This window comes from Cupriavidus sp. 01L46, from assembly GCF_056399905.1.
The window spans coordinates 1-44,848 of the sequence record NZ_JBFTSF010000059.1; the positions used below are offsets into that span (position 1 = coordinate 1).

The window sequence follows — 44,848 nt, forward strand, 5'->3', positions numbered from 1 at the left end:
GGTGTGGCACTGTCCACACCATGCGGCTCTGGCAGTCATGCTAACCCGCGTTTGATTCCTCGCGGCGGGCCAGCCCTCTTTGCCCCAGGGGAGTCATATTGACTAAGCCCCCCCTCTCCCCGGCCCTCTCCCCCTGAGGGGCGAGGGAGAGACAGCCGTCGTCATGGCGTGCGGCTTTGGCCCGTTCGGCGGCTTCGGCCAATGCCCTTGGTTGTCAGATCTTTTCCAGCAGCAGGCCCTTGAGGTACTCGCCTTCGGGGAAGGCCGCCAGCATCGGGTGATCGGTGCCGGCCGAGAGGCGTCGCAGGATGCGCGCATCGGCGCGGGCATCGGTCGCCGCGCCCGCCACGATCTTCTGGAACAGTTCCATGCTGATCGCGCCGGAGCATGAGTAGGTGAACAGCAGGCCACCCGGGCGCAGCAACTGCAGGCCGACCAGGTTGATCTCCTTGTAGGCGCGCGCGGCGCGGTCGATATGCTGGGCCGATGGCGCGAACTTGGGCGGGTCCAGCACGATCAGGTCGAACTGGCGGCCGTCGGCGCGGAACTGGCGCAGCGACTTGAACACATCGGCGTCGAGCCAGGTCGCGCGCTCGGGGTCGAAGCCGTTGAGGGTGACGTTGCCCGCGGCGGTCTTGAGCGCCTCGCCGGAGGAGTCGATCGAGGTCACCGAGGTGGCGCCGCCGCGCAGCGCCGCCAGCGAGAAGCCGCCGGTGTAGCAGAAGCAGTTGAGCACCTCGCGGCCGTTGGCCAGGTCGCCCACCAGCTTGCGGTTGTCGCGCTGGTCGACATAGAAGCCGGTCTTGTGGCCGCTCCTCACGTCCACGTAGTAGCGCACGCCGTGCTCGGTCACGCTGAGCTCGGGGTCGGGCTCGGCGCCGGCCAGCACGCCGGTCACCAGCGGCAAGCCTTCGCGCTCGCGCACGGCGGCGTCGGAGCGCTCGTACACGTTCGGGCAGCCGGTTTCCTTGACGAGCGCCTGCACCAGGGCGTCCTTCCAGGCTTCGACCCCGGCCGCATTGAACTGGCACACCAGCTGGCCGTTGGCGCCGCTGCCGTAGTAGTCGACGATCAGGCCCGGCAGGCGGTCGGATTCACCGAAGATCAGGCGCACGGCGTCGCTGTCTTTCACCCACTGCTTGCGATGCGCGAGGGCGGCGGACACGCGCCGCTTGAACATGGCGTGATCGACCGGCTCGTTCTCGTCGAAGCTCCACACCCGCACGCGAATCTGGGAAGAGGGGCTGTACGCCCCGCGCGCCAGGAAGCGGCCGTCGGCGGCGCGCACGATCACGGTGCTGCCGGGCTCGCAGCGGCCTTCGACGGTATCCACGCCGGTGGCGTAGACCCAGGGGTGGCGGCGCAGCAAGGATTTTTCCTTGCCGGGCTTGAGGGTGATGGTGTTCATGATTTGTTGTTTTAGGCGCCAGACGAAGCCGAGCGAACAGGCCAGCCCGGTCCGAAGTGCCTGATTGTTGTTACTCCCTCTCCCCTCACGGGGAGAGGGGCGGGGAGAGGGGTGGCTTAGCTAGGAGCCACAACAAGCGGAGCCATTGTTTCTGTCCAGCACTGCAGCACTGGATACGCTCACCCTTCTCCCGCATGGCGGGAGGATTACGGCAAGCTCGCCGGCCCGCTACACCGCTCAACCGGCTACAGCACTACCTTCACCATCGGGTGCGACGTCAGTGCGCGGTACAGCTCGTCGAGCTGTTCGCGGCTGGTGACCCATACCGTGACGGTCAGGCCGAGGTAGTTGCCCTTGGCGGAAGGGCGCATCTCCATCTTGCCGGCGTGGAAGTCGGGATCGAAGCCCTGCACCAGCGTCACGATGGCTTCGGCAAAGCCATCCTGCATGCTGCCCATCACCTTGATGGGGAAATGGCTGGGGTACTCGATCAGCGACTCGGCCGGCGGGATGTCGCCCGGCTTGCCCTGGTCGGAATTGTCGGCGCTCATTTCAATGCCCTCCTTACTTGCGCTTGAACCACAAGCGGATGGTATCCCACAGGCGGCCGAAGAAGCCGGCCTCGGGCACGTCTTCCAGCGCCACCACCGGGAACTCGGCCACCTTGGTGGCACCGTCCATCAGCTTGACCGTGCCGACCTGCTGGCCGGCGGTGAGCGGCGCCACCAGCAGTTCCTGGCGCTCCAGCACCGGCTTGATGCGCCCGCCCGTGCCCTTGGGCACGGTGATGTAAGTCTCGTCCTTGACGCCGATCTTGACGGTGGATTCCTTGCCCTTGTAGATGTCGGGCGTGGCCAGCACCTGGCCGCGGTCGTACAGGCGCAGCGTGTCGAAGAACTGGAAGCCGTAGTTCAGGATCTTCAGGCTTTCCTGGGTGCGGACCGCTTCGGTGGTGGTGCCGATCACGATCGAGACCAGGCGGCGCGAACCGTTAGGCACATTGGCCAGCGGACGCTTGGCCGAGGAGATCAGGCAATAGCCGGCCGACTTGGTGTGGCCGGTCTTGAGGCCGTCCACGGTGGGGTCGATGTAAAGCAGGCGGTTGCGGTTGGGCTGGCGGATCTTGTTGTAGGTGAATTCCTTCTGCGAGTACATGCTGTAGTACTCGGGGAAGTCCTTGATGATCCGCGTGGTCAGCGTGGCCAGGTCCATGGCCGTGGTGTAGTGGTTCGGGTCGGGGATGCCGTCGGTGTTGCTGAAGTGGGTGTTCTTCATGCCCATCCGCTGGGCCTCGCGATTCATCATCGCCACGAAGCCTTCTTCCGAGCCGCCCACGGCTTCGGCCAGCGCCAGCGCCGCGTCATTGCCCGATTGCACGATCAAGCCCAGCAACAGGTCCTGCACGCTGACCGGCTTGTTGGCTTCCAGGAACATGCGGGATTCGTCGCTCTTGACCTTCTGCACGATCGTGGTCGGCACTACGGTCTGGTCCAGCGTGAGGCGCTTTTCCTTGAGTGCGGCGAACGCCAGGTAGGCGGTCATCAGCTTGGTCAGCGAAGCTGGCTCGATGCGCACATCGGCGTTCTGCGAAGCCAGGGCCTGGCCGCTGGTGACGTCATACAGCATCCAGGACTTGGCCGCCACCTGCGGCATCGGCACGCCCTGGGCGCGCACGGGAGCCGGGGCAAGCACGACGGCGGCGCCGACGATGGCTGCGGTGACCAGGGCGGATGTGTTGGCGGACGCGAAAAGCGGCGTGGCTCTATTCAACATGTTTCAGTTTCCGGCAAAAAAAAGGGGCGGGGAGTGCATCCGGTGACATGGCGGGGCGGCGCRCCGCCCCCGTCACTGGTCCCACGCATTGACGACGAGCTGCTTGATCAGGTGCAGCTTGCGATGAAAGAAGTGGTCGGCGCCGGGGATCACGATCACCGGCAGCTCCTGCGGGCGGGCCCAGTCGAACACGCTCGCCAGCGGCACGGTATCGTCCTGCTCGCCGTGGATGACGATGGTGTCGGCCGGCACGTGGGCGACTTCCCAGCGGCTGGCGGCAGTGCCCACCATGGCCAGGCGCTGCACCGGCGTGCCGGCTTCGGCCAGGCGCCGGGCGACGTGGCTGGCCACGAAGCTGCCAAACGAGAAGCCGGCCAGCGCCAGCGGCAGCGTGGCGGCATCCGGCGACCACGCGGACTGGGTACGCATCCAGCCGATGACAGCCAGCAGGTCGTCCTGCTCGCCCACGCCGTTGTCGTGGCTGCCGGCGGTGCCGCCGACGCCACGGAAGTTCGGGCGCACGGTGGCGTAGCCAAGCTGCACGAAACTGCGTGCCAGCGTCTGCGCTACCTTGTTGTCCTTGGTGCCGCMGAACAGCGGATGCGGGTGGGCCACCAGCGCGAGCCCGCGCGGGGCGCCGGCCTGCGGCAGGTCGACTGAAACGTCGATGGCRCCGACGGGGCCGGCGACGGTAAGTACCTGGGTATGCGCGTTCATGGGAACAGGAAGCAGGGTGGCTGGCTTTGGCGCCGTGGCGCCGTGGTTTCGGTGATTCAGCGTTTCAGCCGAGGCCGGGGCTGAGGTCACTGAGGTCAATCAGTGATCGACCATCAGGCGTTCGACCGGCTTGCCGCCCACCAGATGGCTCTCGATGATCTCGTCGATGTCCTGCTCGTCGACGAAGGTGTACCAGACGGCCTCGGGATAGACCACCAGCACCGGCCCGAGTTCACAGCGGTTCAGGCAGCCAGCCTTGTTGATGCGCACGCGGCCTTCGCCGCCGGAGATGCCAAGCGCCTTGCAGCGCTTCTTGGCGTATTCCTGCATGGCCTGGGCGTTATGCGCACCACAGCAGGCGCCGCCGTCCTCGCGCTGGTTGAGGCAGAAGAAAACGTGGTGCTGGTAGTGGCTGCGCATGCGTGGTGGGCGTATCGGCGGCGGCAACGCGGGAGGCAATGAGTGCCCGGGGCGCGCGCCGGTCGCCAGGAATGGGTGGAAGGGCTGAATTATACGGCGTCATGGGGGGCGGTTCGACGCTTTGGGAACCCGCTTCGATGCCGCGCGTGTGCCGCGCGCACTGCGTCGCGGCCACGGGTGGCGTAGCGCGCACCCAGGCTGGCCGGATCGTCCGGATCTCTGGACGGCCGATTTCCAGAATTCCGGAAAATCGGAGTGAACGGTCGTGCGCTTTGCCAGCTTCCTTTTGAAATCAGTCACTTGGCGGCGCCGGCCGGCCTGGCACGGCGGTTGCGAGGCTTAAGGCAGACGCGCTCCATTTGCAGGGCGCGCGAATCTGCCGCTGTGCGGCGGCGGGCACGGTCAAATACCGAGGACGACATCATGAGGAAACCCTTTTACAAGATCCTGTACGTGCAGGTGCTGTTCGCCATCGCGGTGGGCATCGTGCTCGGGCATTTCTGGCCCGCTACGGGCGTAGCCATGAAACCGCTGGGGGATGGCTTCATCAAGCTGATCAAGATGATCATCGGCCCGATCATCTTCTGTACCGTGGTGTCCGGCATCGCCGGCATGCGCGACATGAAGAAGGTGGGCCGGGTCGGCGGCAAGGCGCTGCTCTACTTCGAGGTGATCTCCACCTTCGCGCTGCTGATCGGCCTGCTGTCCGCGCACCTGCTCAAGCCGGGCGCGGGCTTCAACATCGATCCGGCCACGCTCGACACCAAGTCGATCTCGCAGTACGTGACGCAGGCGCATGGCCAGAGCACGGTCGAGTTCTTCATGCACATCATCCCGGACACGATGGTCAGCGCGTTCGCCAATGGCGACATCCTGCAGATCCTGCTGATTTCCCTGCTCTTCGGCTCGGCGCTGGCGGCCATGGGTGACCGCTCGCAGATCGTGTTCGACTTCGTCGAGCAGGTCTCCAAGGTGTTCTTCCACATCGTTCACGTGATCACCAAGGTGGCCCCGCTGGGCGCGTTCGGCGCGATGGCCTTCACCATCGGCAAGTACGGCCTGGGCTCGCTGGTGCCGCTGCTCAAGCTGATCGGCACCTTCTACTTCACCGCGATCGTCTTCGTGGTAGTGGTGCTGGGCGCGGTGGCACGCCTGACGGGCTTCAACATCTTCCGTTTCATCTCCTACATCAAGGAGGAACTGCTGATCGTGCTGGGCACCAGCTCGTCGGAGGCGGCGCTGCCGCACCTGATGGAAAAGCTGGAAAAGCTGGGCTGCTCCAAATCGGTGGTGGGGCTGGTGGTGCCCACGGGCTACTCCTTCAACCTGGATGGCACCAACATCTACATGACCATGGCGGTGCTTTTCATCGCCCAGGCCACCGGCATCGAGCTCACGCTGCTGCAGCAGCTCACCGTGCTGGGCGTGGCGATGATCACCTCCAAGGGCGCCRSCGGCRTSACCGGCKCCGGCTTCATCACGCTGGCCGCCACGCTKKCGGTGGTGCCGGACATTCCGGTGGCGGGCATGGTGCTGATCCTCGGCATCGACCGCTTCATGAGCGAATGCCGCGCGCTGACCAACATCATCGGCAATGGCGTGGCGACGGTGGTGATGTCGGCGTGGGAGCACGAACTCGACCGCGCGCAGCTTGACCGCATGCTGCGCCGTGGCGGCGATGAAACGGCCGAACTTGCCGAAGCCGGCCCCGGCGTCCGCTGAGGTCCCGGCGTCCGGAGCGGCGGCGCCAGCCGGCGCCGCCCGCCAGCGGGTATCATCGGCGCGTGTCCCTTCGCATGCGCCGATGCCACATTCCGACGATTTCCTCGCCGTGCATGATCCCGCTTCCGCCCGCCTGGTGCATGCGCCAGGCGATGGCGGCGGAACCTGGCGGGGCTTTGCCGCGGCGCTAGCCGTCGGCCTGGTCGTCCTGTGCTCGCTGACCTGGCTGGTTTCGATGCAGCGCGGCATCGACGGGCTGCAGCAAGCCACGGCCACCCGCGCCGATCGTTACGCGGCCACGCTGGAAAGCACGCTCGACCGCTACGAGTTCCTCCCCGCGCTGGTCTCGCTCCATCCCTTTGTCCATGACCTGCTGGCCGCGCCAGGCGATCCCGTGCGCGTGGCGGCGGCCAACCGCTACCTGTCCGAAGTCAACCGCCGCGCGCGGGCTTCGGCCACCTATGTCATTGCCGCCAACGGCCTCGCGCTGGCCGCCAGCAACCATGACGAGCCGGGCAGCTTTGTCGGCACCGACTACCGCTTCCGCCCTTACTTCCAGAGCGCATCGCGCGGGGAGATCGGGCGCTTCTACGCCATCGGCATCACCAGCGATGAGCCCGGCTACTACATTGCGCAGCCCGTGAAGGTGGGGGGGCGCGTGGTGGGCGTGACCGTGGTCAAGCTCAACCTGGAGTGGTTCCAGCGCGCTGGCGCCGGCGGCGCCGAGCCGGTGATGGTTAGYGACGAGCATGGCGTGATCTTCCTTTCCTCGGTGCCGGCCTGGCAGTACCGCACCTTGCAGCCGCTGCCAAGCGAGCTGCAGACCGAGCTGGACCGCACGCGCCAGTACCATGACCAGGAGGTCAGGCCGCTGCCGCTGGAGGCGCTGCAGTCTCCCGTTACGCAATGGCTGGGCCGGACCGTGCTGGGCGAGGGCGCGCGGCTGGTGCGCATTGGTACCGGCAGCAACGCCGAGCGCTACCTCGAGATCAGCCGCAAGGTGGGCCCCGCCGACTGGACCATGCAGGTGATGGCCGCGCTGGACCCGGTGCTGGCCAGCKCGCGCAATGCCACCGTCGGGGCGGCGCTGGCCTATGCCTGCATGTGCCTGCTGCTGTTCAACTGGCGCCAGCGCCGGCAGCGCGCGCGCGATATCGAATACGGCAGGCGCCTGCTCGAAGCCGCCTACGATGAGCTGGAGCGCCGGGTGGAGGCGCGCACCGCCGACCTGATGGCCATCAACGAGCAGCTGGAAGCCGAGGTCGCGGAGCGCACCCGCGCCGAGAGCGAGCTGCGCGCGGCGCAGGATGAGCTGGTGCAGGCCAGCAAGCTGGCGGCGTTGGGCCAGATGGCAGCCGGCATCACGCATGAGCTGAACCAGCCGCTGGCGGCCCTGCGCACGTTTTCCGACAACACCCGCGTGCTGCTCGAGCGCGGGCAGCTCGATGCGGCCGCCGGCAACCTCGTCGCCATCGCCGACCTCACCACCCGCATGGGCAAGATCACCGGGCAGCTCAAGCTGTTCGCCGGCAAGGCGCGCCAGCGGCGGCACGCGGTGCATGTGCGCGCCGCGCTGGACCACGTGCTGGCGCTCATGGCCCCGCGCCTGGCCCATGTCGCGCTGAAGGTGGAGGGCTTGTCCCAGCCGCCCGGGCCGGCGGTGTGGGCCGATGAGCTCAAGCTCGAGCAGGTGCTGCTCAACCTGATCGGCAATGCCCTCGATGCGCTGGCCACCGCGGCGCCGCGCGCGCCCTGCGTGGAAGTGGCGGTGAGCGAGCACGGCGGCACGGTCAGCATCGCGGTGCGCGACAATGGCACCGGCATCGCCGCCGACGCCTTGCCACGATTGTTCGAACCCTTCTTCACCACCAAGGAGATCGGCCAGGGGCTCGGCCTGGGCCTGGCCATTTCGTCGTCCATCGTGCGCGAGTTCGGCGGGCAGTTGAGCGCGGCCGACCGGCCCGGCGGCGGCGCGGAATTCGTGGTGATGCTGCGGCGCGCGCCCGCGCCCGAAGGTGCCGCGCCCCGCGCCGCCACCACTTCCATCTCTCCCACCCATACTGAGTGAGCATTGCCATGCAAGACGGATTGCGTGTCCTGTTCGTCGAAGACGAACCCCTGGTGCGCCAGGCCACCGCGCAGAGCCTGGAGCTGGCTGGCTTCTCCGTGCTGGCGCTGCCCTCGGCCGAGGCCGCCATGCCGCACCTGTCGCCGGAGTTTCCCGGCGTGCTGGTGACGGACGTGCGCCTCACCGGCGCCAGCGGGCTGGACCTGCTGCAGCACTGCCGCAACGCGGCGCCGGGCGTGCCGGTGATCCTGGTCACCGGCCACGGCGATATCACCATGGCGGTACAGGCCATGCGCGAAGGCGCCTACGATTTCATCGAGAAGCCCTTTGGCGCCGACCGCCTGACTGAGACCGTGCGCCGCGCGCTGGAGCGGCGCGCGCTGGAGCTGGAGAACCGCGCGCTGCGGCGCGAGCTGGCCGGCCCGGCCGCGGGCACGCGCATCATCGGGCGCTCGCCGGCCATCGAGCAGGTGCGCACGCTGGTGGCCAACGTGGCCGCCACGGATGTCCCCGTGATGATCAACGGCGAGACCGGTACCGGCAAGGAGCTGGTGGCGCGCAGCCTGCATGCTTTGTCGCCGCGCCACCAAGCGCCCTTCGTCGCGCTGAACTGCGGCGCAGTGCCCGAGGCCATCTTCGAGAGCGAGATGTTCGGCCACGAGGCCGGCGCGTTTACCGGCGCCGGCAAGCGCCGCGTGGGCAAGCTCGAGCACGCCTCGGGCGGCACGCTGTTCCTCGACGAGATCGAGAGCATGCCGCTAGCGCTGCAGGTCAAGCTGCTGCGGGTGCTGCAGGAGGGCACGCTGGAGCGGCTCGGCTCCAATGCCTCCATCGCCATCGACGTGCGCATCGTGGCCGCGGCCAAGGGCGATATGGAGACGCTGGTGGCGCAAGGCACGTTCCGCGAGGATTTGTACTACCGGCTCAACGTGGTCACCATCCCGTTGCCCCCGCTGCGCGAGCGGCGCGAGGACATCGTTGCGCTGTTCGAGCATTTCATGCTGGTGGCGGCGGTGCGCTACCAGCGCCCCGTGCCCATCCTCTCCGAGCTGCAGCGCCAGGCGCTGATGCAGCGCGCGTGGCCCGGCAACGTGCGCGAGCTGCGCAACGCCGCCGACCGCCTGGTGCTGGGCGTGCCCGAGGGCGGCACGCGCGCCGATGCGCTCGACGACTCCACGCCGCTCAAGGAGCGCATGGAGCACTACGAGYGCGCCGTCATTGCCGATACGCTGGCGCGCACCGGCGGCGCGGTCAGCCAGGCGGCGGATCTGCTGCAGGTGGGCAAGGCCACGCTGTACGACAAGATCAAGCGCTACGGGCTGTAGCGCTTCGGGCGCTTCGGGCGTTTCCGGGCTAACCGGGCCAACCGGGCGCTGTGCGCTGCGAGTCGACATCTCTTGATACACTCGCGGGCCCGAACAGCTCACCCGGAACACGCAATGAACGAGGTATCCAGCCAGCACGCATCCAGCCGCCTGGGCGGCACGGCCGTCGAGGTCGATGGCCAGCAACTCACCGCCGCGGCGCTGGCGCAGGTGGCGCAAGGCCGTCGCCAGGCCAGCCTGGACCAGGCCGCGCGTGCCCATGTGGCGGATGCGCGTGCGCGTTTCGAGGAACTTGCCTCGTCCAATATCCCCATCTACGGCGTTTCCACCGGCTTTGGCGAGCTGGTCCATAACTGGGTGGATATCGAGCATGCCGGCGCCCTGCAGGAAAACCTGTTGCGCAGCCACTGCGCCGGCGTGGGCCCGCTGTTCGGGCGCGAAGAGGTGCGCGCGATGATGGTCGCGCGCGCCAATGCGCTGGCGCGGGGCTATTCGGCGGTACGCCCGCTGGTGATCGAGCAATTGCTGCGTTATGTCGAGGCGGGCATCACGCCCGCCGTGCCGCAGGTGGGCTCGCTCGGCGCCAGCGGGGACCTCGCGCCGCTCTCGCATATCGCCATCACACTGATTGGCGAAGGCAAGCTGCTGCTGGCCGACGGCACCACCGCGCCCACCGCGCAGGTATTGCGCGAGCATGGCATCGAGCCGATCAAGCTGTCCCACAAGGAAGGGCTGGCGCTGATCAACGGCACCTCGGCCATGACCGGCATGGCATGCCTGCTGCTGGAAACCATGCGCGCCCAGGTGACGCAGGCCGAGATCATCGCGGCGCTGGCGCTGGAAGGGCTGAACGCCTCGGCCGACGCCTTCATGACCCACGGCCACGATATTGCCAAGCCGCATCCGGGCCAGGTGCAATCGGCGGCCAACCTGCGCGCGCTGCTGGCGGGTTCCACGCGCCTCTCAGGGCATGGCCAGCTGGCGGGGGAAATGAAGACCCGCGCGGGCGACGAGAAGAACACCGGCACCGGCGTGTTTATCCAAAAGGCCTACACGCTGCGCTGCATTCCGCAGGTGCTGGGCGCGGTGCGCGACACGCTGGGCCACTGCGCCACCGTGGTCGAGCGCGAGCTGAATTCGTCCAACGACAATCCACTGTTCTTCGACGACGGCGAGCTGTTCCACGGCGGCAATTTCCACGGCCAGCAAGTCGCGTTCGCCATGGACTTCCTCGCCATCGCGGCCACGCAGCTTGGCGTGGTGTCGGAGCGCCGCCTCAACCGCCTGCTCAGCCCGCACCTGAATAACGGCTTGCCGGCTTTCCTGGCGGCCGCCAACGAGGGCCTGAGCTGCGGGTTTGCCGGCGCCCAGTATCCGGCCACCGCGCTGATCGCCGAGAACCGCACCATCTGCAGCCCGGCCAGCATCCAGAGCGTGCCGTCCAACGGCGACAACCAGGACGTGGTGAGCATGGGCCTGATCGGCGCGCGCAATGCACGCCGCATCATCGACAACAACCAGTACATCCTCGCCGTGGAACTGCTCGCAGCCTGCCAGGCCGCCGAGCTGGCAGGCGCGGTGGAGAGCCTGTCGCCGGCGGGCCGCGCGGTCTTTGCCTTTGTGCGCGAGCGCGTGCCGTTCCTGGCGATGGATCGCTACATGACCGACGACATCGAAGCCATTGCCGCGCAACTGCGCGCCGGCGCGCTGGTGGAGGTGGTGCGCGCGGCAGGCGCGGCGGTCAACTGACACGCGCCCTGGCCGCGCAGCCTCATTTCCACATATCGCGCATGCGGCCGGCCAGGTCCAGCCTGGGCAGCGGCGCCTTGGCCGGCGCATCCGCCACCGGCGGGGGCGGCGGCCAGGACCGGCTGTGGAACAGCGGCATCACGCGGTTGGGCAGAAAGCGCGTGCGCGAGGCGTAGACATGGCGGTCGCCATAGGCGGTCTGCTGGTGCACATAGAAACGCTGCGGCACCACGATGTCGAGGTGGTCGCGGGCGCGGGTCATGGCTACGTATAGCAGCCGGCGCTCTTCCTCGATTTCCTCGGTGGTGCCGGTGGCCAGGTCCGACGGCATGCAGCCGTCGACGGCATTGAGCACATAGACGGCCTTCCATTCCTGGCCCTTGGCCGAGTGGATGGTGGACAGGATCAGGTAATCCTCGTCGCGCAGCGGCACGCCGGATTCGTCGCTCGATGCGTCCGGCGGGTCGAGCGTGAGTTCCGTCAGGAAGCGCTCGCGCGACGCGTAGGTGGCGGCGATGCGCTCCAGTTGCTGCAGGTCAGCCGCGCGTGCGGGAGCGTCGTCGTGCAGGCGCTCAAGGTGCGGCTGGTACCACGCCACCACCTGCTCGAAGGCGGAGGGCCACGGCGCGGCCGGGGCCATCAGGCTGCGCGCCAGCGCCAGCAGGTCGGGCCAGGCCTCGGCGGCGGCTGGCGGCGCCTCAAAGGACTCCAGGGCAAATAGCGGCTCGGTGGCGATTTCCACGGCATCGAGCACACGAGCAGCAGTCTTGGGCCCCACGCCAGGCAGCAGCTGCAGGCTGCGGAAGCCCGCCATGCGGTCGCGCGGATTTTCCAGCCAGCGCACCACCGCCAGCACATCCTTCACGTGCGTGGATTCCAGGAACTTCAAGCCGCCGAACTTCACGAACGGGATGTTGCGCCGGACCAGCTCGATCTCCAGCTGCGCGCTGTGGTCGGCGGCGCGGAACAGCACCGCCTGCGACAGCAGCGCCAGCCCGGCCTCGCGCCGCGCCAGGATCTGCTCGACCACATAGCGGGCCTGGTCCGCCTCGTCGTTGACCACCACGATCTCCGGCTTCTCGGCCGAGCCGCGCTCCGACCACAGGTCCTTGGTATAGCGCTCGGCCGCCAGCCCGATCACCGCGTTGGCGGCAGCCAGGATGGGCTGGGTGGAGCGGTAGTTCTGCGACAGCGTGACCATGTCCGCGGCCGGCGTGAACTGCGCGGGGAAATCGAGGATGTTGCGCACCGTGGCGCCACGGAAGGCGTAGATCGACTGTGCATCGTCGCCCACCACCGTCAGGCCGCGCCCGTCGGGCTTGAGCGCGAGCAGGATGGCAGCCTGCAGCGCATTGGTGTCCTGGTATTCGTCCACCAGCACGTGGTCGAAGCGCGCGCCCATGTCCTGCGCCAGCGCGGGCTCGGCCAGTGCCTGCGCCCAGTAGAGCAGCAGGTCGTCGTAGTCGAGCACCTGCTGCTTCTGCTTGGCTTGCACATAGCCGGCAAATAGTCCGCGCAGCGCATCCGTCCACATGGCATAGCGCGGGAACCATTGCTTGAGCACGTCTTCGAGCGGCGCCTGGGTGTTGACCACGCGCGAGTAGATCGACAGGCAGGTTTCCTTGCGGGGGAACCGCGAAGCCTGGGCCGACAGGCCCAGGTCGTGCCGCACCACGTTCATCAGGTCGGCGGCGTCGCCGCGATCGCAGATGGTGAAGCTGGGCGACAGGCCAAGCGTTTCCGCGTACTCGCGCAGCAGGCGTGCGCCGATGGCGTGGAAGGTGCCTGACCATGTGAGTGCCGCGCGCCCCGCCCCGGAGGCTTGCATGCCCAGCGCCTGGTCGACGATGCGCTCGACCCGCCGCCCCATCTCCGACGCCGCGCGGCGCGAGAACGTCAGCAGCAGGATGCGGCGCGGGTCTGCGCCGCCCAGCACCAGATGGGCGACGCGGTGGGCCAGCGTGTTGGTCTTGCCCGAGCCGGCACCGGCGATGATCAGCAGCGGCGCGGCTGACTCATGCATCACGGCCGCGCGCTGTTCCGGGTTCAGGGTGGACAGGTAGGCCGGCGTGTCGGGGGCGCAGGCATCCACGGTATCGGGCTGCTTGACGGCGGGTGCGTCGCAAAGCACGGCGCTGGGATCGGGATCGAGTAACACGGAGCGGGGGCCTTAGGGGATGCCGGGCGCAAGTGCGCTCGCCAGCATGGGCGGGGAAAGCTGCTGGCAACTGTATATCCATACAGCCGGGCTGCGCAAGCCGGGCATTGCCCGACCGCGCCCTGGCAATAAAAAAGGTGCCATGGAAGKCACCTTTCTGGGCGGAGGCGGTGAGCCAGGCGGTGGCTCAGGCTGCCTTGGCGAGCGCGCCGTCGAGCAGCTTGTGCAGCGCGTCCCACTCGGGCTCGCCCACATAGCGCTTGAGGATGCGGCCGTCCTTGTCGATCACGAAGGTGGTCGGGGTCAGCTGCACTTCGCCGAATGCCTTGGCGGCCGCGCCGTCGGAATCCATCGCCACCTTGAACGGCAGCTTGCGCGTTTGCGCATAGTTCATCACGTATATGGGCGGGTCATAGCTCATTGCCACGGCGACGAACTCCAGGCCCTTGCCCTTGAACTTGTCATAGGTGCGGACCATGTCCGGCATTTCCTTGACGCAGGTGACGCAGCTGGTGGCCCAGAAGTTGACCAGGTAGACCTTGCCCTTGAGATCGGCGGTGCTGATCTTCTCGCCCGACAGCAGCGTGAACGTGGCGGGCGGCGCCGCATTGGCGGGGGCGACGGCGCGATAGCCGAACCAGCCCAGCACGGCAACCAGCAGCACGGCGGCGATCACAGGCCACCGCTTGCGCGAGGCGGTGCTTGCCGGGGTGGGTGCGGTGGGGGAAGCGGAGGTCGTCATGATGCTCGCCGACAGGTCAGACAAGCCACTATTCTACTGCCGCTGCCGAGGCGCTGCCGGCTGCATTCACCGAGCCGCCGCGGATGCGACGATTGGCCGCAGCCGGGTGCGCCATCGTGCGCCTCAATGCGCCTTGCTTGCCAAGGCCGAGCGGGCCTGGTCCAGCGCCTGCTCAAGGTAGGCGCCATAGAAATCGGGCTGCATGCCACGCAGCGGCGTGGCCAGCGAGCGGCCGCGCGCGTCGAGGAAGAGCACCGTGGGCGCTACCGCCACATTGCGGCTGCGCGCCCATTCGCGTGCGGTGGTCATGCTGCCATCGGCGTTGCGCAGGGGCGTGTCGGCGGTCATGTCGAGCTCGCGCGCCTCGATTTCGCCCGCCGCGGCTTGCGGGCCGAGATAGTTGCGGCGCACCGTTTCGCAGTACACGCAGCCGGGCAGTGTTACCAGCACCACCAGGGGCTCGCCCCGGCTGGCCGCAGCGGCGGCCTGGGTGGCGAGATCGTTGGCGGGGGGCAGGTGGGCCGTGGCGGCCAGGGCGCTCGTGCCTGCCGCGACCAGCATGGCGCCGAGCATCGCCATGCCAGCACGGCGCGCGGTGCCAAAAACACCCCGGGGGGATGGCGGCATTGGCCGGATCGATGGCTGGGTTTGCATTGGCGGGCAATGTGAATGAGCGCTGGCACGCGGGTTCCACGATAATAGCGGCTTATCTCCGCATTCGCCGCCCTGATGCCCCACGCCTGGTTTCCACGGTTTTTCCGCTTGCCGCAGTCCCCGCTTGCCAAAGCCATCGTCCTGGGCGCGCTCGGCGCCGGGCTGATCGCCTGTTCGCCCCGCTATGACTGGCGCACCATCCAGTCCAACGAAGGCGCCTACGCGGCGCTTTATCCCGGCAAGCCATCCGGCGCTGCGCGCGAGGTGGCGATTGCCGGGCGCAAGCTGCCCATGACGATGGACGCGGCCCGGGTCGACGAGACCTTGTTCGCCGTGGGCGTGGTGACCTTGCCCGCCGATGACGCCGAGTTGCGGCAGGCGGCGCTGGATTCCATGCAGAAGGGCTTGCTCGGCAACCTCGGGCCGCATCCTGCCGACGCGGTCAAGACCCGCAAGGTGACGGTGATGTCGGCCGCATCGCCGGCCGTGGCGCTCGAGGGCGTGGAGCTGCAGGTGGCTGCGGTATCGCCGCAGGACCAGTCGCCACGCAGGCTGACCGCGCGGCTGGTGGCATCGGGCGTGCACGTCTACCAGGCGGTCGTGCTGGAGGCGGGAGAGGCCGCGCGCGACCAGCGCCAGGCGGAACAGATAGACCAGTTCCTGACGGGCTTCCATCCGTTCTGACCTGGGCGCTCCAAGCTTCAAGGCAGATTCAAGACAGTTTATTTTCAAGGAGTAACGCAATGCGTTGGGATGTTTGGCTGGCCTATTTCGCGGCCTGTTGGGTGATTGCCRTGTCGCCGGGTTCCGGCGCGGTGCTGTCGATGAGCCATGGCCTGTCCTATGGGCTGCGCAAGACCACCACCACGATTTTTGGCTTGCAGACCGGGCTGGTCATCATCCTGCTGGTGGCCGGCGGTGGCCTGGGCGCGCTGCTGGTGGCCTCCGAGCACGCCTTTGCCGTGGTCAAGACGATTGGTGCGCTTTACCTGATCTACATCGGCGTGCAGCAATGGCGTGCGCGGGTGGACAGCAGCCAGGACGATGCCGCGCAGGGCGCGCAAGCGCCGCGCGTGGCCGCGCTGAGTCCGCGCCGGCGTTTTGCCACGGGCTTGCTGACCAATGTGACCAACCCCAAGGGCATCATCTTCATGGTCGCGGTATTGCCGCAGTTCATCGATCCCGCCCATGCGCTTGGGCCCCAGCTTGCCATCCTGGCCGCGACCATGTGCGGCGTGGACCTGGTGGTGATGCACGGCTACGCGCTGCTGGCCTCGCGCATGCGCGGCCTGTTCCGCAACGCGCGCGCGGTGCGCTGGCAGAACCGGATCTTCGGCAGCGTGCTGGTGGCCGTGGGCGCGGCGTTGTTCTTCGTCAGGCGCCATCCGGCGTGAAGACTCAGGGCCGGCTCCGCGCCGGTCCGATCCGTCCTGATCCATCCATATACCTATCTATCGCTGGCTTCCCACGAGTGCGTTTGCTTCAATAAGGTAAGAAGGTAAGACGAAGACGACCCAAGCGGAGGTAAGCAATGCGAAGCTCATCCCCCCAGCAGGCTCCATTGCATGCGCGGCCGGTCCACACCGTGCCGCCGGCCGAGGATCCGCTGCCCCCGGGCGTGCCGCCCGACCTTCCTCCGATCGAAGAGCCACCGCCGCCATCGGAGCCGCCTGTGGCCGCGCCGCCGCGCCGGGCGTGAATGGCTACGGTGTGCGCAAGGCGCGCCKGTACTGGATAGCCTCGCCCACATGGCTGGGCTGCAATTGCTCGGCGCCCGCCAGGTCGGCAATGGTGCGGGCGATCTTCAATACGCGGAAATAGGCGCGCGCCGACCAGGCCAGCTTGGCCATGGCGCCGCGCAGCAATGCCTGCGCCTCGGGCGCGAGCGGGCAATGTTCGTCGATCTCGCGACCGGACAGGGCGGCGTTGGGCTTGCCCTGGCGGGCCTGCTGCACGGCCCGGGCGGCCAGCACGCGCTGGCGCACGTCGGCGCTGGGCTCTCCGGGCGGGCCGTCGAGCATTTCCTGATGATCCTGCGCCGGCACTTCCACCTGTAGGTCGATCCGGTCGAGCAACGGTCCCGACAGCCTGGACTGGTAGCGCAGCACCTGGTCAGGCGTGCAACGGCAAGGACGGGAAGGGTGTCCCTGATAGCCGCAAGGACAGGGGTTCATCGCGGCAATGAACTGGAAGCGCGCCGGGAAGTCGGCCTGCCGCATGGCGCGCGAGATGGTGACGCGGCCCGATTCCAGGGGTTCGCGCAGGACTTCCAGCACCTTGCGGTCAAATTCAGGCAACTCGTCCAGGAACAACACACCTTGGTGGGCCAGCGAGATTTCGCCCGGCCGGGGATTGCTGCCGCCGCCCACCAGCGCCGCTGCCGACGCAGTGTGATGCGGCGAGCGGTAGGGCCGCTCACGCCAGCGGGCGGGATGGAAGCCGGCGGCGGTCAGGCTCTGCACCGCGGCGGATTCCAGCGCTTCGTCCAGGGTCATGGGGGGCAGCAGGCTGGCAAAGCGCTGCGCCAGCATGGACTTGCCGGTGCCGGGCGGACCGACCAGCAGTGCCGAATGCTGGCCCGCCGCCGCGATCTCCATGGCGCGGCGCGCTTGCGTCTGGCCCCGCACGTCACGCATGTCCGGGCCGGCCGGGTCGCCTCCGGCGATCTCGACCAGCGGCTCCGCACGCGCCAGGCGGTCCGCCGGCAGGGGGCCAAGGTGAGCGCAGACTTCCAGCAGGGAGTGCGCCGCATATACCGTGACGCCGTCGATCAGGGCCGCCTCGGGCGCGTTTGCCGCCGCGACCACGAAGCTGCGCGCCGGGCCTTCGCCAGCGGCTTGCCGTGCCGCGTTGTCGCGCCCCAGGCCCATGGCCATGGCCAGTGCCCCGCGCACCGGGCGCAATTCGCCGGACAGCGACAGCTCGCCGGCGAACTCGCTGGCATCCAGGCCATCCAGCGGGACTTGCCCGCTTGCGGCCAGGATGCCGAGCGCGATCGGCAGGTCGAAGCGCCCGCTTTCCTTGGGCAGGTCGGCCGGCGCCAGATTCACCGTAATGCGCCGGCTGGGAAATTCCAGCCGGCTGTTGAGGATCGCCGCGCGCACCCGCTCGCGGCTCTCGCGCACTTCGGTATCGGCCAGCCCGACGATATTGWAGGCGGGYAGGCCGTTGGYCAGGTGCACCTCGACCGACACCAGCGGTGCCTCGAGTCCGGTCAGCGCCCGGCTACGCAGGAGGGCGAGGCTCATCTCACTCCAAAAAGCATCAAGGAAGTGTTAACGAAAATGGCCGCCGGAGTACGGCGGCCATTCTGGCGGTCGAGGGCTGCGCCCGGGTCATCGGCCCCCCGGGGCAAACACGGGACCCGGCAACGGTTTCAACCCGAAACAGGCGCGTCGGAGCCGCCTGCCGAGCGGCTTTCCAGCGCCTGCACACGGGCTTCCAGTTCCTCCAGGCGCGCGCGGGTGCGCGCTAGCACCTGCGACTGGACGTCGAATTCCTCGCGGGTGACCAGGTCGAGCTTGGAAAACCCCTGCGTCATCATGCTGCGGACGTTTTTTTCGATGTCCTTGGCCGGCGAATTGCGCAGGGCTTCGCTGATCTTGGCCTGGAAATCGTTGAAGAGATCGGTGGGTTTCATACTGGTTCTCCTGTTGCACCGCCTTGGTGCGGATAACTGGGTGGGCGGGATTCGGCATGCTGCATCGCGGTGCACCGAAACGGGGTGTGGGCAAACGCGGTGCGTGCACGGCACTTGCCGCCGGCATGGGCCGATTATCGCGCTTCAAGCGTCCCCGGGAAAGCGCCAGCGCGGGCTGGTAACACCTTTTAACGTCAGTCAGTTCGCTGGGAGGCAGTCGGCCTGGTCCAATTCGATGTCTTTTTGCGCACAAAATGACGCTCTCACGCCACGGTTCCTTCCTGGCACGGCAGTTGCAGTAATGGTGACAGGAGCCTCGTTCTACAAACTACTTTCAAACACACGAGTACCGAGCCAGAGGAAAAGGAGAACACACCCATGAAGAAGTTGGYCCTTGCAGTCAGCGCCAGTGCAGTTGTGCTTTGCGGKCTCGCCCCCGCCGCCTTCGCCCAAAGCAATGCGCAGGAGGGCGGTGCACCTACCGACGCCGCCGCCGCCGCCGAGGCTTCGCCGCACACCTTCACCGCCAACGTGACCTTGGCCAGTGAGTATCGCTATCGCGGCTTGATGCAGACCAACCGCCGCCCGGCGATCCAGGGCGGGTTCGACTACTCGCATTCGAGCGGCTTCTATGTSGGYAACTGGAACTCGAGCATCAGCTGGCTCGGCGACAGCAATTCGAAAGTCTCGGCACCGATCGAGATGGACTTCTACGGCGGCTTCAAGAACACGGTGACGCTGGCCGGCCTCGAGTGGAACTATGACGCAGGCGTGCTGCAGTACTACTACCCGGGCGATTACCCGAACGGCTTCACCCGCCCGTACACCACGGAACTGTATGTCGGCGCTGGCGCTGGCCCGGTGTTCTTCAAGTACTCGCAGGCGCTGACCAACCTGTTCGGCTTCGCTGACAGCAAGTACAGCTACTACGCCGACCTGTCGGCCAATGTGCCGCTGAACTTCTGGGACCTGACGCTCAATGCCCACGTCGGCTACCAGAACGTGAAGCACGTGAACAGTGCCTCCTACACCGACTGGAAGCTCGGGCTGACCAAGGACCTGGGCAAGGGCTTCGCACTGGCGATCGCTTATATCGACACCAATGCGCACAAATCGGCCTATACCAATGTACCGGGCCGCTACGTCGGCAAGGCCACAGCCTGGGCTTCGATCACCAAGACTTTCTAAACACGCATCAGGTTGAGCGGACGCCGGACGCGAGGCCGGGCCGTCCCGCTCAGAGGAGAAATCGGATGAAACTGATCATCGCCGTCATCAAGCCGTTCAAGCTCGACGAGGTGCGCGAAGCGCTCTCGGACGTGGGCGTGTCCGGCATCACCGTGACTGAAGTCAAGGGCTTCGGCCGCCAGAAGGGCCATACCGAGCTGTACCGGGGCGCGGAGTACATCGTGGATTTCCTGCCCAAGGTGAAGATCGAAGTGGCCGTCCCGGACGACGTGGTCGACCGGGCCATCGAGGCGATCGAGAAATCGGCGCGCACCGGCAAGATTGGCGACGGCAAGATCTTTGTCGCACCGATCGAGCAGGTCATCCGCATCCGCACCGGCGAAACCGGCGGCGATGCGCTGTGACGCACAGCCCAACGACAAGAGGTTAATCACAATGAAATCCTGGTTCAAGCGCATCCTGACAACCGGCGCCATGGCGCTGGCCCTGGGCACGGCCGGCATCGGCCTGTCCACCCACGCCGTGGCGCAGGACAAGCCTGCGGCCGAAGCCTCCGCGCCGGCGGCCACCACCGCACCTGCAACTGCCGCGCCTGCAACTGCCTCCGCTCCCGCGGCAGCGGCAGCTGCGCCTGCGGAGAACGCCGCCCCTGCCGCAGCGCCCGCACCGGTGCCCAACAAGGGCGATACCGCCTGGCTGCTGGTTTCCACCGCCTTCGTGATCCTGATGACGCTGCCTGGCCTGGCGCTGTTCTACGGCGGCCTGGTCCGCTCGAAGAACATGCTGTCGGTGCTGATGCAGTGCCTGGTGATCTTCTCGCTGGTGTCGCTGCTGTGGGCCATCTACGGCTACAGCTTCGCCTTCACCGAGGGTAACGCCTTCTTTGGCGGCACCGACCGGCTCTTCATGAAGGGGCTCAATGTCGATGCCGTGGCTGCCACCTTCTCCAAGGGCGTGGTGGTGCCGGAACTGGCTTACTTCGCCTTCCAGTGCGCCTTCGCAGCCATTACCTGCGGCCTGATCATCGGCGCTTTCGCCGAACGCGCCAAGTTTTCGGCGGTGCTGGTCTTCGTGGTGCTGTGGTTCACCTTCTCGTACATCCCGATGGCCCACATGGTCTGGTTCTGGCCTGGTCCTGACCTGTACACCGACGCGGCAGCCGGCGCGGCAGCCACGGCCAAGGGCGGCTGGCTGTTCCAGAAGGGCGCGCTCGACTTCGCTGGCGGCACGGTGGTGCACATCAACGCAGCCGTGGCTGGCCTGGTGGGTGCCTTCATGTTCGGCAAGCGGATCGGCTTTGGCCGTGAGGCCCTGCGTCCGCACAGCCTGACCTTCACCATGGTGGGCGCCTCGCTGCTGTGGTTCGGCTGGTTCGGCTTCAACGCCGGCTCGGCGCTGGAAGCCAACGGCTCGGCCGCACTGGCCTTCGTCAACACCCTGCTGGCGACCTGCGCCGCCGTGCTGTCCTGGACCTTCGGCGAATGGATCAGCAAGGGCAAGCCCTCGATGCTGGGYGGCGCTTCGGGCGCTGTAGCTGGCCTGGTGGCCATCACCCCGGCGGCCGGCTTCGTCGGCCCGATGGGTTCGATCGTGATCGGCATCGCCGCCGGCCTGCTGTGCCTGTGGGGCGTAACCGGCCTGAAGAAGCTGCTGGGCATGGACGACTCGCTCGACGTCTTCGGCGTGCACGGCGTGGGCGGCATCCTGGGTGCGCTGCTGACCGGCGTGTTCGCCGCGCCGAGCCTCGGCGGCACGGGTGTCTATGACTACGTGGCCAACAAGGTCTCGGACGATTATTCGATCGTGGGCCAGGTGTGGATCCAGTTCGAAGGCGTGCTCACCACCATCGTGTGGTCGGGTGTGGTGGCTTTCGTCGCCTTCAAGCTGGTGGATATGCTGATCGGCCTGCGGGTGCCGGAAGAAGAAGAGCGCGAGGGCCTGGACATCACCTCGCACGGCGAGACCGCGTATGAAGCCTGATCGTAAAGGTGTTGTGCTGGAGAGCTGATTGGGAATCTTCTCTCAGGAGTTTCGCCCGGCCTTGTGCCGGGCTTTTTTCATTGCAGGCGTCCGCCGCGGGCGGCTGCCCAGGCGGGAAGCGGAGCCGGCGGCTTTTTCGTAAAGTGCTTAAATCCGATCTTAAAAAGCTTCAATTGTTTTTGAGGGGGGCCGCACATACAGTGCCAGTGAGGCAGTTTCCTCCACCTGCAGAACGCTCCCCGTATCTGTCAGGCCATTTGAAAGCGCGGCTCCTGCCGCGCTTTTTTTTGCCTCCCGGCCCGGCTGGCAGACCGCCCGGAAGTGCTTTGGATCCCTCTTCGGGCCTCCCCCTTTTATTCCGGGCCCCCATCCCCATATCCGTATCCCTTATCCCTTATGCCGGCGCTCGCATATGCTTATTCAGGCGGCGCCAGCAGCCAATTGGCCGTTCCTCTACAATCTGGGCGAACGATAAAGACGATCAATAGGATGTTTATGGTCCCGCATCTCATCACCGCGCTGAACGGTCCGCTGCTCGAGCTGGAAAAAAAGATCCTGGATGCGACGCCGTCCATCGAGCGCTGGTTCAGGCTGGAATGGCAGGAACATACGCCTCCGTTCTACTGTTCGGTCGACCTGCGCAACGCCGGCTTCAAGCTGGCCCCGGTCGATACCAACCTGTTCCCGGGCGGGTTCAACAACCTGGCGCCTGAAATGCTGCCACTGGCAGTCCAGGCGGCGATGGCGGCGATCGAGAAGATCTGCCCCGACGCCAAGAACCTGCTGCTGATCCCCGAGCGCCACACCCGCAACATGTTCTACCTGCAGAACGTGGCGCGGCTGTCGCTGATCATGCGCCAGGCCGGCCTCAACGTCCGCCTGGGCTCGCTGTCCGAAGACATCACCGAACCCACGCCGATCGAGCTTCCCGATGGCCAGACGCTGGTGGTGGAGCCGCTGGCCCGCCTCGGCGCGCGTGGCCGCCGCCTGGGCCTGAAGGACTTCGATCCCTGCTCGATCCTGCTCAACAACGATCTCTCCGCCGGCATTCCCCCGATCCTGGAGAACATCAACGAGCAATACCTGCTGCCGCCGCTGCACGCGGGCTGGTCCACGCGCCGCAAGTCGAGCCATTTCTCGGCCTACGACGAAGTCGCCAAGAAGTTCGCCAAGCTGATCGACGTGGATCCGTGGATGGTCAACCCGTACTTCGCCAAGTGCGGGGGCATCGATTTCCATGAGCGCATTGGCGAGGAGGCGCTGGCCGATTCGGTCGAAGGCGTGCTCAAGAAGATCGCCAAGAAATACCGCGAGTATGGCATCAAGGAAACGCCGTATGTCGTGGTCAAGGCCGATGCCGGCACTTATGGCATGGGCATCATGACCATCAAGGATCCGTCCGAGATCAAGGGGCTGAACCGCAAGGAACGCAACAAGATGAGTGTCGTCAAGGAAGGCCTTGAGGTCAACGACGTCATCATCCAGGAAGGCGTGCACACCTTCGAGAAGGTCAACGAGGCGGTGGCCGAGCCGGTGGTGTACATGATCGACCGCTATGTGGTCGGTGGCTTCTACCGCGTCCATACAGGTCGCGGCAACGACGAGAACCTGAATGCGCCGGGCGCGCATTTCGTGCCGCTGGCGTTCGCGCCCAACGGCATTCCGGACAGCCATGCCAAACCGGGCGCGGCCGTGCCGAACCGCTTCTATATGTATGGTGTGGTGGCGCGGCTGGCTTTGCTGGCGGCGTCGCTGGAACTCGAGAAGACCGACCCTAATCCGATTCTCTGAGACAAACGCTGCGACCGGGACGAGCCAACATGCGCATTCTGTTTATTACCGACCCGCTGGACACCTTCAAGACCTACAAGGATTCGACCTACGCCATGATGGTGGAGGCGGTCGAGCGCGGCCATGAGTTGTTTGCCTGCCTGCAGTCGCAACTGTCGCTGTCGGCCCATCAGGTCGAGGCGGTGGTGCGCCCGCTGCAGCTGACGGGCGACGCCCATGACTGGTACCGTGCGGGCGAGCCCGGCCTGCAGCCACTGACCGGCTTCGATGCGATCGTGATGCGCAAGGATCCGCCCTTCGACATGGAGTACGTGACCAGCACCTGGCTGCTGGAGCTGGCCGAGTCGCAGGGCGCCAATGTGTTCAACAAGCCGCAGGCGATCCGCGACCATTCCGAAAAGCTGGCGATTGCCCGCTATCCCGAATACATCACGCCAACCCTGGTCACCCGTGACGCGGATCGTATTCGCGCGTTCCACGCCGAGCATCGTGATGTGATTTTAAAGCCTCTTGATGGCATGGGCGGGATGGGGATCTTCCGGGTTGGCGCGGATGGCCTGAATCTTGGCGCCATCATCGAGACGCTGGGGGAAAACGGTGCGCGCACCCTGATGGTGCAACGTTATATTCCCGAGATCAAAGACGGCGACAAGCGCATCCTGCTGATTGGCGGCGTGCCCGTGCCGTACTCGCTGGCGCGTATTCCCAAGGACGGCGAAGTGCGCGGCAACCTGGCGGCGGGCGGCACCGGCCGCGCCCAGGCGCTCTCGGCGCGCGATCGCGAGATCGCCGAGGCGCTGGCCCCGGGCCTGTGGGAACAAGGCCTGCTGCTGGTTGGGCTGGACGTGATCGGCKACTACCTGACCGAGGTCAATGTGACCAGCCCGACGTGCTTCCAGGAAATCACGCAGCAGACCGGGTTCCAGGTGGCTGCCATGTTCATCGACGCCCTCKAGCACGCGGTACAGGCGCGTTCGCGCTGAATCACGGGCGGGCTGCCTGCTACAATCGCGTCAATCCAACGGATTCACCACCATGGCAGGCATCCTGATCATCGCGCACGCCCCGCTGGCTTCGGCATTGCGCGAGTGCGCCGCCCACGTCTACTGCGGCCAGCCCCAACGGCTCGAGGCGATCGACGTCATGCCAGACGCCGAGCCCGCCGCCGTGCTGGCCGAGGCCCGGCGCCGCCTGGCCGAAGTCTGCGAAGACAACGGCGCGCTGGTGTTGACCGACATCTTTGGCGCCACGCCGGCCAACATTGCCGCGCGCCTCGCCGAGCCGGGCCGCGTCAAGGTGCTTGCCGGCGTCAATCTTCCCATGCTGGTGCGCGCCATCYGCTACCGTGCCGAGAAACTCGACCAGCTCGCCCTCAAGGCGTTGGCAGGGGGCTCGCAGGGTGTACTGCAGGTAGGCTCCACCACCGTCCAGAACCAGATCGCAAATCATCCCGACAAATATGCTGCAGAGGGACACCAACATAATCAATAAGCTTGGGCTGCATGCCCGTGCTTCCGCCAAGCTGACGCAACTGGCGGGCAACTTCGTCAGTCAGGTCAAGATGTCGCGCAATGGTCGGCAGGTCGACGCCAAGAGCATCATGGGTGTGATGATGCTGGCCGCCGGCATCGGCTCCACCGTGACCATCGAGACCGACGGGCCCGATGAGCAAGAGGCCATGGACGCGTTGCTGGCGCTCATCGCCAATCGCTTCGGCGAAGGGGAATAGGAGGCCGGGGGATGAAAGGCGGCGGCACCGAACGCCGCAGCGGGCCTGGCCGGGGCCGCATCGCCGCACATCCTGAAGCCGTTTCCAAGGTGGCTGGCCCTGGCCAGACTTTTTAAACGTTCCGGACGGAGCGGTACATGCCATTTGCCCTGCACGGCATCCCGGTTTCGCGCGGCGTCGCCATCGKGCGCGCGCATTTGCTGGCGCCTGCCGCGCTTGATGTCTCCCATTACCTGGTCGACGAAGACCGGCTTGATGCCGAGGTCGAGCGCTTGCGCTCGGCGCGTGCGGCGGTGCGGGCCGAGCTGGTCACGCTCAAGCGGGATCTGCCGCGCGAGGCGCCGGAAGAACTGGGCGCCTTCCTCGACGTGCATGCCATGATCCTCGATGACGAGGCGCTGGCGCGCGAGCCCGAGGCGCTGATCCGCAACCGGCGCTACAACGCCGAATGGGCGCTGACCACGCGGCTCGAAGAGCTGATGCGCCAGTTCGACGAAATCGAGGACGAATACCTGCGTGAACGCAAGGCGGACATCCGCCAGGTGGTCGAGCGCATCCTCAAGGTGCTGGCCGGCGCGGCCGTGCTGGCCCCGGCCCCGGTGCCACCTTCCTCTCTGGCTCCCGACGGCGAGCCCGCGCCCGGCGTGATCGTGGTCGCCCACGACATCTCGCCGGCCGACATGCTGCAGTTCCGCCACACCGTGTTCCACGGCTTTGTGACCGACCTTGGCGGACGCACTTCCCATACCGCCATCGTGGCGCGCAGCCTCGACATCCCCGCCGCCGTGGGCGTGCAGAGCGCCAGTGAGCTGATCCGCCAGGACGATTGGGTCATCATCGACGGCGATGCGGGCCTGGTCATCGTGGATCCGTCCGCGATCATCCTTGAGGAGTACCGCCACCGGCAGAGCGAGCGCGCGCTGGAAAAGAAGCGCCTGCAGCGCCTGCGCCATACGCCCGCGGTGACGCTGGACGGGCTCGAGATCGACCTGCTGGCCAATATCGAGATGGCGGAAGATGCCACCGCGGCGCTGACCGCGGGCGCGGTTGGCGTGGGCCTGTTCCGCTCCGAATTCCTGTTCATGAACCGGCGCGGCGAGCTGCCCGACGAGGAAGAGCAATTCGAGGCGTACCGCGGCGCCGTGGACGCCATGCACGGGCTGCCGGTCACGATCCGCACCATCGACATCGGCGCCGACAAGCCACTGGATGGCCGCGACGGCCGGGATGGCCGCGGCGACGATTTCGAGACGGCCCTCAATCCGGCGCTGGGCTTGCGCGCGATCCGCTGGTCGCTGTCCGAGCCGGCCATGTTCCTGACCCAGTTGCGCGCGCTGCTGCGTGCTTCGGCCTTTGGCCCGGTCCGGCTCCTGATCCCGATGCTGGCTCATGCCCGCGAGATCGACCAGACGCTGGACCTGATCGCGCAGGCCAAGCGCCAGCTCGACGCGCGCGGCCAGGCGTTCGACCCCAACATCAAGGTCGGGGCGATGATCGAGATCCCGGCCGCGGTGCTGATGCTGCCGCTGTTCCTGCGGCGCATGGATTTTCTCTCCATCGGCACCAATGACCTGATCCAGTACACGCTGGCCATCGACCGTGCCGACAATGCCGTCGCGCATCTCTACGACCCGCTGCACCCCGCGGTGCTGCAACTGATCGCCCGCACCATCCGCGAGGCCAACCGCGCTGGCGTGCCGGTGGCGGTGTGTGGGGAGATGGCCGGGGATCCCGCCATGACGCGCCTGCTGCTGGGCATGGGGCTGCGCGAGTTCTCGATGCATCCCTCGCAGTTGCTGCGGGTCAAGCAGGAAGTCCTGCATGCCGACTGCGAAAGACTGGAGCGGCTGGTGGAGCAGGTGCTGAGCGCTTACGAGCCGGAGGAGCTCGCCTGCGCGTTGAAACTGCTCTGACAACCCTGACTGCGTTAAGGTTTTTACGAAAATCCAACGCCGGCAGATGGTTTCCAGGTCTCTTTTTTGCTGGTTGTGACGTTCCCTGTCTCTGCAATCCCCGGGGTAAGTGCCGCGTTCTTGGCATGTACCCCACCCCTCTCCCAAGGAGGGATTTGTGTACGTTTGCATCTGCAATCAGGTTACCGACCGAGAAATTCATGGCGCTGCGCATCTAGGCGTGTCCACGCTCGACGAGCTGGCTGAAACGCTGGGTGTTGGCACGTGCTGTGGCCGCTGTCGCGAATGCGCTCAACAGGTGCTTTGTGAAGGCGTCGCGGCGGTACGCAACGTCAAGGTCTCCACCATCCAGGTCGTGCCCATTTCTTCCTGTTCGTCATCGGGCCCACGTGCCATAATGGACACTCGGGACMCGGCAGTCGCGAACGACCAGCGCACTGAGCTGGTTGCTTAAACTCGCCCGCAACTTTCAGGTTGCGGCGCGTATTCGCTTGTTTTGACTGCCTGCGGCGCGCCTTGCGCCGCTTCGCGTTTTTGCGGGGGCCCGTTGCAACAAGGAGCCACCAATGAAAGGTGACAAGAAGGTCATCCAGCATCTGAACGCGCAGCTGAAGAACGAGCTGACCGCGATCAACCAATACTTCCTGCACGCTCGCATGTACCGCCACTGGGGCCTGAAGAAGCTCGGCGATATCGAGTACAAGGAATCCATTGGCGAGATGAAGCATGCCGATCGCCTGATCGATCGCATCCTGATGCTTGACGGCCTGCCCAATCTGCAGGACCTCAACAAGTTGCTGCTGGGCGAAGACACCCCGGAAATGCTCAAGTGCGACCTGAAGCTCGAGCAAGGCGCGCATKCCACCGTCAAGGAAGGCATTACGTATTGCGAATCGGTGGGCGACTACGTCAGCCGCGAGATCCTGGTCGAGATCCTGACCGATACCGAAGAGCACATCGAATTCMTCGAGACGCAGCTCGACCTGATCGACAAGGTTGGCCTGCCGAACTATCTGCAATCGCAGATGGAGCCGGGCGAGCAATAATCCGCCCAGCAGCCGGCCGCAAGTTCGCAAGAACCCAGTGGCCGCAACCGCGCGGCGCCACTCGGTGCTGCCGGTTCCGCCCGCATCCAGGCGGTAACCCTTATCATTCAGATTCCCATTCTTCCCTCAGCCTGACCGCCCTTGCCAGGGCCGATGCTTGCGCCAGCTTGAGCGCGATACGCCTATGCTGCGGAGAAGGGAGCCGAATCGGCATCGCACCACACTACACCACGCTAAACCAAACCAAACGACAGGAGCCAGCATCATGGCAGACCCGATCCGCCTGACGCAGTACAGCCATGGTGCCGGCTGCGGATGCAAGATTTCGCCGCAGGTGCTCGACGTGATCCTTGCCGGCAGCGGCAACCAGCATCTCGATCCGCGCCTGTGGGTCGGCAATGCCTCGCGCGACGATGCGGCGGTTTATGCGCTGGATGGGCTGGAAGCGGGCCGTGGCGTGGTGTCCACCACCGATTTCTTCATGCCGATCGTCGATGACCCGTTCGACTTCGGACGCATCGCCGCCACCAACGCCATCAGCGACATCTACGCCATGGGGGGCGATCCGCTGCTGGCCATCGCCATCCTCGGCTGGCCAGTCAAGCTGCTGCCGCCCGAGGTGGCGCGCGAGGTGGTGGCAGGTGGGCGCCGCGCCTGCGAGGAAGCGGGCATCCCGCTTGCCGGCGGGCATTCCATCGATGCGCCGGAGCCTATCTTCGGGCTTGCGGTGACTGGCGTGGTCGACCGCGCGCACCTGAAACGCAACGACACCGCGACCGCCGGCTGCCGGCTGTACCTGACCAAGCCGCTGGGCATCGGCGTGCTGACCACCGCCGAGAAGCAGGGCAAGCTGCGCGCCGAGGATATCCACCTGGCGCGCGACTGGATGTGCGTGCTCAATCGTCCCGGCAGCCGCTTCGGCAAGCTGGCCGGTGTGCGGGCCATGACGGATGTCACGGGCTTTGGCCTGCTCGGGCACCTTGTCGAGATGGCAGACGGCAGCCGCCTCACCGCGCGTCTTGACCACGCCGCCGTGCCGTTGCTGCCGGAAGTGCTGCGCTACGTCGAGGCCGGTTGCGTGCCAGGCGGCACCCAGCGCAACTTCGATAGCTACGGCGCGCGAATTGGCGCGGGGATCGGCAACCAGGGTGGCGCGTTGAGCGAGGTGCAGCGCGCCTTGCTGTGCGATCCGCAGACCAGCGGAGGCTTGCTGGTGGCGGTCGAGCCTGCTGGCGAGGCCGCATTCCATGGCGCTTGCGCGGAGTTTGGCCTGGCACTGGCGCCGGTCGGCGAGTTCGTCGAGCAGGGCCGGTATGCCGTCGAGGTGATCTGATGCGCGAGGACACGGCCGACTTTCGCCAGCTCTTTGTGTCCGGTGCGCCGCTGCTCGATGCGCGCGCGCCGGTGGAGTTCGCGCGCGGCGCGTTTCCAGGCGCGGTTAACCTGCCGCTGATGGACGATGCCGAGCGGCACCAGGTTGGCTTGTGCTATGAGGAGCAAGGGCCGCAGGCCGCGCTCGCGCTAGGCCACCAGTTGGTGACCGGCGAAATCCGCGCGGCGCGAACCGCGGGCTGGGCGACTTTTGCGCGGGCGCATCCCGACGGCTACCTGTATTGCTTCCGCGGCGGCCTGCGCTCGCAGATCGTGCAGCAATGGCTGCGCGAGGACGCCGGTATCGCTTATCCGCGTGTGACGGGCGGCTACAAGGCGATGCGCAGCTTCCTGATCGAGACCCTCGATGCGGCCGCCGCTGAATGCAGCTTGCTGGTGCTGGGCGGTATGACCGGGAGCGGCAAGACTGAGCTGATCACCGAGCTGATCGCCGACCTGGTCACGGGCCCGAGCGGCAGCCGGGACGCCGCCATCGACCTGGAGGGCCTGGCTCGGCACCGCGGGTCCAGCTTTGGCCGGCGCACGGTAGCGCAGCCCACGCAGATCGATTTCGAGAATGGCCTGGCGATTTCGCTGCTGCGCCATCGCGCGGCCGGGCTGCCGGCGCTGGTGGTCGAGGACGAGGGGCGCTTCATCGGCGCGCGCAACCTGCCGCAGGCCTTCTACCAGGCGATTCAGCTAGCGCCACTGGTCTGGCTGGAGGAATCCTTCGAGGCGCGCGTGCGCCGCGTGCTGGAAGACTACGTGCTTGGCCTGTCGGGGGAGTTCATGGCGGCGCTGGGTGAGCAGGCGGGTTTCGCCGCTTACGCGGCGCGCCTGCGCGATGCCATGGCGGCCATTGCCAAGCGGCTCGGCGGTACGCGCTACGAGCGGCTCTCGGCCTTGCTGGACCAAGCGCTGGCGCGCCAGGAGGAAACGGGCGAGACCGACCTGCATCTGGGCTGGATCGCCTTGCTGCTGCAGCAATACTACGACCCGATGTACGCCTACCAGCGCGAACAGCGCGAGGCCAGGATCGTGTTCCGCGGCGAGCGCGCCGCGGTGCTGGCTTTCCTGCGTGAGCGCACCCGCGCCTGAACGCGCGMAGGCCGCCTAGGGGGCGGCTTGCGCGTGCGCGCCACCGCAGACTTCGCAATCGGCCACGCGCGCGAGGCGCATCGTGGTCCATTCCATGCCAAGCGCATCGACCATCAGCAGGCGGCCGGCCAGGGTGGTGCCGACGCCCATCAGCAGCTTGAGGGCCTCGGCCGCCTGCACCGTGCCCACCATTCCCACCAGCGGCGCGAACACGCCCATGGTGGCGCAAGCCACTTCCTGAGCCGGCTGCGAGGGCGGGAACAGGCAGGCATAGCAGGGCGCGCCTGGCTGGCGGCGGTCGAACACGCTGATCTGCCCGTCGAAGCGCAGGGCCGCGCCGGACACCAGGGGCACGCGGTGCTGCACGCAGGCGCGGTTGACGGCCTGGCGCGTGTCGAAGTTGTCGCAGCAATCGAGCACCACGTCGGCATCAGCCACCAGGCGCGCTAACTCCGCGGCGCCTACGCGCGCTTGCACCAGGCGCACGTCGATGCCCGGGTTGATGCGCAGCATGCCCTCCCGCGCCGATTCCACCTTGGGGCGTCCGACATTGGCGGTGGTGTGGATCACCTGGCGCTGCAGGTTGGTCAGGTCGACCACGTCGTCATCGACCACGGTGATGGTGCCCACGCCGGCCGAGGCCAGGTAGGGCAGGGCGGCAGCGCCCAGGCCGCCCGCGCCGATCACCAGCGCGTGGCTGGCGAGCAACCGGCTCTGGCCCTCGATGCCGAGTTCGTCGAGCAGGATATGCCGCGAATAGCGCAGCAGTTGATCGTCGTTCATGGCGTGCAATGCAAAAGCGGCCCCGCAGGGCCGCTGTTATTCATCAGGATTTCAGGGAGCCTTGCCGGTCGGCGTGCCCAGCGGCGTGCCCATCGGGGCGCTGGCCGGCGGCGCGCCGGCTGGTGCCTTGGTGGCCGGCTTGGCCGGGGTAGCCGCCTTGGCTGCCGCAGGCTTGGCCGGCTTGTCCGACGTGGCCACGGCTTCGAGCTTGGACTTGGAGCGCTTGACCGGCTGGCCTTCGAGCTGGGCAATGGCTTGCTGCAGCATGAAGTCCTCGGCCGAGCCGAACTCGATCGGCTTCTTCTTGCGTTCCTTGTCGCGCTCTTCCTGCGTCTTCTTGGCGTTTTCTTCCTCGAGGCGGCGCAGTTCCTCGACGCGGCGCTGTTCGCGCTCGTTCATCTCGGGCTCTTCCGATTCCTGCTTGTTGTGCAGGTGGCGCTCGGTGTCGATCTCGCGGGTGATCAGCGCGTCGTCAGGATCGCCTTCCGGGTTCTGGTCGACCGGGATGTCCGGGCGGATGCCCTTGGCCTGGATCGACTTGCCCGTCGGCGTGTAGTAGTACGCGATGGTCAGCTTGATGCCGGTGTCGTTGGTGAGCGGGCGCACGGTCTGCACCGAGCCCTTGCCGAACGTGGTCTTGCCCATGATCAGCGCGCGCTTGTGGTCTTGCAGCGCGCCGGCAACGATTTCGGAGGCCGACGCCGAGTAGGCGTTGGTCAACACCACCATCGGGATCTTTTTATACAGCGCCGGCAGGTCCTTGAGCGGATCGTCCTCGAGCGAGGACAGCCGGTAGTTGTTGAACGTGGTCTTGTAGACGCGCTTGGCATCGGGCACCTGGCCATTGGTCGAGACCACGGTCACGTCGTCGGGCAGGAAGGCTGCCGCCACGCCGACCGCGCCTTGCAGCACGCCGCCGCCGTTGTTGCGCAGGTCCAGGATCACGCCCTTCAGGTTGGGGTTCTTCTGGGCCAGTTCGTCCAGTTTCTTGCCCAGGTCGGCCACCGTGCGTTCCTGGAAGCTGGTCAGGCGGACCCAGGCGAGGCGGTCATTGTCGATCAGCTTGGCCTTGACCGACTGCACGCGGATCTCCGCGCGCGTGATCGACACCGGGAAGGTGCGCTCGTCGCTCTTGCGGTAGATGGTCAGCGTGACCTTGGTGCCCGGCTCGCCGCGCATGCGCTTGACGGCCTGCTCCAGCGGCAGGCCGCGCACGGGCTTGTCGTCGATGCGGGTGATCAGGTCGCCGGGCTGGATGCCGGCGCGGAAGGCGGGGGTGTCTTCGATCGGGTTGATCACCTTGACCAGYCCTTCTTCCTGCGAGATTTCGATCCCCAGGCCGGCGAAGCGTCCGCGCGTGCCTTCCTGCAGTTCCTTGAAGTCCTTCTCGTCCAGATAGGCCGAATGCGGATCCAGGCTGGCGACCATGCCTTTGATGGCTTCGGTCAGCAGCTTCTTGTCATCCACCGGCTCGACATATTCGCGCTTGATCTGGCCGAAGATGTCGGCCATCAAGCGCAACTGCTCCAGCGGCAGCGGCCCCGGCGAATTCTGCGCCGTGGCCGATAGTTGCAGCGTGGCGAGCACGCCGGCAACGAGTCCGGCAGTAACAAGACTGATGTTCTTGAGCGTCTTACGCATGAGGGCTGCCTGAACGTGTGAGGATTGTGCTGTGTCGGAGCCGGCCTGGCGCATCGCACCGGCCGGATTTGTCCGACAGTATAAGAGGGAGCGGCAAAAAAGGCCTGGTCCACTGMCTGAGGCGGCCGGGCGAGCCTCGCGGCGCGCGCCCGGCCTGGGCCTCAGTTTGCCTTGCCTTGGTTCGCCACGGCGGCCAGGGAGGCTGCGATTGCTTCCTGGTCGCCCAGGTAGTAATGACGCAGCGGGCGCAAGTCGGCGTCCAGCTCGTACACGAGCGGGGTGCCATTGGGGATGTTGATGCCAACGATGTCGTCATCCGAGATCTGGTCCAGGTATTTCACCAGCGCGCGGATGCTGTTGCCATGGGCGGCGATTACCACGCGCTTCCCCGCTTTGATGTCGGGGGCGATCGATTCGTTCCATAGCGGCAGCACGCGCTCGACCGTGTCCTTCAGGCATTCGGTCAGCGGAATCTGCTCGCGCGGCACTTGCGCGTAGCGCGGATCGTCGTAAGCCGCACGCGGATCGTCCACTTCGAGCACCGGCGGCGGGGTGTCGTAGCTGCGGCGCCATACCAGCACCTGCTCGTTGCCGAACTTGGCGGCGGTTTCGGCCTTGTTCAGGCCGGACAGCGCGCCATAGTGGCGTTCGTTMAGGCGCCATTCGTTCCGGACCGGAATCCACATCAGGTCCATTTCGTCCTGCACGTGCCACAGCGTGCGGATGGCACGCTTGAGCACCGAGGTGTACGCTACATCGAAGGCCAGCCCTGCCTCGCGCAGCAGCTTGCCGCCCAGCTTGGCCTGGGCCACGCCGGTGTCGGTGAGGTCGACGTCGACCCAGCCGGTGAAGCGGTTTTCGAGATTCCACGTGGATTCGCCGTGGCGGATGAGAACGAGTTTGTACATGCTGCTTCCAAAGCGTGAGAAACCTGTGTGCGCCCTGCCACATACCGCCGCACATGTGTCAACTAGGAGACAATAGCGGGTCGCGGGCGCCAAACCGTCTATTTTATAATGCCGCCGACTCAACCCACCGGAATGCCAACGTGAATTTCTTCGCCGACTACAACAACCTTGCCTTGATCGCCCTCGCCGTCGTGTCGGGCGGCCTGCTGGCGTGGCCCGCCATCTCGCGCGGAACCTCCGGCAAGACCGTCAACCCGGCCGCCGCTACCCAGCTGATCAACAAGCGCAATGCCGTGGTCGTGGATATCCGGGAAGCCACCGAATACGCCAAGGGCCACCTGCCGCAAGCCAAGAGTGCGCCACTTTCCGACCTGGCAAGCCGTGCCGCCAGCCTTGCAAAGGACAAGTCCGTCCCCATCATCGTCGTGTGCCAGACCGGCCAGCGCTCGGGCAAGGGTCAAGCAGCCCTGAAGGAAGCCGGTTACAGTGAGATCTATTCGCTCGAAGGCGGCCTTGCCGCCTGGCAGCAAGCCGGTCTGCCCGTCGTCAAGTAAGCGGCGCAGGCAAGCGGCGCCGGGGGCACGTCCTCCGTTGCCGCCGCTGYCCCGGCTTGCGAGCACCCGACCAACTTCCGGATTCCGTTTTTCAAGGAGATGCGCATGGCMCGCGTTGTAATGTACAGCACGGTAGTTTGTCCGTATTGCCAGATGGCCGAGCGCCTTCTGAAGGCCAAGGGCGTGGAGGCGATCGAGAAGATCCTGATCGACCGCGAGCCCGGCAAGCGCGAGGAAATGATGAGCCGCACCGGTCGCCGCACCGTGCCGCAGATCTACATCGACGAGACCCATGTCGGTGGCTTCGACGACCTCTCGGCGCTCGATCGCCAGGGCGGACTGGTGCCGCTGCTGGCAKCCTGACGCGCCGCCTGCCTCGCTGCGGGTGAATTCGCCACCCGCGTCATGTACCATATACGTTTTCCAACCGGGTGCCGACCCGGGCCGTGACCCTGGGCCAATCCCGCCCAGGGTGCCAATGTCCCGCACGCCTGGCCCCCAACGCCCATTTTTCCGGAAGCCTTTCATGAGCGACCAGCAGAACAATCAGCAGGAAGACCAGCCGTTCTTCAACATCCAGCGCGTGTACCTGAAGGACATGTCGCTCGAGCAGCCGAATTCGCCCGGCATCTTCCTCGAAACCGAAGCGCCGGCCGTGGAAGTGCAGGTGAACGTGGGTGCCTCGCAGCTCCAGGAAGGCATCTTCGAAGTCGTTGTGACCGGTACCGTGACCACCAAGGTGCAGGACAAGGTTGCCTTCCTGGTGGAAGCCCACCAGGCCGGCATCTTCGATATCCGCAACGTKCCGGTGGAGCAGCTCGACCCGCTGCTGGGCATTGCCTGCCCGACCATTCTCTACCCGTACCTGCGTAGCAATATCGCCGACGTGATCACCCGCGCCGGCTTCCAGGCCATTCATCTGTCGGAAATCAACTTCCAGGCCCTGTACGAACAGCGCCTGCAGGCCGCGATGGAAGAAGCGGAAACCGCACAAGGTGGCAACAGCGGCATCGTGATGCCCGACGGCAGCCAGGCTCGTCACTGATCCTGCTGCAGGATGTCRCAAAGACGGGGCTTCGGCCCCGTTTTGTCTTTCCGGTTCGCGTCATTCGTGGCGCGCAAGGCTTAAGGTTTCGAGGCCGAACAAGCGAGGCAAACCGTCATGAAAATCACTGTCTTCGGTGCAGGTGCCTGGGGCACCGCGCTCGCCAGCCATGCCGCCGCGGCCCACGATGTGGTGCTGTGGGGGCGAGATGCCGCCCAGCTGGCCGCGATCGGCGCCGACCGCGTCAATGCTACCTACCTGCCGGGCGTGCCGCTGTCCGGGCGGCTCTTGGTGGAACCCGATTTCGAGCGGGCCGCGGCGCATGCCGATATCGAGCCCGATGGCCTGGTGATCGTCGCCACGCCAGTTTCGGGCCTGCGCGAAATGACGCGCAGGCTGGCCGCGAGCCAGGCCGGGGGTTTGCGCATGCTCTGGCTGTGCAAGGGCTTCGAAGCCGGCACCAATGCCTTGCCGCACCAGATGGTGCGCGAAGAACTCACTGCCGCCGGCCGTCTCGCCGACACCAGCTACGGCGTGCTGACCGGCCCGAGTTTTGCCCGTGAAGTGGCGCTGGGCCTGCCCTGCGCGCTGACCGTGGCGGGCACCTCGCCGGCACTCTCCGAGTTCGCTCAGCAGGCGTTCCATCACCATGCCATGCGCATCTACGGCAGCGACGACCTGGTCGGCGCCGAGGTGGGGGGCGCGGTCAAGAACGTGCTGGCGATCGCCACCGGCGCCAGCGATGGCCTGGGCCTGGGCCTGAACGCGCGCGCCGCGCTGGTAACGCGCGGCCTGGCCGAAATGACCCGGCTCGGCATGGCGCTGGGCGGACGCGTCGAAACCTTCATGGGCCTGGCGGGCATGGGCGACCTGATCCTGACCGCCACGGGCGATCTCTCGCGCAATCGCAAGGTCGGCCAGCAACTGGCCGAGGGCAAGACGCTGGCGCAGATCCTGGCCGAGTTGGGCCACGTTGCCGAAGGCGTGCGCTGCGCGCAGGCCGTGGCGGCGCTGGCCGCGGCCAAGGGCGTCGAGATGCCGATCACGCGCGCGGTATGCGCCGTGCTTTTCGAGGGGCTGCCTGCCGCCGATGCGGTGGCGCGGCTGCTCCAGCGCGATGCGCGCGATGAGTGAGCGCGCGATGGAAGATCGTCGCCGCATCCTGAAAGCCCTTGCCGCCTGTGCCATGCCTGGCGTGGCTGGCACGGCGCTGGCTGCGCCCGCGTCCGCCCAGCCCTGGCCGGTAAAGCCGGTCCGCATGATGGTGCCGTTCCCGGCCGGGTCCTCGCCCGACCTGATCGCGCGCCTGCTGACCGAGAAGCTGGCCGCGGCGCTCGGACAAGCGGTCGTGGTGGAGAACCGCCCGGGCGCGGGCGGCAATATCGGTACCGGCATGGTGGCCAGGGCCGCTCCGGACGGCTATACCTTGCTGCTCACGATCAATGGGCCGCTGGTCACCGCGCCCACCTTGTMGCGCCATCTCGGCTACGACCCGGTGCGCCAGCTCGCCCCCGTGTCGCTGGTGGCAACTTCGCCCAATGTGCTGGTGGTGGATGCCCGCCTGCCGGTGCATGACGTGCGGGAGTTCGTGGCCCTCGCCCGTTCCCGGCCGGGTGTGCTGAACTACGGGTCGGTCGGCAACGGCAGCGCTGCCCACCTGGCCATGGAGCAGCTCAAGGCGGCCGCCGGCATCGACCTGCAGCACATCCCTTATCCGGGGTTTGCGCAGATCACCACCGCCATGGTCGGCGGTCAGGTGCAGGCCGGTTTCATGGTGCCGGCCATCGCCATGCCGTTGGTGACCGCTGGCAAGCTGCGCATCATCGCGGTCACCACCAGCGGGCGCACCAGCCTGCTGCCCGCGGTGCCAACCGTGGCGGAATCCGGCTATCCCGGCTTCGAGGCGATTTCATGGCAAGCGGTGCTGGCCCCGGCGGGCACGCCCGCGCCGGTGATCGACCGGCTCTATCGCGAGCTGGTGGCCATCATCGGCAGCGAGGACGTGCGCGCCAAGATGCGCGCCCAGTATTTCGTGCCGGCCGGCACCGCGCCGCAATCGCTGCGCCAGACCATGGCGAGCGAGAAGGTGCGCTGGGACAAGGTGATCCGCGTGGCGGGGGTGCAGCCGGAATAAGAAAGTGCGCCAGCGGCGGCCTCAGGCCCCGCCGGCAAAGCCGTTCTGGCGCCAGGCTTCGAACACCACGACCGCGACGGTATTGGAGAGGTTGAGGCTGCGGTTGTCCGGCCGCATGGGCAGCCGGATGCGCTGCGCGGTGGGAAACCATTCGCGCCGCTCCGGCGCCAGCCCGCGCGTTTCCGAGCCGAACACAAACCAGTCCCCGGGCTGGAAGCTGACCTGGCCGAAGGGCGTCGAGCCATKGGTGGTCAGCGCGAACATGCGGGCCGGGTCGGGCCGCTCGCTTTCCATCAGCGCGTCCCAGTTCTCGTGCACGCGCATGCTGGCGTACTCGTGATAATCCAGGCCGGCGCGGCGCATGCGCGCGTCTTCCAGCGGAAAGCCGAGCGGCTTGACAAGGTGCAGGCGCGCACCGGTGTTGGCGCACAGCCGTATCACATTGCCGGTGTTCGGCGGGATCTCGGGTTCGACCAGGACGACATTGAACATGTGGAGGGGCGGGCCAGGGGCGCCGCAGCCGTGAAACGCTGGGCAGCTTACCCTGCCGGGGGCCGGCTGTCACGCCGGGCCCATGGGCTGCGCTACGGCGTGCGCAAGGCGACCACCAGCGTCACGCGCGCCGCGCCGCTGGCTTTCAGGAGCCGCGCCGCTTCGCCCAAGGTGGCGCCGCTGGTCATCACATCGTCGACCAGGCCGATATGCTGGCCCGCAACGTCATGGCCGGACCCGAGGCCGAAGGCATCCTGCAGGTTGGCCTGCCGCGCGGGCAGGTCCAGCGTGGCTTGGGCCGGTGTATCGCGCAGCCTCGCCAGGAGCGTCGGCGCGGCGCGCACGCCCAGCCGGCGTGCCAGGGGCCGGGMGATTTCCCAGGACTGGTTGAAGCCGCGCTCTGCAAGGCGCTGCGCGGACAGCGGGATCGGCGCCAGCACATCGGGCAGGGCCAGGCCGGGCCTGCCGGACTCGTCGGCATGCCAGCGGCGTGCCAGCTCGCCCGCAAGCCAGTCCGCCAGCGGCAGCACGCCGCCGAACTTCAAGGCCAGCACCAAGCCGTCTTGCGGGCTGGCGTAGTCACCCAGCACCAGCGCGTCGTCGAACGGCGGCGGCTCGTAGCGGCACTGGGCACAGAGCGAGGCTACGCCTGGCCTGGCGGTGCGCCCTAGCGGCAGGGCGCAGCAGCGGCAACGCGGCAGCGGCGTCAGCAACTCTTGCGCGCAACCTGCGCAGACGGTTTCGTCCTGCACCGTGCCGCAAAGTGCGCAGGCCGCTGGCAGGAGCGTGCGCAGCAAGCGCCGCGCATGGTGGCGCAGGACGCCTTCGCCCGGGCGCGCCAGGCGGTACGGCACGGGGGGCGCGGGGGGCGCGGGGGCAGCTGCCGCATGGGGCACGTCGGAGCCGTCGGCGGCAGGCCTGGCGGTGGGCGCGTATACTTGCGATCCTGTTGCGGCGCCCGCTGGCGCGCGCACCGCATGCCCGGCCGCCGCCTCGCGCCGGCCGTCATCCTCATTCTTTGTTCCTTGCTGCCTGGTTTGACCGTGTCCCTGCATGACGCCGACTCCCCCGATGCCTATTTGCCGCCCACGCGGCTGACCCGCCTCGCCTTCGACCGGCGCAGCGCCGGATTCAGCCAACTGGACTTCCTGCTGGGCGAGATCGGCCAGCGCATGCAGGAGCGCATGCAGATGATCCGGCTGGCGCCGGCGCGCGCGCTCGATATCGGCTGCGGCCACGGGCGCGGCCTGGCCGCGCTGCGCGCCCAGTACCCGGATGCGCAGATCGCCGGGATGGATATTTCCGGCGCCATGCTGCACGAGGCCGCCCAGCGCGATCCCCAGCGCCAGGCCGGGTGGCTGGGGCGCCTGCTTGGCAAGCGCCCGACCTTTGACCTGGTACAGGGCGATCTTGCCACATTGCCCTTCGCCCCGGCCAGCTTCGACCTGTTGTGGTCCAACCTGGCGCTGCACTGGCACCCCGAGCCGCACCGGGTCTTCCCGGAGTGGCACCGGGTCACCCGCGACGAAGGCCTGGTCCTGTTCTCGCTGTTCGGGCCCGACACGCTGGCGCAATTGCGCGCCGCCTTTGCCGAAGTCGATGGCGACACCCACACGCTGCGCTTTGTCGACATGCACGATATCGGGGACATGCTGGTGCACAGCGGCTGGTCCACGCCCGTGATGGACATGGAGACCCTGACGATCACCTATGAGTCGCCGCGGACCCTGCTGCGCGAAGTGCAGGCCTTCGGCGGGCTGCGCCTGCCGGCTGGCGCGAGCCGGGGAGGGCTGCGTGGGCGCCGCTGGCATGCAGCGCTGCTGGCCGCGCTGGAGCGCCAGCGCAATGCCGAGGGGCTGATCCCGCTCACGTTCGAGATCGTCTACGGCCATGCCTGGAAGCTGGCGCCGCGCGGCAAGCAGGCTGTCGATGAGCTCGGCCACGCCGTGGTTCCGCTCGACAAGATCGGGCGCGCGCGGCAGCGCAAGTAACGTCCGCGGCGCTGCTGCACGCATCGGCGGCGCAGTCAAGCGGCCGATGGCGAGCACCGTACTGATGCACAAAAACTTGTCGCGCGCTAGCCCCTTGGTCAAGTAGCGGCCTTGTCCGAGTAGGCGAAGCGCCCTATAATGCGCCAGTTTGTCGCAGTGGTCTCCCTGGCACAATTTGCCCGAAATCGCACTTCAATGGTGCGTCCCAGGCGCAATCGTCCAGGCGTGCATCCAGCGCAGAGTAGTTGGCGATGCAAGGTTGGCGATGCAAGACTTGGGTATCGCACTCCAGACGGCGCAAGGCAAATCCGGCGGCAGTTCCGACGGATTTGGCCCGCCGGACAAAGACTGGCTGATGAAGCGGAATTGTTCGCTGTCTCCGCGCCAGGTTGGCTGGTTTTACCTCTCCATCGTCAGTGTTTCGCTCGCCATCGCTTTGTTCTTCGCGTGGCGAGGGTCATGGCTCGTGCTTCCGTTTGCCGGGCTGGAACTGCTGGGGCTGGGCATTGCCCTGCTGGTGCACGGGCGGCATGCGTCGGACTATGAGCGCGTCAGCCTCGTCGACGGCAGGCTGGTAGTGGTTTCGGTCAGTGCAGGGCAGCTGACACGGCATGAATTCAACCCGCTATGGGTGCGGGTTGAACCGGGTGAATCATTACGGGCGCTGGTGTTGCTGCGCTCGGGCAAGAGCGCTGTGCGGGTGGGGTGTTTTCTGGACCCGTACAAGCGGCGAAAGTTCGCGCAGGAGCTCGCATCGGCTTTGCGCTGCCTCTGAGAGGCGGCGGGGGCCGGCGAGTCACAGATTTGAATCTGTAAATTGGGTAGATAACAAATGAAAATGTGGAAGAAGGCATCCGCAGCGTGTCTGGTGGGGGCGTCCCTGCTCACCAGCCATGCAGCCCTGGCAGTGGAAGACATGCCAGGTGGCCCCGCCGTGCGACAGCTCAATCTGACCGAGCCGGTCACCAAGATCGCCGAGCAGATTCACTGGCTGAACTGGATGATGCTGATCATGTGCACCGTGATCTTCATCGGCGTGTTCGCGGTGATGTTCTACTCCGTGTTCACGCACCGCAAGTCCAAGGGCGCGAAGTCAGCCTCCTTCCACGAAAGCATCACCGTCGAGGTGATCTGGACCATCATCCCCTTCCTGATCGTCATCGGCATGGCCCTGCCCGCCACCAAGACGGTCGTGGCGATGAAGGACACCACCAACGCCGACATCACCATCAAGGCCACTGGCTACCAGTGGAAGTGGGGCTACGACTACCTGAAGGGCGACGGCGAGGGGATTTCCTTCGTGTCCACCCTGACCACCCCGCGCGAGCAGATCAACAACGAGGCCCCCAAGTCGAACACCTACCTGATGGAGGTGGACAACGAGATGGTGGTGCCCGTGAACAAGAAGGTCCGCATGGTGCTGACGGCCAATGACGTCATCCATGCCTGGATGATCCCGGCCTTCGGCGTCAAGCAGGATGCCATCCCCGGCTTCGTGCGCGACACCTGGTTCAAGGCCGAGAAGGTTGGCGTGTACCGTGGCCAGTGCGCCGAGCTGTGCGGCAAGGAACACGCCTTCATGCCGATCGTCGTGCGCGTCGTCTCCGACGCCGACTACGCCAAGTGGGTCGACGGCAAGAAGAAGGAGCTCGCCGCCAAGGCGGACGATCCCAACAAGACCTGGACCCTGGACGAGCTCAAGGCCCGTGGCGAGAAGGTCTACACCGCCAACTGCGCGGTCTGCCACCAGCCTAACGGCAAGGGCGGCGGCGCCTTCCCGGCTCTCGACGGCTCCAAGATCGTCAACGGCCCGGATGCCGGCCAGATGCATATCCTGCTGGAAGGCAAGGGTGCCATGCCGGTGTGGAAGCACCTCTCCGATACCGAGCTCGCTGCCGTCATGACCTACACCCGCAACAACTGGGGTAACAAGACGGGTGAAGTGATTCAACCGAGCGATTTCGTGAATGCGCGTGCCGGCAAGTTCCGCGAAGGCGGCGGCGCACCTGGCGCGAGCGGCGACGCCGCGCCCAAGACGGAAGACAAGCCCGCTGCCAAGCAGGCCAGCGCCGCGGGCGACCKCGCCGCAGGTTGAACAGGATTTCAGGAGTTTTCGCGATGAGTACTGCTACCCCGGACGCGCTCGCCCACCCGCACGACCACGCGCATGACGATCACCACGATCAACCGCATGGCTGGCGCCGTTGGCTGTTTGCCACCAACCACAAGGACATCGGTACGCTGTACCTGCTGTTCTCGTTCACCATGCTGCTGTCTGGCGGCGCGCTGGCACTGCTGATCCGTCTCGAGCTGTTCGAGCCGGGCTTGCAGTTCTTCCGCCCGGAACTGTTCAACCAGTTCACCACCATGCACGGCCTGATCATGGTGTTCGGCGCGATCATGCCGGCCTTCGTCGGCTTCGCCAACTGGATGATCCCGCTGCAGATCGGCGCATCCGACATGGCGTTCGCGCGGATGAACAACTTCAGCTTCTGGCTGATGCCCCCGGCAGCGCTGCTGCTGGTGCTGTCGTTCTTCGCACCGGGTGGCGCCACCGCCGCCGGCTGGACCCTGTACGCGCCGCTGTCKGTGCAGATGGGCCCCGGCATGGACATGGCGATTTTCGCCATGCACATCATGGGCGCGTCGTCGATCATGGGCTCGATCAACATCATCGTCACGGTGCTCAATATGCGCGCACCCGGCATGACGCTGATGAAGATGCCGATGTTCTGCTGGACCTGGCTGATCACCGCCTACCTGCTGATCGCCGTGATGCCGGTGCTGGCTGGCGCCATCACCATGGTGCTGACCGACCGTCACTTCGGCACGAGCTTCTTCTCGGCTGCCGGCGGCGGCGACCCGGTGATGTACCAGCACATCTTCTGGTTCTTCGGCCACCCCGAGGTCTACATCATGATCTTGCCGGCGTTCGGGATCGTCTCGCACGTCGTGCCGACCTTCGCCCGCAAGCGCCTGTTCGGCTATAGCTCGATGGTCTACGCGACCGCTTCGATCGCCATCCTGTCGTTCATCGTGTGGGCTCACCACATGTTCACGACCGGCATGCCCGTGACCGGCCAGCTGTTCTTCATGTACGCCACCATGCTGATCGCGGTGCCGACGGCTGTGAAGATCTTCAACTGGATCGCTACCATGTGGCGCGGCTCGATGACCTTCGAGACCCCGATGCTGTTCGCGATCGGCTTCATCTTCGTGTTCACCATCGGTGGCTTCACCGGCCTGATGCCGGCGGTAGCCCCGATCGACATCCAGCTGCAGGACACCTACTTCATCGTTGCCCACTTCCACTATGTGCTGGTGGCGGGCTCGCTGTTCGCGATGTTCTCGGGCTTCTACTACTGGGGTCCGAAGTGGAGCGGTTTCATGTACAACGAAACCCGCGGCCAGATCCACTTCTGGGGCTCGATGATTTTCTTCAACGTCACCTTCTTCCCGATGCACTTCCTGGGTCTGGCCGGCATGCCGCGTCGCTATGCCGACTACCCGACCCAGTTCGCGGATTTCAACGCGATTGCATCGATCGGTGCACTGGGCTTTGGCCTGATGCAGGTGTATTTCTTCTTCTTCGTGGTGCTGCCGTCCTACCGTGGCGGCAAGGCAGCCGGGGACAAGCCTTGGGATGGCGCCGAGGGCCTGGAATGGACCGTGCCGTCGCCGGCCCCGTTCCACACCTTTGAAGTGCCGCCGCAAGTCAAGTAAGCCACAGTCAGGTAAGCCGCAATAGGCACGGAAGGATGGGCAGTGCCCGTCCTTCCGCGCCACGCAAGCAAGGTGTTATGCAGGATCCAAACAAAAGTCCATCGCAGGCAGACCGCAAGGCCTCCAATCGTCGTCTCGGCCTGATCCTTTTCTCGATCGTGATGGTTTTCTTTTTGGGTTTCTTCGCCAAGATGATCTTTCTCGGCTGAAGCTGCAGGGTATTGAGATGAGCGCGAACCAGCAGTCAAGCAATGCCACCGACAAGAAGTTCAACCGCGGGATGATGCTGCGGCTGTTGGTGGTGGTGGCGTTGATGTTCTCGTTTGGCTATGCGCTGGTGCCGCTGTACAAGAAGATCTGCGAGATCACCGGCCTGAACGTGGTGACCACGCGGGACCTGTACGGTGGCCAGGTCAAGAACACGCAGGTGGACAAAACCCRTACGATCACGGTCGAGTTCGACTCCAACGCGCGCGGGCCCTTTGCCTTCCGTCCGGTCAAGAGCAGCATGGAAGTGCACCCGGGCGAGATGACCACCATCGTCTACGAAGTGGCGAACGGCCAGGCACGCGATATCTCGGCGCAGGCCATCCCGAGCTACCTGCCCAAGCTGGCCACGCAGTATTTCAAGAAGATCGAGTGTTTCTGCTTCAAGGAGCAGACGCTCAAGGCGAAGGAAGCACGCGAGATGCCGGTGGTGTTCGTGATCGATCCGGACCTGCCGAAAGACGTGAAGAACATTACGCTGTCCTATACCTTCTTCGAGATCAGGACGCCGGTGGCGCAAGCGCCGCAAGGTCCCCTCGACGCGCAGCCAGCAGGCGCGGGCAAGGGCATTTGAGTTTGCAGGCGAGGCGGGTTGCAGGGGAAAAGCCGTGGATGAGATGAAGGACGCGGTCAAGCGCAAGCTGTCATTTGTGCAGACGCTGCGCGCGGTGTTCTGGTCGTTTATCGGCCTGCGCAAGGGCAGCGAGCATGAGCGTGACATGGCACAGCTCAACCCGGTCCATGTGATCATTGCCGGCCTGATCGGGGTAGCCATCCTGATCGCGGTGCTGATCACGGTCGTGCGTGTGGTGGTAGGG

45 protein-coding genes are annotated in these 44,848 nt (G+C 66.3%); 30 read left to right on the forward strand and 15 right to left on the reverse strand.

What is annotated here, in order from left to right; genetic code table 11:
• Positions 1-214 precede the first annotated feature (214 nt).
• From AC1DS3_RS12850 to AC1DS3_RS12870, 5 genes are all read right to left on the reverse strand, one after another.
• Entirely contained in the window at positions 215-1,408 is a 1,194-nt protein-coding gene (locus tag AC1DS3_RS12850) for a class I SAM-dependent rRNA methyltransferase (protein ID WP_441632222.1), read from the reverse strand.
• 245 nt (positions 1,409-1,653) lie between these two features.
• A complete protein-coding gene (locus AC1DS3_RS12855) occupies positions 1,654-1,959 on the reverse strand; it encodes a YbeD family protein (RefSeq protein ID WP_183032022.1) in 306 nt (101 codons plus the stop codon).
• A gap of 13 nt (positions 1,960-1,972) precedes the next feature.
• Complete coding sequence (locus AC1DS3_RS12860; RefSeq protein WP_441632224.1) at positions 1,973-3,181, reverse strand: D-alanyl-D-alanine carboxypeptidase family protein; 1,209 nt, start codon at positions 3,179-3,181, stop codon at positions 1,973-1,975.
• A 72-nt stretch (positions 3,182-3,253) separates the two neighbouring features.
• Positions 3,254-3,898, reverse strand: a complete 645-nt coding sequence (locus AC1DS3_RS12865) for an alpha/beta hydrolase (RefSeq protein WP_477127298.1) — start codon at positions 3,896-3,898, stop codon at positions 3,254-3,256.
• A gap of 99 nt (positions 3,899-3,997) precedes the next feature.
• Positions 3,998-4,318 (reverse strand): (2Fe-2S) ferredoxin domain-containing protein, encoded by a 321-nt coding sequence (locus AC1DS3_RS12870; protein ID WP_267605322.1) that lies wholly within the window; start codon positions 4,316-4,318, stop codon positions 3,998-4,000.
• A 420-nt stretch (positions 4,319-4,738) separates the two neighbouring features.
• Here AC1DS3_RS12870 and AC1DS3_RS12875 point away from each other — a divergent pair, with 420 nt between their 5' ends.
• The 4 genes from AC1DS3_RS12875 to cmdF all read left to right on the forward strand — a co-directional run bounded on the left by AC1DS3_RS12875 (position 4,739) and on the right by cmdF (position 11,182).
• Positions 4,739-6,040, forward strand: a complete 1,302-nt coding sequence (locus AC1DS3_RS12875; protein WP_477127316.1) for a dicarboxylate/amino acid:cation symporter — start codon at positions 4,739-4,741, stop codon at positions 6,038-6,040.
• An 82-nt stretch (positions 6,041-6,122) separates the two neighbouring features.
• On the forward strand, positions 6,123-8,108 hold the full coding sequence (locus tag AC1DS3_RS12880; RefSeq protein ID WP_477127299.1) for a sensor histidine kinase: 1,986 nt from the start codon (positions 6,123-6,125) through the stop codon (positions 8,106-8,108).
• 8 nt (positions 8,109-8,116) lie between these two features.
• Complete coding sequence (locus AC1DS3_RS12885) at positions 8,117-9,433, forward strand: sigma-54-dependent transcriptional regulator (protein WP_477127300.1); 1,317 nt, start codon at positions 8,117-8,119, stop codon at positions 9,431-9,433.
• 114 nt (positions 9,434-9,547) lie between these two features.
• Positions 9,548-11,182: a tyrosine 2,3-aminomutase gene (gene cmdF / locus AC1DS3_RS12890; RefSeq protein WP_441632231.1), complete on the forward strand. Its 1,635-nt coding sequence runs from the start codon at positions 9,548-9,550 to the stop codon at positions 11,180-11,182.
• A 22-nt stretch (positions 11,183-11,204) separates the two neighbouring features.
• Here the strand turns inward: cmdF and AC1DS3_RS12895 are convergent, their stop codons facing one another.
• The 3 genes from AC1DS3_RS12895 to AC1DS3_RS12905 all read right to left on the reverse strand — a co-directional run bounded on the left by AC1DS3_RS12895 (position 11,205) and on the right by AC1DS3_RS12905 (position 14,661).
• Complete coding sequence (locus AC1DS3_RS12895; protein WP_441632400.1) at positions 11,205-13,205, reverse strand: ATP-dependent helicase; 2,001 nt, start codon at positions 13,203-13,205, stop codon at positions 11,205-11,207.
• Positions 13,206-13,527: 322 nt separating this feature from the next.
• Positions 13,528-14,082: a TlpA disulfide reductase family protein gene (locus tag AC1DS3_RS12900; RefSeq protein ID WP_477127301.1), complete on the reverse strand. Its 555-nt coding sequence runs from the start codon at positions 14,080-14,082 to the stop codon at positions 13,528-13,530.
• A 123-nt stretch (positions 14,083-14,205) separates the two neighbouring features.
• Positions 14,206-14,661, reverse strand: a complete 456-nt coding sequence (locus tag AC1DS3_RS12905) for a thioredoxin domain-containing protein (protein WP_441632402.1) — start codon at positions 14,659-14,661, stop codon at positions 14,206-14,208.
• Between the two features lie 150 nt (positions 14,662-14,811).
• Here AC1DS3_RS12905 and AC1DS3_RS12910 point away from each other — a divergent pair, with 150 nt between their 5' ends.
• Both AC1DS3_RS12910 and AC1DS3_RS12915 read left to right on the forward strand, forming a co-directional pair.
• On the forward strand, positions 14,812-15,420 hold the full coding sequence (locus tag AC1DS3_RS12910; protein ID WP_441632235.1) for a hypothetical protein: 609 nt from the start codon (positions 14,812-14,814) through the stop codon (positions 15,418-15,420).
• A 59-nt stretch (positions 15,421-15,479) separates the two neighbouring features.
• The gene (locus tag AC1DS3_RS12915; RefSeq protein WP_477127302.1) at positions 15,480-16,130 is read left to right on the forward strand and encodes a LysE family transporter; all 651 of its coding nucleotides are present in this window, start codon (positions 15,480-15,482) and stop codon (positions 16,128-16,130) included.
• Between the two features lie 309 nt (positions 16,131-16,439).
• On the opposite strand, the gene AC1DS3_RS12920 is transcribed toward AC1DS3_RS12915, so the two are convergent.
• Complete coding sequence (locus AC1DS3_RS12920) at positions 16,440-17,984, reverse strand: YifB family Mg chelatase-like AAA ATPase (protein WP_477127303.1); 1,545 nt, start codon at positions 17,982-17,984, stop codon at positions 16,440-16,442.
• Positions 17,985-18,112: 128 nt separating this feature from the next.
• Positions 18,113-18,376, reverse strand: a complete 264-nt coding sequence (locus AC1DS3_RS12925; RefSeq protein WP_441632240.1) for an accessory factor UbiK family protein — start codon at positions 18,374-18,376, stop codon at positions 18,113-18,115.
• A 378-nt stretch (positions 18,377-18,754) separates the two neighbouring features.
• Here AC1DS3_RS12925 and AC1DS3_RS12930 point away from each other — a divergent pair, with 378 nt between their 5' ends.
• The 12 genes from AC1DS3_RS12930 (at position 18,755) to mnmH (ending at position 30,492) form a co-directional block, all read left to right on the forward strand.
• Positions 18,755-19,564, forward strand: a complete 810-nt coding sequence (locus AC1DS3_RS12930) for a TorF family putative porin (RefSeq protein ID WP_477127304.1) — start codon at positions 18,755-18,757, stop codon at positions 19,562-19,564.
• A 65-nt stretch (positions 19,565-19,629) separates the two neighbouring features.
• A complete protein-coding gene (locus AC1DS3_RS12935) occupies positions 19,630-19,968 on the forward strand; it encodes a P-II family nitrogen regulator (RefSeq protein ID WP_006159494.1) in 339 nt (112 codons plus the stop codon).
• 31 nt (positions 19,969-19,999) lie between these two features.
• On the forward strand, positions 20,000-21,544 hold the full coding sequence (locus tag AC1DS3_RS12940; RefSeq protein ID WP_477127305.1) for an ammonium transporter: 1,545 nt from the start codon (positions 20,000-20,002) through the stop codon (positions 21,542-21,544).
• A 495-nt stretch (positions 21,545-22,039) separates the two neighbouring features.
• Positions 22,040-23,335 carry a glutamate--cysteine ligase gene (gene gshA / locus AC1DS3_RS12945; RefSeq protein WP_174426580.1) on the forward strand — a complete coding sequence of 432 codons (1,296 nt, stop codon included), beginning with the start codon at positions 22,040-22,042 and terminating at the stop codon, positions 23,333-23,335.
• A 29-nt stretch (positions 23,336-23,364) separates the two neighbouring features.
• Entirely contained in the window at positions 23,365-24,318 is a 954-nt protein-coding gene (gene gshB, locus AC1DS3_RS12950; protein ID WP_477127306.1) for a glutathione synthase, read from the forward strand.
• 52 nt (positions 24,319-24,370) lie between these two features.
• Positions 24,371-24,826, forward strand: a complete 456-nt coding sequence (locus AC1DS3_RS12955; RefSeq protein ID WP_477127307.1) for a PTS sugar transporter subunit IIA — start codon at positions 24,371-24,373, stop codon at positions 24,824-24,826.
• The gene (locus tag AC1DS3_RS12960; RefSeq protein ID WP_035861002.1) at positions 24,795-25,064 is read left to right on the forward strand and encodes an HPr family phosphocarrier protein; all 270 of its coding nucleotides are present in this window, start codon (positions 24,795-24,797) and stop codon (positions 25,062-25,064) included. Before AC1DS3_RS12955 ends, AC1DS3_RS12960 begins: the two co-directional genes overlap by 32 nt.
• A 137-nt stretch (positions 25,065-25,201) precedes the next feature.
• Complete coding sequence (ptsP, locus tag AC1DS3_RS12965) at positions 25,202-26,977, forward strand: phosphoenolpyruvate--protein phosphotransferase (protein WP_477127308.1); 1,776 nt, start codon at positions 25,202-25,204, stop codon at positions 26,975-26,977.
• A gap of 157 nt (positions 26,978-27,134) precedes the next feature.
• Positions 27,135-27,431: a (2Fe-2S)-binding protein gene (locus AC1DS3_RS12970; protein WP_477127309.1), complete on the forward strand. Its 297-nt coding sequence runs from the start codon at positions 27,135-27,137 to the stop codon at positions 27,429-27,431.
• A 112-nt stretch (positions 27,432-27,543) separates the two neighbouring features.
• Positions 27,544-28,023 (forward strand): bacterioferritin, encoded by a 480-nt coding sequence (gene bfr, locus AC1DS3_RS12975; RefSeq protein ID WP_477127310.1) that lies wholly within the window; start codon positions 27,544-27,546, stop codon positions 28,021-28,023.
• Positions 28,024-28,288: 265 nt separating this feature from the next.
• Positions 28,289-29,356 (forward strand): selenide, water dikinase SelD, encoded by a 1,068-nt coding sequence (gene selD / locus AC1DS3_RS12980; protein ID WP_441632253.1) that lies wholly within the window; start codon positions 28,289-28,291, stop codon positions 29,354-29,356.
• Positions 29,356-30,492 carry a tRNA 2-selenouridine(34) synthase MnmH gene (mnmH, locus tag AC1DS3_RS12985; protein WP_441632255.1) on the forward strand — a complete coding sequence of 379 codons (1,137 nt, stop codon included), beginning with the start codon at positions 29,356-29,358 and terminating at the stop codon, positions 30,490-30,492. Before selD ends, mnmH begins: the two co-directional genes overlap by 1 nt.
• Positions 30,493-30,507: 15 nt before the next feature.
• Here mnmH and AC1DS3_RS12990 read toward each other — a convergent pair whose 3' ends face one another.
• From AC1DS3_RS12990 to gpmA, 3 genes are all read right to left on the reverse strand, one after another.
• Positions 30,508-31,275, reverse strand: coding sequence for a HesA/MoeB/ThiF family protein (locus AC1DS3_RS12990; protein WP_441632257.1), 768 nt, complete (start codon positions 31,273-31,275; stop codon positions 30,508-30,510).
• Positions 31,276-31,326: 51 nt separating this feature from the next.
• Positions 31,327-32,916, reverse strand: a complete 1,590-nt coding sequence (locus AC1DS3_RS12995) for a S41 family peptidase (protein ID WP_441632259.1) — start codon at positions 32,914-32,916, stop codon at positions 31,327-31,329.
• Positions 32,917-33,077: 161 nt separating this feature from the next.
• Positions 33,078-33,824: a 2,3-diphosphoglycerate-dependent phosphoglycerate mutase gene (gpmA, locus tag AC1DS3_RS13000; protein ID WP_441632261.1), complete on the reverse strand. Its 747-nt coding sequence runs from the start codon at positions 33,822-33,824 to the stop codon at positions 33,078-33,080.
• A gap of 140 nt (positions 33,825-33,964) precedes the next feature.
• On the opposite strand from gpmA, the gene AC1DS3_RS13005 reads away from it, so the two are divergent.
• From AC1DS3_RS13005 to AC1DS3_RS13025, 5 genes are all read left to right on the forward strand, one after another.
• Entirely contained in the window at positions 33,965-34,378 is a 414-nt protein-coding gene (locus tag AC1DS3_RS13005; RefSeq protein WP_150989682.1) for a rhodanese-like domain-containing protein, read from the forward strand.
• A 105-nt stretch (positions 34,379-34,483) separates the two neighbouring features.
• On the forward strand, positions 34,484-34,741 hold the full coding sequence (gene grxC, locus AC1DS3_RS13010) for a glutaredoxin 3 (RefSeq protein WP_477127311.1): 258 nt from the start codon (positions 34,484-34,486) through the stop codon (positions 34,739-34,741).
• 163 nt (positions 34,742-34,904) lie between these two features.
• Entirely contained in the window at positions 34,905-35,423 is a 519-nt protein-coding gene (gene secB / locus AC1DS3_RS13015) for a protein-export chaperone SecB (protein WP_043343340.1), read from the forward strand.
• 117 nt (positions 35,424-35,540) lie between these two features.
• Positions 35,541-36,557 (forward strand): NAD(P)H-dependent glycerol-3-phosphate dehydrogenase, encoded by a 1,017-nt coding sequence (locus tag AC1DS3_RS13020; RefSeq protein WP_441632264.1) that lies wholly within the window; start codon positions 35,541-35,543, stop codon positions 36,555-36,557.
• Between the two features lie 7 nt (positions 36,558-36,564).
• Complete coding sequence (locus AC1DS3_RS13025) at positions 36,565-37,557, forward strand: Bug family tripartite tricarboxylate transporter substrate binding protein (protein WP_477127312.1); 993 nt, start codon at positions 36,565-36,567, stop codon at positions 37,555-37,557.
• A gap of 21 nt (positions 37,558-37,578) precedes the next feature.
• On the opposite strand, the gene trmL is transcribed toward AC1DS3_RS13025, so the two are convergent.
• Positions 37,579-38,049: a tRNA (uridine(34)/cytosine(34)/5-carboxymethylaminomethyluridine(34)-2'-O)-methyltransferase TrmL gene (gene trmL / locus AC1DS3_RS13030; RefSeq protein ID WP_477127313.1), complete on the reverse strand. Its 471-nt coding sequence runs from the start codon at positions 38,047-38,049 to the stop codon at positions 37,579-37,581.
• A 92-nt stretch (positions 38,050-38,141) separates the two neighbouring features.
• Positions 38,142-38,891 carry a phosphoribosyltransferase family protein gene (locus tag AC1DS3_RS13035; protein ID WP_477127317.1) on the reverse strand — a complete coding sequence of 250 codons (750 nt, stop codon included), beginning with the start codon at positions 38,889-38,891 and terminating at the stop codon, positions 38,142-38,144.
• A gap of 201 nt (positions 38,892-39,092) precedes the next feature.
• On the opposite strand from AC1DS3_RS13035, the gene AC1DS3_RS13040 reads away from it, so the two are divergent.
• The 7 genes from AC1DS3_RS13040 to AC1DS3_RS13070 form a co-directional block, all read left to right on the forward strand.
• Entirely contained in the window at positions 39,093-40,040 is a 948-nt protein-coding gene (locus tag AC1DS3_RS13040; protein WP_441632268.1) for a methyltransferase domain-containing protein, read from the forward strand.
• 265 nt (positions 40,041-40,305) lie between these two features.
• Positions 40,306-40,815, forward strand: a complete 510-nt coding sequence (locus AC1DS3_RS13045; protein ID WP_253929796.1) for a DUF2244 domain-containing protein — start codon at positions 40,306-40,308, stop codon at positions 40,813-40,815.
• A gap of 57 nt (positions 40,816-40,872) precedes the next feature.
• Positions 40,873-42,135: a cytochrome c oxidase subunit II gene (gene coxB, locus AC1DS3_RS13050; protein WP_477127314.1), complete on the forward strand. Its 1,263-nt coding sequence runs from the start codon at positions 40,873-40,875 to the stop codon at positions 42,133-42,135.
• Positions 42,136-42,158: 23 nt separating this feature from the next.
• Positions 42,159-43,763 (forward strand): cytochrome c oxidase subunit I, encoded by a 1,605-nt coding sequence (gene ctaD / locus AC1DS3_RS13055; protein WP_006159471.1) that lies wholly within the window; start codon positions 42,159-42,161, stop codon positions 43,761-43,763.
• Positions 43,764-43,840: 77 nt separating this feature from the next.
• Positions 43,841-43,972: a cytochrome oxidase small assembly protein gene (locus AC1DS3_RS13060; RefSeq protein ID WP_006159470.1), complete on the forward strand. Its 132-nt coding sequence runs from the start codon at positions 43,841-43,843 to the stop codon at positions 43,970-43,972.
• A gap of 17 nt (positions 43,973-43,989) precedes the next feature.
• Positions 43,990-44,604, forward strand: a complete 615-nt coding sequence (locus AC1DS3_RS13065; protein ID WP_477127315.1) for a cytochrome c oxidase assembly protein — start codon at positions 43,990-43,992, stop codon at positions 44,602-44,604.
• Positions 44,605-44,638: 34 nt separating this feature from the next.
• Positions 44,639-44,848 (forward strand): DUF2970 domain-containing protein (locus AC1DS3_RS13070; RefSeq protein WP_441632274.1); only part of this gene is annotated, 210 nt, incomplete at its 3' end.

Excerpts from the sequence above, each read along its gene's own strand:
- AC1DS3_RS12850 (WP_441632222.1), bottom strand. The coding sequence starts at position 1,408 with ATGAACACCATCACCCTCAAGCCCGGCAAGGAAAAATCCTTGCTGCGC.
- AC1DS3_RS12855 (WP_183032022.1), bottom strand. The coding sequence starts at position 1,959 with ATGAGCGCCGACAATTCCGACCAGGGCAAGCCGGGCGACATCCCGCCG.
- AC1DS3_RS12860 (WP_441632224.1), bottom strand. The coding sequence starts at position 3,181 with ATGTTGAATAGAGCCACGCCGCTTTTCGCGTCCGCCAACACATCCGCC.
- AC1DS3_RS12870 (WP_267605322.1), bottom strand. The coding sequence starts at position 4,318 with ATGCGCAGCCACTACCAGCACCACGTTTTCTTCTGCCTCAACCAGCGC.
- cmdF (WP_441632231.1), top strand. The coding sequence starts at position 9,548 with ATGAACGAGGTATCCAGCCAGCACGCATCCAGCCGCCTGGGCGGCACG.
- AC1DS3_RS12895 (WP_441632400.1), bottom strand. The coding sequence starts at position 13,205 with ATGCATGAGTCAGCCGCGCCGCTGCTGATCATCGCCGGTGCCGGCTCG.
- AC1DS3_RS12900 (WP_477127301.1), bottom strand. The coding sequence starts at position 14,082 with ATGACGACCTCCGCTTCCCCCACCGCACCCACCCCGGCAAGCACCGCC.
- AC1DS3_RS12905 (WP_441632402.1), bottom strand. The coding sequence starts at position 14,661 with ATGGCGATGCTCGGCGCCATGCTGGTCGCGGCAGGCACGAGCGCCCTG.
- AC1DS3_RS12910 (WP_441632235.1), top strand. The coding sequence starts at position 14,812 with ATGCCCCACGCCTGGTTTCCACGGTTTTTCCGCTTGCCGCAGTCCCCG.
- AC1DS3_RS12925 (WP_441632240.1), bottom strand. The coding sequence starts at position 18,376 with ATGAAACCCACCGATCTCTTCAACGATTTCCAGGCCAAGATCAGCGAA.
- AC1DS3_RS12935 (WP_006159494.1), top strand. The coding sequence starts at position 19,630 with ATGAAACTGATCATCGCCGTCATCAAGCCGTTCAAGCTCGACGAGGTG.
- gshA (WP_174426580.1), top strand. The coding sequence starts at position 22,040 with ATGGTCCCGCATCTCATCACCGCGCTGAACGGTCCGCTGCTCGAGCTG.
- AC1DS3_RS12960 (WP_035861002.1), top strand. The coding sequence starts at position 24,795 with ATGCTGCAGAGGGACACCAACATAATCAATAAGCTTGGGCTGCATGCC.
- selD (WP_441632253.1), top strand. The coding sequence starts at position 28,289 with ATGGCAGACCCGATCCGCCTGACGCAGTACAGCCATGGTGCCGGCTGC.
- mnmH (WP_441632255.1), top strand. The coding sequence starts at position 29,356 with ATGCGCGAGGACACGGCCGACTTTCGCCAGCTCTTTGTGTCCGGTGCG.
- AC1DS3_RS12990 (WP_441632257.1), bottom strand. The coding sequence starts at position 31,275 with ATGAACGACGATCAACTGCTGCGCTATTCGCGGCATATCCTGCTCGAC.
- AC1DS3_RS13020 (WP_441632264.1), top strand. The coding sequence starts at position 35,541 with ATGAAAATCACTGTCTTCGGTGCAGGTGCCTGGGGCACCGCGCTCGCC.
- AC1DS3_RS13045 (WP_253929796.1), top strand. The coding sequence starts at position 40,306 with ATGCAAGACTTGGGTATCGCACTCCAGACGGCGCAAGGCAAATCCGGC.
- AC1DS3_RS13060 (WP_006159470.1), top strand. The coding sequence starts at position 43,841 with ATGCAGGATCCAAACAAAAGTCCATCGCAGGCAGACCGCAAGGCCTCC.